Origin of the sequence: Paenibacillus ottowii (genome assembly GCF_006874425.1) — a bacterium.
Classification (GTDB): Bacteria; Bacillota; Bacilli; order Paenibacillales; family Paenibacillaceae; genus Paenibacillus; species Paenibacillus ottowii.
This window is the reverse complement of sequence record NZ_VIJZ01000001.1, coordinates 230,687-288,357: the sequence shown is the minus strand read 5'-3', so window position 1 is coordinate 288,357 and position 57,671 is coordinate 230,687. Positions and strand designations below refer to the sequence as shown.

The 57,671-nt window shown below is 45.3% G+C and carries 53 protein-coding genes (2 of these 53 running past the window's edge); 16 read left to right on the top strand and 37 right to left on the bottom strand.

Annotated elements, in window-relative coordinates:
- The 5 genes from FKV70_RS01320 to FKV70_RS01300 all read right to left on the bottom strand — a co-directional run.
- Window positions 1–698 carry the 5' portion of a caspase family protein gene (locus FKV70_RS01320; protein WP_142611589.1) on the bottom strand. It extends 664 nt beyond the left edge of the window, so only the first 698 of its 1,362 coding nucleotides appear in the window; its start codon is at window positions 696–698; the stop codon falls past the left edge of the window.
- A gap of 239 nt (window positions 699–937) precedes the next feature.
- A complete protein-coding gene (locus FKV70_RS01315; protein WP_142611588.1) occupies window positions 938–2,524 on the bottom strand; it encodes an RNA-directed DNA polymerase in 1,587 nt (528 codons plus the stop codon).
- A gap of 208 nt (window positions 2,525–2,732) precedes the next feature.
- Complete coding sequence (locus tag FKV70_RS01310) at window positions 2,733–3,524, bottom strand: hypothetical protein (protein WP_162305658.1); 792 nt, start codon at window positions 3,522–3,524, stop codon at window positions 2,733–2,735.
- Between the two features lie 547 nt (window positions 3,525–4,071).
- A complete protein-coding gene (locus tag FKV70_RS01305) occupies window positions 4,072–4,398 on the bottom strand; it encodes a nucleoside triphosphate pyrophosphohydrolase (RefSeq protein ID WP_142611586.1) in 327 nt (108 codons plus the stop codon).
- Window positions 4,399–4,443: 45 nt separating this feature from the next.
- Window positions 4,444–4,947, bottom strand: coding sequence for a hypothetical protein (locus tag FKV70_RS01300; RefSeq protein WP_142611585.1), 504 nt, complete (start codon window positions 4,945–4,947; stop codon window positions 4,444–4,446).
- 209 nt (window positions 4,948–5,156) lie between these two features.
- Here FKV70_RS01300 and FKV70_RS01295 point away from each other — a divergent pair, with 209 nt between their 5' ends.
- Entirely contained in the window at window positions 5,157–5,504 is a 348-nt protein-coding gene (locus FKV70_RS01295; RefSeq protein ID WP_040101959.1) for a helix-turn-helix domain-containing protein, read from the top strand.
- Window positions 5,505–5,552: 48 nt separating this feature from the next.
- Here FKV70_RS01295 and hcp read toward each other — a convergent pair whose 3' ends face one another.
- From hcp to FKV70_RS01275, 4 genes are all read right to left on the bottom strand, one after another.
- A complete protein-coding gene (gene hcp / locus FKV70_RS01290) occupies window positions 5,553–6,845 on the bottom strand; it encodes a hydroxylamine reductase (protein WP_063212429.1) in 1,293 nt (430 codons plus the stop codon).
- A gap of 148 nt (window positions 6,846–6,993) precedes the next feature.
- On the bottom strand, window positions 6,994–8,295 hold the full coding sequence (locus FKV70_RS01285; RefSeq protein ID WP_142611584.1) for a response regulator: 1,302 nt from the start codon (window positions 8,293–8,295) through the stop codon (window positions 6,994–6,996).
- Window positions 8,246–10,246, bottom strand: a complete 2,001-nt coding sequence (locus FKV70_RS01280) for a cache domain-containing sensor histidine kinase (RefSeq protein ID WP_142611583.1) — start codon at window positions 10,244–10,246, stop codon at window positions 8,246–8,248. Before FKV70_RS01280 ends, FKV70_RS01285 begins: the two co-directional genes overlap by 50 nt.
- Window positions 10,247–10,280: 34 nt before the next feature.
- On the bottom strand, window positions 10,281–11,288 hold the full coding sequence (locus FKV70_RS01275) for a substrate-binding domain-containing protein (RefSeq protein WP_063212432.1): 1,008 nt from the start codon (window positions 11,286–11,288) through the stop codon (window positions 10,281–10,283).
- 207 nt (window positions 11,289–11,495) lie between these two features.
- Between FKV70_RS01275 and FKV70_RS01270 the strand changes: the two genes are divergently transcribed.
- On the top strand, window positions 11,496–12,719 hold the full coding sequence (locus FKV70_RS01270; protein ID WP_142611582.1) for an acyltransferase: 1,224 nt from the start codon (window positions 11,496–11,498) through the stop codon (window positions 12,717–12,719).
- Window positions 12,720–12,921: 202 nt separating this feature from the next.
- On the opposite strand, the gene FKV70_RS01265 is transcribed toward FKV70_RS01270, so the two are convergent.
- Window positions 12,922–13,176, bottom strand: coding sequence for an aspartyl-phosphate phosphatase Spo0E family protein (locus FKV70_RS01265; protein ID WP_064795518.1), 255 nt, complete (start codon window positions 13,174–13,176; stop codon window positions 12,922–12,924).
- A 227-nt stretch (window positions 13,177–13,403) separates the two neighbouring features.
- A complete protein-coding gene (locus tag FKV70_RS01260; RefSeq protein ID WP_142611581.1) occupies window positions 13,404–14,801 on the bottom strand; it encodes a helix-turn-helix domain-containing protein in 1,398 nt (465 codons plus the stop codon).
- Window positions 14,802–15,002: 201 nt separating this feature from the next.
- Here FKV70_RS01260 and FKV70_RS01255 point away from each other — a divergent pair, with 201 nt between their 5' ends.
- The 3 genes from FKV70_RS01255 (at window position 15,003) to FKV70_RS01245 (ending at window position 16,685) form a co-directional block, all read left to right on the top strand.
- On the top strand, window positions 15,003–15,356 hold the full coding sequence (locus FKV70_RS01255; RefSeq protein WP_425280346.1) for an AbrB/MazE/SpoVT family DNA-binding domain-containing protein: 354 nt from the start codon (window positions 15,003–15,005) through the stop codon (window positions 15,354–15,356).
- 241 nt (window positions 15,357–15,597) lie between these two features.
- Complete coding sequence (locus tag FKV70_RS01250; RefSeq protein WP_142611580.1) at window positions 15,598–16,104, top strand: DJ-1/PfpI family protein; 507 nt, start codon at window positions 15,598–15,600, stop codon at window positions 16,102–16,104.
- Window positions 16,105–16,190: 86 nt separating this feature from the next.
- The gene (locus tag FKV70_RS01245) at window positions 16,191–16,685 is read left to right on the top strand and encodes a hypothetical protein (RefSeq protein WP_142611579.1); all 495 of its coding nucleotides are present in this window, start codon (window positions 16,191–16,193) and stop codon (window positions 16,683–16,685) included.
- 49 nt (window positions 16,686–16,734) lie between these two features.
- Here FKV70_RS01245 and FKV70_RS01240 read toward each other — a convergent pair whose 3' ends face one another.
- Window positions 16,735–17,214, bottom strand: a complete 480-nt coding sequence (locus FKV70_RS01240; RefSeq protein WP_064795521.1) for a hypothetical protein — start codon at window positions 17,212–17,214, stop codon at window positions 16,735–16,737.
- A gap of 191 nt (window positions 17,215–17,405) precedes the next feature.
- Here FKV70_RS01240 and FKV70_RS01235 point away from each other — a divergent pair, with 191 nt between their 5' ends.
- Window positions 17,406–18,341, top strand: coding sequence for a hypothetical protein (locus tag FKV70_RS01235; RefSeq protein ID WP_064795522.1), 936 nt, complete (start codon window positions 17,406–17,408; stop codon window positions 18,339–18,341).
- 75 nt (window positions 18,342–18,416) lie between these two features.
- Entirely contained in the window at window positions 18,417–18,653 is a 237-nt protein-coding gene (locus tag FKV70_RS01230; RefSeq protein WP_063212439.1) for an NHLP leader peptide family RiPP precursor, read from the top strand.
- 100 nt (window positions 18,654–18,753) lie between these two features.
- On the opposite strand, the gene FKV70_RS01225 is transcribed toward FKV70_RS01230, so the two are convergent.
- Window positions 18,754–20,643, bottom strand: a complete 1,890-nt coding sequence (locus tag FKV70_RS01225; RefSeq protein ID WP_142611578.1) for a sensor histidine kinase — start codon at window positions 20,641–20,643, stop codon at window positions 18,754–18,756.
- 132 nt (window positions 20,644–20,775) lie between these two features.
- Window positions 20,776–21,063 (bottom strand): hypothetical protein, encoded by a 288-nt coding sequence (locus tag FKV70_RS01220; RefSeq protein WP_063212441.1) that lies wholly within the window; start codon window positions 21,061–21,063, stop codon window positions 20,776–20,778.
- Between the two features lie 183 nt (window positions 21,064–21,246).
- Here FKV70_RS01220 and FKV70_RS01215 point away from each other — a divergent pair, with 183 nt between their 5' ends.
- The 3 genes from FKV70_RS01215 (at window position 21,247) to FKV70_RS01210 (ending at window position 23,318) form a co-directional block, all read left to right on the top strand.
- Window positions 21,247–21,507 carry a hypothetical protein gene (locus FKV70_RS01215; protein ID WP_142611577.1) on the top strand — a complete coding sequence of 87 codons (261 nt, stop codon included), beginning with the start codon at window positions 21,247–21,249 and terminating at the stop codon, window positions 21,505–21,507.
- A 92-nt stretch (window positions 21,508–21,599) separates the two neighbouring features.
- Window positions 21,600–21,776: a hypothetical protein gene (locus FKV70_RS26010; RefSeq protein WP_167669704.1), complete on the top strand. Its 177-nt coding sequence runs from the start codon at window positions 21,600–21,602 to the stop codon at window positions 21,774–21,776.
- Window positions 21,777–22,235: 459 nt separating this feature from the next.
- On the top strand, window positions 22,236–23,318 hold the full coding sequence (locus FKV70_RS01210; protein WP_064795526.1) for a bifunctional 3-deoxy-7-phosphoheptulonate synthase/chorismate mutase: 1,083 nt from the start codon (window positions 22,236–22,238) through the stop codon (window positions 23,316–23,318).
- A gap of 139 nt (window positions 23,319–23,457) precedes the next feature.
- On the opposite strand, the gene FKV70_RS01205 is transcribed toward FKV70_RS01210, so the two are convergent.
- Window positions 23,458–24,318, bottom strand: a complete 861-nt coding sequence (locus FKV70_RS01205; RefSeq protein WP_142611576.1) for a TrmB family transcriptional regulator — start codon at window positions 24,316–24,318, stop codon at window positions 23,458–23,460.
- 155 nt (window positions 24,319–24,473) lie between these two features.
- Between FKV70_RS01205 and FKV70_RS01200 the strand changes: the two genes are divergently transcribed.
- Window positions 24,474–25,373: a DMT family transporter gene (locus tag FKV70_RS01200; RefSeq protein ID WP_142611575.1), complete on the top strand. Its 900-nt coding sequence runs from the start codon at window positions 24,474–24,476 to the stop codon at window positions 25,371–25,373.
- 95 nt (window positions 25,374–25,468) lie between these two features.
- Here FKV70_RS01200 and FKV70_RS01195 read toward each other — a convergent pair whose 3' ends face one another.
- Together FKV70_RS01195 and FKV70_RS01190 are read right to left on the bottom strand one after the other, a co-directional pair.
- Complete coding sequence (locus tag FKV70_RS01195; RefSeq protein WP_063212446.1) at window positions 25,469–25,648, bottom strand: aspartyl-phosphate phosphatase Spo0E family protein; 180 nt, start codon at window positions 25,646–25,648, stop codon at window positions 25,469–25,471.
- A gap of 87 nt (window positions 25,649–25,735) precedes the next feature.
- The gene (locus FKV70_RS01190) at window positions 25,736–26,968 is read right to left on the bottom strand and encodes an MFS transporter (protein ID WP_142611574.1); all 1,233 of its coding nucleotides are present in this window, start codon (window positions 26,966–26,968) and stop codon (window positions 25,736–25,738) included.
- Between the two features lie 131 nt (window positions 26,969–27,099).
- On the opposite strand from FKV70_RS01190, the gene FKV70_RS01185 reads away from it, so the two are divergent.
- Both FKV70_RS01185 and FKV70_RS01180 read left to right on the top strand, forming a co-directional pair.
- Entirely contained in the window at window positions 27,100–27,357 is a 258-nt protein-coding gene (locus FKV70_RS01185; RefSeq protein ID WP_063212448.1) for a YqkE family protein, read from the top strand.
- Window positions 27,358–27,686: 329 nt separating this feature from the next.
- The gene (locus FKV70_RS01180) at window positions 27,687–28,364 is read left to right on the top strand and encodes a peptidylprolyl isomerase (RefSeq protein ID WP_142611573.1); all 678 of its coding nucleotides are present in this window, start codon (window positions 27,687–27,689) and stop codon (window positions 28,362–28,364) included.
- 214 nt (window positions 28,365–28,578) lie between these two features.
- On the opposite strand, the gene FKV70_RS01175 is transcribed toward FKV70_RS01180, so the two are convergent.
- On the bottom strand, window positions 28,579–29,250 hold the full coding sequence (locus tag FKV70_RS01175; RefSeq protein WP_142611572.1) for an MgtC/SapB family protein: 672 nt from the start codon (window positions 29,248–29,250) through the stop codon (window positions 28,579–28,581).
- Window positions 29,251–29,335: 85 nt separating this feature from the next.
- A complete protein-coding gene (locus FKV70_RS01170; protein ID WP_142611571.1) occupies window positions 29,336–30,769 on the bottom strand; it encodes an N-acyl-D-glucosamine 2-epimerase in 1,434 nt (477 codons plus the stop codon).
- Between the two features lie 203 nt (window positions 30,770–30,972).
- Between FKV70_RS01170 and FKV70_RS01165 the strand changes: the two genes are divergently transcribed.
- Window positions 30,973–31,764 (top strand): SDR family oxidoreductase, encoded by a 792-nt coding sequence (locus FKV70_RS01165; protein WP_142611570.1) that lies wholly within the window; start codon window positions 30,973–30,975, stop codon window positions 31,762–31,764.
- Between the two features lie 118 nt (window positions 31,765–31,882).
- On the opposite strand, the gene FKV70_RS01160 is transcribed toward FKV70_RS01165, so the two are convergent.
- Window positions 31,883–32,665 (bottom strand): YwaF family protein, encoded by a 783-nt coding sequence (locus FKV70_RS01160; RefSeq protein WP_063212453.1) that lies wholly within the window; start codon window positions 32,663–32,665, stop codon window positions 31,883–31,885.
- Between the two features lie 151 nt (window positions 32,666–32,816).
- Between FKV70_RS01160 and FKV70_RS01155 the strand changes: the two genes are divergently transcribed.
- Window positions 32,817–33,029, top strand: a complete 213-nt coding sequence (locus FKV70_RS01155) for a hypothetical protein (protein ID WP_063212454.1) — start codon at window positions 32,817–32,819, stop codon at window positions 33,027–33,029.
- A 100-nt stretch (window positions 33,030–33,129) separates the two neighbouring features.
- Here the strand turns inward: FKV70_RS01155 and FKV70_RS01150 are convergent, their stop codons facing one another.
- From FKV70_RS01150 to FKV70_RS01120, 7 genes are all read right to left on the bottom strand, one after another.
- The gene (locus tag FKV70_RS01150; protein ID WP_142611569.1) at window positions 33,130–34,401 is read right to left on the bottom strand and encodes a methyl-accepting chemotaxis protein; all 1,272 of its coding nucleotides are present in this window, start codon (window positions 34,399–34,401) and stop codon (window positions 33,130–33,132) included.
- A gap of 261 nt (window positions 34,402–34,662) precedes the next feature.
- Window positions 34,663–36,006: a hemolysin family protein gene (locus FKV70_RS01145; protein WP_142611568.1), complete on the bottom strand. Its 1,344-nt coding sequence runs from the start codon at window positions 36,004–36,006 to the stop codon at window positions 34,663–34,665.
- Between the two features lie 141 nt (window positions 36,007–36,147).
- A complete protein-coding gene (locus FKV70_RS01140) occupies window positions 36,148–36,807 on the bottom strand; it encodes an SGNH/GDSL hydrolase family protein (RefSeq protein WP_142611567.1) in 660 nt (219 codons plus the stop codon).
- 145 nt (window positions 36,808–36,952) lie between these two features.
- On the bottom strand, window positions 36,953–37,870 hold the full coding sequence (locus FKV70_RS01135; protein WP_142611566.1) for a PD-(D/E)XK nuclease family protein: 918 nt from the start codon (window positions 37,868–37,870) through the stop codon (window positions 36,953–36,955).
- Window positions 37,871–37,983: 113 nt separating this feature from the next.
- Window positions 37,984–39,294, bottom strand: coding sequence for a galactokinase (locus FKV70_RS01130; protein ID WP_142611565.1), 1,311 nt, complete (start codon window positions 39,292–39,294; stop codon window positions 37,984–37,986).
- Between the two features lie 197 nt (window positions 39,295–39,491).
- Window positions 39,492–41,015, bottom strand: coding sequence for a copper amine oxidase N-terminal domain-containing protein (locus FKV70_RS01125; RefSeq protein ID WP_142611564.1), 1,524 nt, complete (start codon window positions 41,013–41,015; stop codon window positions 39,492–39,494).
- 101 nt (window positions 41,016–41,116) lie between these two features.
- Complete coding sequence (locus FKV70_RS01120) at window positions 41,117–42,781, bottom strand: PucR family transcriptional regulator (protein ID WP_142611563.1); 1,665 nt, start codon at window positions 42,779–42,781, stop codon at window positions 41,117–41,119.
- Between the two features lie 289 nt (window positions 42,782–43,070).
- Between FKV70_RS01120 and ald the strand changes: the two genes are divergently transcribed.
- Window positions 43,071–44,201: an alanine dehydrogenase gene (gene ald, locus FKV70_RS01115; RefSeq protein WP_142611562.1), complete on the top strand. Its 1,131-nt coding sequence runs from the start codon at window positions 43,071–43,073 to the stop codon at window positions 44,199–44,201.
- Window positions 44,202–44,301: 100 nt separating this feature from the next.
- Here the strand turns inward: ald and FKV70_RS01110 are convergent, their stop codons facing one another.
- The 10 genes from FKV70_RS01110 to FKV70_RS01065 form a co-directional block, all read right to left on the bottom strand.
- Window positions 44,302–44,838 carry a mismatch-specific DNA-glycosylase gene (locus FKV70_RS01110; protein WP_142611561.1) on the bottom strand — a complete coding sequence of 179 codons (537 nt, stop codon included), beginning with the start codon at window positions 44,836–44,838 and terminating at the stop codon, window positions 44,302–44,304.
- 15 nt (window positions 44,839–44,853) lie between these two features.
- Window positions 44,854–45,723, bottom strand: a complete 870-nt coding sequence (locus FKV70_RS01105) for an aldo/keto reductase (RefSeq protein ID WP_142611560.1) — start codon at window positions 45,721–45,723, stop codon at window positions 44,854–44,856.
- Window positions 45,724–45,736: 13 nt separating this feature from the next.
- Window positions 45,737–47,029: a WD40/YVTN/BNR-like repeat-containing protein gene (locus FKV70_RS01100; protein ID WP_142611559.1), complete on the bottom strand. Its 1,293-nt coding sequence runs from the start codon at window positions 47,027–47,029 to the stop codon at window positions 45,737–45,739.
- A gap of 161 nt (window positions 47,030–47,190) precedes the next feature.
- Window positions 47,191–48,645, bottom strand: coding sequence for a PstS family phosphate ABC transporter substrate-binding protein (locus FKV70_RS01095; RefSeq protein ID WP_142611558.1), 1,455 nt, complete (start codon window positions 48,643–48,645; stop codon window positions 47,191–47,193).
- Between the two features lie 429 nt (window positions 48,646–49,074).
- Window positions 49,075–49,839, bottom strand: coding sequence for a class I SAM-dependent methyltransferase (locus tag FKV70_RS01090; RefSeq protein ID WP_142611557.1), 765 nt, complete (start codon window positions 49,837–49,839; stop codon window positions 49,075–49,077).
- A gap of 213 nt (window positions 49,840–50,052) precedes the next feature.
- A complete protein-coding gene (locus FKV70_RS01085; protein ID WP_142611556.1) occupies window positions 50,053–52,152 on the bottom strand; it encodes a DUF6449 domain-containing protein in 2,100 nt (699 codons plus the stop codon).
- On the bottom strand, window positions 52,127–53,029 hold the full coding sequence (locus FKV70_RS01080; RefSeq protein ID WP_142611555.1) for an ABC transporter ATP-binding protein: 903 nt from the start codon (window positions 53,027–53,029) through the stop codon (window positions 52,127–52,129). Before FKV70_RS01080 ends, FKV70_RS01085 begins: the two co-directional genes overlap by 26 nt.
- Entirely contained in the window at window positions 53,022–53,411 is a 390-nt protein-coding gene (locus FKV70_RS01075; protein WP_142611554.1) for a GntR family transcriptional regulator, read from the bottom strand. The genes FKV70_RS01080 and FKV70_RS01075 overlap by 8 nt, the downstream gene beginning before the upstream one ends.
- A gap of 161 nt (window positions 53,412–53,572) precedes the next feature.
- Window positions 53,573–56,248 (bottom strand): PAS domain S-box protein, encoded by a 2,676-nt coding sequence (locus FKV70_RS01070; protein WP_142611553.1) that lies wholly within the window; start codon window positions 56,246–56,248, stop codon window positions 53,573–53,575.
- A gap of 418 nt (window positions 56,249–56,666) precedes the next feature.
- Window positions 56,667–57,671: the end of a glycoside hydrolase family 6 protein gene (locus FKV70_RS01065; RefSeq protein WP_142611552.1), read on the bottom strand. It continues 1,164 nt past the right edge of the window; the window shows 1,005 of its 2,169 coding nt (coding positions 1,165–2,169); its start codon lies beyond the right edge, outside the window — the gene reads right to left on this strand; it ends in the stop codon at window positions 56,667–56,669.

The window sequence follows — 57,671 nt, the reverse complement described above, 5'->3', positions numbered from 1 at the left end:
TTAATATAATCCGGAACTATTTTGCTTAAATAATTCTGCAATGATGTGCTAGTAATAAATCGTTCACGTTCAACTGCTTCGGGGGCTTCTCCATTTAATGCCTTTATCAGAAAATGTGTCCATATTCCATGTCCTAGTTCTGGACTACCGTATGATTTCTCTCCACGTGAACATGACAGAAACATAGCTCTATAATTGCTTGATCGCACAAAATCGCTAAACTCTTTGGTATTCATATCAGCAATAAAATCTCTGCTAACTAATTGCTCATCAATATAACTCGCACATGCATCTATAAATATCAAACATTGATTACATCTTGAGTTTCTTAGTGGCTCCATTAATATTCGGTTTAGTGAAACAGTAGTTTCTTGTATATTATTGGGGTGAGTGTCCCACGTTGTTATTTTGTTATATCCTCCATCATAAAATCCATGACCAGCATAATAGAAAATAAATCGATCACTTTCAGTAAGATTTGATATCTCATATTGAAGTTCTTCATTAAGCGCGGATTTTGTCGCATCAACATCAAGCCAAAGCTTAATATTTTCTTGAGGTACTTTAAGATTATTTATAAGCCATTGTTGAAATGCTATTGCATCATTCCTCGCATAATCAACTGTCTTGATTCTAAATTGATAATTTTCCACTGCTATTATTACTGCGAATGTATTCCCATAAAATCCTGAATTCATAATACACCACCCATGAATCTGTATAATTTCTTCGAGCAACAGGACGTTGCGAATGTAATACTTTCACTCTCTCTGGGGCAGATCTTTTAGATAACGTTCATGTAGTATTCATGACGTCCGACGTAGTCGGATGTGTCTGCTGAATCTACTTCCTTGGAATCCATCCGACAGACCAAGCCTTCGTGAGGAGCCGCAGCTTGAATATTATGTTAGATGAAGTACTATGCTTTCTAGACATTCTAGAAGGAGTTTTTCTGCGCCCATTTCTCTATTACTTGCTCTAATAAATCTCTTTGAGTTAAACCTCTTGATTTATAATAGGGATTTCGTTCATCCTTTGGTAGGCAACTTATTGCTACTAGAAAAGCTCTCCTGACCCAAGGATCAGAAATAATACTAAATTTGTTTTCTCTAAAATATCTATGATTTTTTGATCTTCCTAAATCCAGGATCAACTCTCTCACTGTGAAGTTATCATGATATTTCTTTATTAATTCTGAAAAAAAATGTTTATTGTTCCATTCATCATTATTAGAAAATAGATGCAATAACCAAGATCTATTGAATTCTAACTCACTCATAAAGCTACTTTGAAGTAGGCTTAACACTTTATTTCCTATTTCATGCTTTTGTTCTTCACTATAAGATCTAACTAGTTCAAGATGACTAATAATAGTTTTAATAATAGGAAACAACTTTCTCATATTTTCTTCTGTCAATATCAATTCTGCTACTTCAGTATTATCAAAACGCGCTAAATTTCCGATTAGAAATTTAGCAAAGCCTATATCAAAGTCATCTTTTTCAAGTTCTTCTTCTAGTAATTCAAATATGTTTAACTCATGGAGTTTTTTTATTTCTTCTTCTCCCAATAAGGAAAGATCAATTTCCCCATAGAAATCTCTACTAAACCCCAGTTTATCTAATAACTCATAGAACTCTTCAATTACCCTATCTTTTTCTCTATCCTTATATAAATAAAGATGCTTAAAAATAAAGCTTTCAGTAGTCAAAATTTTAGTTTTTTGTTCATTTAATTTTAAATTTAAAATATCATATAACTTTTGTGCTAAAAATGCTAAAGATTTATAGGCAGCATTTTCAGATTTACAAAAAAGCCGGTAATCATCGACATATCTAATAAACATAATATCATTTTCAAGAAGTATCATATCGATCTCATTTAGTATAAGCTCCGCTATTGGGCGACTAAACTGAGGACCAATTGGAAGTCCTTTATGAGTCTGACTGATGTGCATAGCTTTAATTATATTAATCAAAGTCTCAGCATGAGCATTCTTTCCACTTAACCTCACACATTCGCGCAGATGGGTTTCAATATTATGTAAATATATACTTGGGTAAAAGTCCGTAATGTCTGTCATCACAACATACGAATACTCTTCAGATCCTAACAAATCTCTTGTTTTATCTTCAAATTCCTTCCAACTGTATTTAGGATCAAACAGGGTACCATCACTTTTAGGATTTAGCCTGAATGAATACACAACATCATGTACAGCTGGTGTTCTTTTATTTTCTATTTCTTCGTATATTTCATAAATCAATGCGTTATATACTATTGAATCTAAGGGATCTAATTGAGTACATATTCTAAACCCGACATTACTCTTTGGTGTAATAGTAGTTCTATATGGTCTAACTCCATTAGAGTATACATCAGTTGTTAATAGATGATTTTTCACATCATCCCAATTCTCATTAATTGCTTCAAATTCAAAAAGCTTTGGAAAAACATAAGAATCCCCGTATTTATTAATATGCTTCAAGGACCAATTGAGAGATTCTTCTTTTAGTTTCAGCATTTTAAATTTTGACCTCCAAATTATTATAGTATTTCACCTAACGTTCCCGTATTCACGACCCAGCACATGCTGGGTGTCCGGCGAATGCCGGACCAAGGACAAATGTTTGCAGCGTGAATATTATGTTATTGGATGTCAGTGACTTCTTTGAATTACTTAAGTAATTTTCAAATCACTATTTTACTTTAAACTAACGAACTTATTTAGGCTAACCTATATAAGAAAACATATTTTCAAAGTCTTGTTTCGAATCAAAAGTATATTTAATTATATGTTCATTATTAACTTCAGCCTCTTCACTCCAAAGCCTAAAACCCAAACCACTTGTATCTAATTCTACCATCACATAATCGAGACCTAGTTCATAACACTCTTTGTATTCATGATCTGATGAAGGAAAGTTATTTTTAAATTTATCGTTATAGATGGGCTTAAAGTAGTTAATTAAAGCAGCTTCTGCAACAGCAATATTTTGTTTGTCGGATATTCGTAAAAAACTAGTATTATTCTTTTTTGATTCAACTAGGTCATGGATGTAACTTCTTAAGTCATCATTAGATTCATTGGGATCGAAGAACGCAATTGAATTGGGACTAAATTTCCAAGCTGTCAACCAAACATCAGTGTCCCAACTTCTTTCACTATAAATTTTTTGTACGGTTTCATGCTGTTGTAGTCGATCAAAAACATTGCGAGTTGGTGTTTCCTTAAAACCAAAAGCGCGACCAATATATAATACTTGAAGATCCATGATGGAAGAGTCCATTTCAGATTGAGCAAGAAATGTTTGCAATAATAACGCAGCATGAGCTTTAAAAGTTGGTTGTGTAAGGGTTTCAATTATAATATATTGATCATTCATCTCAAAGCTCACCTTAACGATCATTTCATCCATAGGTATTTGAATACTGACGTTCTTAAATGTACCCTCATGAGCAATACGGATATTTCCTTTAAAAATCGACCCTGAAGTTTCATAAGAGGATGTATCAAACATCATAAGAGGTCTTTTACCAACCATATAAATGTGAAAATTATCTTTATCCTTGTACTGTTCCTTTAGTGTCTTAAGTTGATCCTGTTTAAACATGTAAGCATAGTTTTGAACTAACGAGATCCCTTTACTATTTATCGTAAACAGTCCTTCCGTTTGACTTAAATATGATTTTTTAAGTATAAATAAATATTATTCTATTCATCAAATTTCTGTTAACTGAATATCTGGGAAGGAGATTTATAAGGTTTATTTGTGATTTTCGCTGATTTCCAATAACGTCTTATTTACGAACTTCGTGAAAACAAGGAAAATAATAAATTAAACGAATTTCGTATTTGAAATAGTCCTTTTATTGTATCATCAAATGGAAGAATATTACGACTGCTAACTTTAGTTAAAAACAAAAAAATCCCTGTCTTCACAACAGAAACTTTTTGGAATAAATGATTCACACGGGCATCCCATCAATGACATGTACGTAGAATTCATCAAACGTTAACTATACATAATATATAAGAAAATAGGTTTATTCCATGTGTACCACTTGGCATTAAGCTTCGTCGACATCAATTAAGAACACCCGCTCCTGGAATCCTCCCCGGGCCTCGGCTTTGTCCGCCCGCAGCTTGTCCAGCTCGGGTACATTCGCTCCATGTACTTCTGCCAGCGCTCGGATGACTTCCAGCATATCCGCCAGTTCTTCCAGCGCGTCCTGATCTTTGTCCGCTGCAAAATACTCCTCAGTCTCTTCACGAAGCTTCGTTCGCAGTTCCTGCTTATAGTCCTCTGAGTCTAATATGCGTGTCCGACATTCCTTACCCTGAGACATAATGATATGCGGGATCTCATCCCGCACCAGCTTGTTGTATGTAGGCATTTCAAACAACACCCTTTCTGATATGAAGTTTAAAAATTTAACAATTTAATTGAACGGACTTTCTTTAAAAATAGACGGATACCGCTTCGATGGATTCGTTACAATACGCCGCGATAGACGCTCTAGAATAGAGTCTGTTTTATAAAGCAACATGTCTACTTCCTCCTGTTTCATCGACTCCTCGGATGCTTCATCCTCTCCGGAAACCAGATAATGCACGGTGCCCATAAACAGCACCACATCTAAACACGGCTCCGCATCCGAGCGAATTAGCCTAAGCAGATCGTTCATGGATAGGCTAATGGATAAAGGTATGATTTGATTTCGATGCACATATATGGCCTTCGCCATAGAAAACATGGCACGATCACAAAGAATGAGGCAGTTTAGCCATTGATTATGGTCTCGCATCATCTGGGCAAGCTGCATTTGGTATTGGGCAAGCTTTTGAAAATCCAGCATGCAATTCAATATGTGGGTATCGCTATACTCAGGCAATTTGAAATCAGCTTCACTATGTAGTTGGTTGCTTAAGGAGTAATGTTTCATGGGGGTATCAACTCCTGAATTAAAATTTCATAAACAGTGTGAGCAACGTAGCATATCAATGGACCACTAAAATGTATAATTTTCTAGCTATCGGACAAGCTTCATATTGAATATTACTATATAGTAGTTTTTAATTCAATTTACTTACTAACGCATATTAATTAGATGTAACTCTTTCTCTACACTTCTAACTATAGAGAGGTGTAAACATGTCAGAACTTTTAGAATTAGTCGGTACACGTATTCGAGATATTCGAAAGTCTAAAGGACTTTCCCAAGAAGCTTTAGCCGAACAAGCAGGATTCAATTCGAGTTACATTGGTTTCATTGAGCGCGCGGAGAGAAATATATCTTTAAAAAATCTGGAGAAAATAGCAAAGGCATTGAACGTGAGCGTCTATCAGTTACTTACATATGTGAAGGAAAATGATGAGCTTACCGAAGAAGATTCGAGTATAAAAGCCATTTTGTCTCTCCTAAGAACTCGTGAATCCAAAGATACTGAACTGGCCTTAAAGATTCTTACGGACATCTTTATGAGAATCGATGAACGATGAAGCAAAAAAAAGGAACTGCGCTTTGCAGTTCCCCACCATCTCTATTCCTTACGATAACGCCAGCATCGCTTTCATATCTTCTTCTGCAGTCGTAATGAGCTTCAAGCCAAACATCTCCACCAGTACATCCAGTACACCAGAAGAAATAAACTCAGGCGGCTTCGGCCCAATGCGAATATCCTGAATGCCCAGGCTGAACAAGCCTAGCAGGATGGCAACCGCTTTTTGCTCAAACCAGGACAGCACGATGCTGACAGGCAGCTCGTTCACTGTACAGCCGAAAGCATCTGCTAATGCCAGAGCGATTTTCACAGTAGAACCCGAATTGTTGCATTGCCCCAAATCAATATAACGCGGAATGCCAGTATCTCCAACAGTGCCGTAGTCCACATCATTAAAGCGGAATTTACCACAGGACGTGGTCAAAATGACCGTGTCATTCGGCAAGGATGTCGCCAGCTCGCGGTAATAGTTGCCGCCTTTGCCTGGTGCGTCACAGCCCGCGATGACGAAGAAACGACGGATATGTCCGTCTTTGACTGCCTGAATGATCTCAGGTGCTAGCCCGATGACCGTCTCATGATGGTATCCTGTCGTAAGCACCTGTTCAGAGTCTACATCTGCGGCTGGCAGGGCCAACGCACGTTCGATCAGTGGAGAGAAATCATCGTTCACAATTTTGGCAACACCCTCCAGCCCTGCTACTTCATAAGAGAAGAAGCGGTCTGCATAGGTGCCTTTAATCGGCATAACACAGTTCGTCGTGGCAAGAATCGCGCCCGGGAATTCTTCGAACAATCTGCGTTGATCGTACCAGGCTTTGCCGATGTTGCCCTTGAGATGTGCATATTTCTTTAACGCCGGATAACCGTGGGCAGGCAGCATTTCCGAGTGAGTGTAGATGTTGATGCCCTTTCCTTCGGTCTGCCGCAGTAATTCCTCCAGCGCGTACAAATTATGTCCGGTCACGACGATGCATTGGCCTTCGATTTTATTTTGGCTGACGGTAATCGGCTGTGGAATGCCAAAACGATCCGTATGCGCACGATCCAGCACATCCATGATCCGTACAGCTGCATTTCCGACCTTCATCGCCATTTCCAAATGCTCTTGTACATTAAAGTTAGAATTGGTTAAGGTCATATATAACGCTTCATGCGTAATCCGATCCACCTCAGGATCGCTATATCCCAACTGACGTGCATGTGTGGCATAGGCAGCAATGCCTTTTAATGCAAAAATCATTGTATCCTGCAAACTCGCTACCGTCTCATTTTTTCCGCATACTCCAATGACTTTACACCCGCCACTCGGCGTCTGTTCACACTGATAACAAAACATATTGTTTTCCTCCAAATATTGATAGATATTTGTTCGTTATCTACAGCGTAACAAACCCCTGAACGTGCAGGTGTGATTACACACACACTTTTTAGCACAGATTATCATGGGACGGTGCAGGACAATTCCGCATTCCAACATTCCATTCCTACTCCAACGAATTCTCCTGAATTCCTCCGTTCTTACGGTACTGCACAGGCGACACGCCCATGGCCTTTTTAAAAGCAGTGCTAAAATAGTGCTGACTGTCGTATCCCGTACGTTCTGCTATTTCAAGCACAGACAACGTCGTAGAGTCCAGCAGCTGCACTGCTTTGCGAATACGGGCACGTGTGACGAGGGTCACGAAGCTGTCGTTGAGCTCCTTTTTGAGCACACGACTAAGATATACAGCAGATACCTGTAGACGCGAGGCCAGTGCTTCCAGCGTCAGTTCCCGATCGGCATAACCTTCCTGAATAAGCTGCCGTGCCCGGCGCACGATGGGAGATAGCTGCGATTCACCGTGCACCCGATCCCGGCTGATCCGATACGCATCGATTGCGCCTTCCATCCCACCTGTGTTGGGCTCCACATGTGTGTGGACCGCTATATTCAAATAGCGTCCAATGGCCTGCTCTATGGAAGCACCGATCGTCTCGGGTGCCTCCTGCCACAGGCATATGCCGATCAGCCCATTCGCATCGCGGAACAACACATGTGATCGGTCCTCCAGCAGTTCGCCAATAATATTTTCAGCGGCGAAAAGAAACAATTGGCGATCATTCTCACGCATAATCGTCTGCCGTGCCTCTACCGCTGGCCACCGTACCACACCGATCTGAACAGGCGGCCGGGATGGAAGACGTAAAAACGCCAACTGCTCCATAATGTCTATTCCCGTGTGCTGTCCTTCCAGCCATTCCAGGCAAAACCGCTGGCGCAGCAGCGGAATATTCCGTTCAATCTGCCCGGCAGCTTGCTCTATATACACCGCACGCTTGCGCTCCTCGTCCAATCGTTGACGAAGGCGCGACAATGCAGCGTGAAGTTGCTCCGCATGTACCGGCTTTAAAATATAATCCTCTACGCCAAGTCGGACAGCCTCCTGCGCATAAGCAAATTCATCATGCCCGGAAATGATCAGGCAACGGCACTCCGGGCGTTCTTCCCGCAGTCGCCGAATCAGTTCAATCCCGTCCATGAACGGCATATTCATATCGACCAGTACGATGTCGATGCTAAGCTGAGCAACCAGTTCCAGCGCTTCCTCACCGTCCTCTGCCTCTGCTGCAACCTCCATGCCTAGAGCCGCCCAGTCGAGGCAATCTCGAATCCCTTCACGAATGATCGGCTCATCATCTGCGATCAGTACTTGATAACGTTTGGCCGTGGCTATGCCTACTTCTGGTATGGCTTGGTCAATCAGACTCGCCGTTGTCGCGTTGTCTGTTCCCTTGAATTTCGTCATCCTGACCCTCTCCTCTGTCATAAGGCTTCTTCAGTTGCGCCATATCCAGCAGCAACGGATGAGTGATTGTTACGCAGGTACCTCCCCCTTCTTTACTGTCCAATGCAATTCCATATTCCTCGCCAAAAGACAATCGTATACGCGCCTGCACATTTAGCATGCCGTAGCTCCTGCCATTTGTACGAACTCCCTTTTGTTTCTGTCTTCCTTCCATCGCTTCCAGTGGCCTTTCCAGCCATTCACGCAGCTCACGCAGACGTTCCGCTGTCATCCCTGCACCGTCGTCACGTACCGTCAGCAGCAGCTTGTCGTCCTCGGCTTTAGCTTCTACGCAAATCGTGCCTGGACCGCGTCTGGCCTTAATGCCGTGATAAATTGCATTTTCCACCACAGGCTGAAGCATCAGCTTCAATACGAATAGATCCTTCAGCTCGTCGGGAACATTCAATTCCCAGCGAAGCCGGTCACGATAACGGGTTTGCTGGATTTGCATATAGCTTGAGATATGCTCAATCTCGGAGTGCAGCGGAATAAAGTCATCCCCTTTGGATAGCCCAAGGCGGAACAATTTCGATAACGCCCCCACCATGTCAGATACGTCGTCTGCTCCATTTTTTCGGGCCATCCAATGAATGGTATCTAGCGTATTGTATAGAAAATGCGGCTTAATATGCTCTTGAAGACTGCGCAGTTCGGCATCCCGTTTTTGCCGTTCCCTCAGTTCGCTAAGCGACATAAGACGGCGGATCTGCTCCAGCATCCGGTTAAAGCTCCGGCCCAGCATTCCGATCTCATCCCCGCGCTCACTCCACTGGCGAACCGTAAGATCCCCTGTCTCTGCCTTACGCATATAAGACATAAGCCGGAAAATCGGCTGCGCGATGGAACTGGACAATCGCAAGGATGCCGTTAAGCCAAACAGACATACAATGAAAACAAAACAAACGACATAGAACTGAATTTGCCGCACTTCCAGTGTAGACTCGCGCGCCGGGAATACTCCCACGGTTCTCCAGCCCGTGAACTCGGAAGCCTGGAACATGAACAGCAATTCCCTACCTCCCGCTTCACGGGTAAACATCCCGCTGTCCCCTGTGCCAAACCATTGCGGCGGAATGCGTTCAATCAAAGGCATATCCGGCATGTATACACTGCGTCCCTCAGCATCTGTCACCATGACATACCCGCTTTTGCCCAGGGTTACATCTCTGGCAGCTTGCGACACTGCCCGCAGCTTGAGATCAATCATAATCACACCCAGTACATGTCCCGTCTCCGAGTCCGTGACCGAGCGAACGACAGATACAATTTCGCTGTCTTTATATCGGACATGAGTGGTCACATTACGGTGACTTGGCTGTCCCAGCACCGTGAATATCCCTGCATGCTGCGCCGCCTGTATGTACCAGTCTTCTTCCGTCAGGCTGCGCGTGCTTCGAGCATACATTTCATTGCTGATATAATCGCCTTTTTCGTTAACGATCAGAATCCCGGCAATTTCAGGATATAAGGTGGTAAAGCCCTGTAAAAATTGCTTCATTTCATACAGTGTATCCTGCTCCTGTACGGAACTTACTACCTGCTTGGAGCCTGGAGACTGGTTAAGGAGAGGCTGCTGTGCTTGCTTCCCTTGGTTTTCTGGCGCTGCACCACTTGTATGACCCGCGTGGCCATCAGCCAGGGTCCGTCCTTTCAAAAAATCCCCAATTTCAGGATTAAACGCAATCAGATACGTCATGTTCTGCAAATTTTCCATTTTGGTATCGAGTGCTTCGTTCACCTTGCCAATCAACTGCATCGTATGGTTTTCCACCTGCCGCTCCACAATTCGCTCCACCGTCCAATTCACCAACAGGCCTAGTCCCAGCGAAGGCACGATGCCAAACAGCAGGAATAGCAGCATGAGCTGATAACGTAAAGGCATATTGCGCAAGCGTAACCTTGGCATCATTTGATGCACCCTTAATTGGATGCGCTTCCAATATTTATTTTGCATAATAATCATCTACATTCGCTTGGGTGACTACGGAAATCCCGGTATCCACCCGCACGGGCAGTGGGGTGTTATCTCCGGACGAAGAAGGTGCAGGAACCGTCAAATGATGATGCAGATGGAACAGATATTGGAGTGACCAATAGCCCATATTCCATGTCCCTTGCGCAATTGTGGCCGAGATCGTTCCATCACGAATCATATCGAGTGTCGCTTTATTCGTATCAAAAGAAATAATCTTCAGCGGATGACTGTTTTTTTGGCTCAGTGCCGCCTCCCCCACACCTGTTCCTCCGGTGGCTTCGGTCACAAAAATACCCGCCAGTTTCGGATAAGCTTTCATCAGCCTTAGCGATTCATCCCTGGACACCATCACGTCAGCGTGACCATCCACCACTTCCACCACCTTCATGGCAGGATACTGCCGCTGAATGGTATCGCGAAAGCCACGCGAGCGTTCCTCATGATTCTGCTGCCCCGGCAGTGTCAGAATAGCGACTTGGCCTTCACGTCCCAGCAGCTCTGCCATTTTTTCCGCAGCGGTCACGCCCGCCTTGTAATTATCCGTACCCAAAAATGTATACGCCCGGCTCCCTGGTGCTCCGGCGTCAAACAGCACTACAGGAATATCCGCATCCAGCGCCTTATTAATGACCGGGATCAGGGAGTGTGGATCAATCGCTGATATGGCAATACCTGCGGGTTTACGAGCAATCGCCTGCTCAATGACAGTCATCTGCTCCTGAGCATCATACCGGGTAGCCCCCCGGTACTCCACAGTTACCCCCAAGGCATCCCCAGCATCCTCAAACCCTTTGAGCCCGCTTTTCCAATACTCCAAACCGGACTGGAACGTAATCATCATGTACGTTTCTCCGATGCTGCCTCGCAGCCCTTTTTCCTCCCAAGCTCCATTCAACCGCTCGGATTGTTCATATCTGAACACATAGAGAGCAAAGGCCGCAATTAACAGCATGTACACCAGCAGCGTTTTTTTCATCCTTCCTCTCCTCTTCCTATGCGTATCCTTTAATTTAAATTTACTTTGTTTTCATTTAGATTGTAAACGCAATCATATCAAATTGGAACCACTTCACTCTCCATACTTTCAGGTAGCGTTAATCTTGCACTAATGTTCCTAAGGTACAATACCTACAATTGTGCTAGGGAATACAGGTGCGAATCTTGAGAAAAAGGAGTGATATGGATGAGCAAGCCGCGTATCACGGAGTGGACAGAACTACGGGGCCTTGCCTACCTCGCTGTCGTGCTTCAGCATTGCATTGGCGAATATATTTATCGCAGCGACATCCAACAGCCGGATTCCGTTATGCTCGCGATGCTGTACCATTTGACACGTTTTGGCACACCGACGTTCGTTTTCCTGTCTGCGGCGCTGCTATTTTATAATGGTAATAAATCGATTGGCTATTCCCGTTATATTGGCAGGCGGTTTCGAGATATTTATGTTCCTTTTCTCTGCTGGACGGTTGTTTATTGGGTATGTACTCAGAACTGGTCAACCGCGCAGTGGGGAAATCTATCCTTTTACAAAGGCATGTTCAAGGAAATGATTATCCCCGTCAGCGGATATCATCTATGGTTTGTGGTCATGATCTTTCAGTTTTATATTTGGTTTCCTTTATTTGAAAAGGCAACCGAGCAGATTCGAACGTTTCTACGTCGTTATAGCACAAAAAGGCGCAAGCAGCTTGTTCTGGCTGTGATGCTGGTTGCCGCTGCGGCTTATGCGTTGCTGTTACATTGGTCCTACTACGACATGTCTGCATGGAGCACTTGGTTGCCGTCCTTTGGGCAGACTCTGTTAGATTACCGCACATATAACTTTGTTATGTATTTTTTCTATTTTATGCTGGGCGCCGTGTGCGCCTATATGACGGACACCTGGCGGGGATTGGCCCAACAGACGTTGCCATGGAATGTATTTGTCTTTATCGGTCTGTTTATGCTCATGGGTCACACCATGCTAATCCAGTCGGGCGATACGATCAATCTCAATATTTCTACTTATCTGAAGCCAAGCACCTTTGTGCTGATTGTCTCACAGTTACTTTTGTTGTACGGACTACTGCTTCATTTGCAAAAAGACCAGCGGTCCGAGCCGTTTCGCCGTATGCTGAACTGGATCGGACGCTATTCCTTTGGAGGCTATCTGGTCCATGCGCTCGTGCTGTCCTTTATATCCTACTATACCCGTCCGCTTGCACTGGGGGATCATCATTTTACAGCTACGCTCATTACGTTTGTCGTCGTGGCAAGTGCTTCTCTCGGCATTAGTTGGCTCTTTGCCCATCTGCCCGGCGGCAACTGGATTGTTGGCTCCAAAGGCAGACAGCGGTTGAACTGGCGGCTTCATTTTCAGTTTCTCTCCTCCAAACGTGCTTCCAAAAGCACACAGGAGCTTGGCTAATCTTCTGCTCAGCGTTTCAGCATAGGGATTCCAAGCTACACCAAAAGACTTTCGCAGGGCTCATGTATTGAGCTCTGCTTTTTTTATTGTCAAAGTATGCTGAATCATATCCCAGAGTGATTAACATTTTATGACATGGATATGTATTTTATTTTAAAATAAGTCATTATATAGAATAATTATAAGCATTACGTGGGAGAAGTCACACTTTTGCATAAAAAGAATGGGGGGATGAACTCAACATACCATTGTCGCTGATCATGATCTGATCCACAACTTGGTGAGGCTGCTTCCTGGTCTGAAACATACGGTTGAACTGATTAATCAGTTCATCCAAAAGCATAGACTGCTCCAGTACACAAGCATGTCCTAAGCCATACTCTGTGTACAGATCATGTAGGCGTTGTCTGGCGCATTCCATTTGTTGAATTAACGTTTTCGTTTCATCCTTGTTCATCCTGCACACCTCCTATTGAATCTCATTTTAAGAAAGGATGTACAAATACGTCAGGATCAATTTTGAAGCAAAAAATTACAAAATAATACAAAAAGAGACCAGCATTAAGCTGGCCTAGAGTAAATGAATTAGTGCTTGATCAAGATCCACCAACATGTCCTTGAACTTGGATCGTGCCGTGGCTTAGATTTGCAGTTTGAACTGGTACTGTGAATACCAGTAAAAAACTAGTTACCGCCAAGCAGAAAGCCATCTTTTTGATCATTTTTCTCCCACACCTCCTCATAAATAGATTGGAACTGAGCTTGTGTTTTAGGAGCCGCATGTGTTTTGAAATGAGAAAATAATCCAAAACAATTGGCAATAAGTAATACATGATTAATTGTAACAGCTTTTTCAAAGGCGATTAATAAACATTTGAAACCATATGTATATCTGCCTTTATTTAGGCTGTACTTGGCTATCTTGTACCAAAACCTTACGTATTCTTCTGGTAACACTTGTTGTGTGTACATGTCCGAAGAAGACGACTCCTGATACGCTGCAATTTGCGATTCAAACCGCCGGAGAATATGATCTACATCTACATTATAGCGATTAGCCACTTCAAGGACGTTTAATAGCTCGGAAAAGATCTCTTTTTCAGCAGCAATATGTTCTACGTAATCTGGCAGAACACTAATATCACCAGACATAAGTCTGTTGACGTAAGTATTAATTTTCGCCCATTGCTGATATTGCTTCTTCCAATACAGAGACTCGGGGTCTTTTTCCTTCACCCAACTAAGGTCAGCATAACCACGAATATGTGCTAATGCTTGTGCATGATCGCCTTTTGCATCACAAGCATTAGCACACAACAATTCGGCGTAAACTATGTATACAAACAATGGTCTACTTAGCTTTTTTCGTGGTTCTGTTCCTTTGCGCTTGGAATTGTGAACCAAATGATATTGAAGCTGTCCTAACTGACCCATCCGATGTGCAAATTCATACACCTTGTCCCACATGCTTAATGACCTATAGACATTCGCTAAATCTTTTAGAGCATCTAATTGCTCTATCTCGTCTAAGCGATCCACAAAGGGGGCAAATTCAATGGCAGCTTGGAGATTTACAGTCCGATCCTGTCCAACTTTGATTTGGAACAAGCGATACTGGCAGATTGCCAATCGCTCTGAATGCTGCTGCTTCTCACTTTCAGCTACCTTTTTGTATAAGTAAGCGGCTGCTTCGTTGTAACCGTCTTTGTATACATTTTCGGCGACTTCAAAGAGGGATGGCAGATAATTAGGGTTATCCAATAACAGAATGACAACTCGCTGCAAGCAGTCCAATCGCCCTAGCTCAATACATCGGTACAGGAACGGACTGATTTTTTTCCAGTTGAGCGGACATTCTTCAATGCATTCTTCAATGTAGCGTTCGTAAAAATAATCCGGTGGTAAATTCATTCCCACAGTAATACTATCCAGTTGGTGAACAGACATAGATCGGTTGCCCGTCACAATACCACTAACTGTACCTACATTCAAATCGATCTTGTGACCAAACTCGGTCATGGTTAAGCCTTTTCGTTTCAGATAGGTTTGAACTTCTGCCTGTATCGTAGGTGTGATTTCCATGATAAACCACCCTTTCAGCATCTTCATAAATTCCCATTTTCAATAATTCATATAGTTTTGAAACAAATAGTATTATTACTGTTTTTTCATTCATGATAACACCATCTTTTGGAACATCAATAAATACTTTTACTTTATAGATTATTATCTTTTTATTAGGAGATCATTGGATGATAGATTATTATGATAGGAGAAGGTCACTTGAAAAATACAGGTATGACACGTCCCTTAGACTCGTTAGGCCGGATTGTTATTCCAAAGGAATTGCGAACCTCTATGGGTATTCAAGCTGGCGAGTCTTTAGAATTTTATTTGGATGTTGAAACCGGATTGTTAAGTATGCGGAAGTATATTGGTGTCTGCTGTCACTTATGCCATTCGGTTCAGGATTTAAGCTATTTCAGAGATTCATTTTTATGTGAAAAATGCATACAAGATTTGAAGGGAAACATCGAGGTATGTCCAATACCTGTTCCTGCTGTTAAGGAAGCTGGAGGTAGTGAGAACAGCATAAAACGATCATCGTCGCAACATTTGGTTGAACATATTGATTAACTTGATCCCAGTAAACTTCAACAACCAGTCGCTGTTTATCTCAAGGGCGACTGGTTTTTTAACTTTGGATCCATATTTATCAAAATTAACAAGTTAAAATCACCAAAACTTCTAAATGATATTGCTGTAAAATATGGATTTAAACTCGTCAAGATGATATATTCGGTCTATATACAAACTTCCTAAACAGGCATTTTCCCAGGCTCAAAGCTAAAAAATTAACGTTGTGAGTAGGTGTTCAATGAAGTCACATGTTCTAATTTATGATGGTTATGTTAGTTTTGAAATTATGCTAGCGACCTATTTTATGAAAACCAAAGGGGACATTGTTACGCTTGGAGTAACCAAAGATCCTGTCATTTCCTATGAGGATTTTAAAGTTACGCCTTCGGTAGCCCTGGATGAAGTGTCTGCGGAGGACATTCAACTTCTGATTATACCTGGTGGGGATAACACTCAATTAAAGACGAACAAGCAACTGCTAGCTCTCATTAATGCACTGAATAATGATCATAAAGTAATCGCGACCATTTGTTCTGCCACAGAACTATTGGAGCTAGCAGGTGTATCTTCTAAAAACCATGTGATTCATCCATCGGGTCTGGAGATACACAAGAATATCATATCTGCTAAACCCAATAAGTATGTAGATTTTGCAATTGAAATAGGCAAGGTCATGAACATTTATACGGATGATGAAGATTTTAATGAAACCGTTGACTTTTTCAAGCTTTTTAAAGATGGCTGAGTCTCCTCACAACAATCACTTTATGCATGGTGGTATTTGGGATATTATTAATAAATAAATTTACATACATAAAAGGGGTAATTAGAATGAAGGACAAATTAAAGGGGCTATTCGTGGGTTTAATCGTGGGTATGATGATTACGGGTGCAACCGCAATGGCTGCATCTGGAACAAGTGTAAATGCTGTTGTGAAAAAGTTTGATGTATTTTTAGAGGGTACAAAAAAGAATACTGCCGAGGGCTTAATTTACAACGGAAACACGTACATCTCTGTTAAGGATATTGGAACTACCGAAAGCAGACAAGTCACCATCAATGGTAATAAACTGTATTTAGGTAAACAGCAAAAAATTATTACAGAAAATCAAGCAATCACTATCCTTTTGGATAAAATAAAAAACGACGCCACTAAATATAATTTACACGTAATGGTTGAAGGGATCGAAGGAACAAAATACTCTTTAAGAGCCTACGAAGATTTTTCTGATCACATTGCTACTTATGGATTCTATTATGTAGACAAATACACTGGTAAAGTAACTAAATATGACATTGTGCAGGATAAAGAAGTGGAAATTTAAGGATGGGTATTCCCCATCCTTTTTTTTATAAAACGATCCTACTCCCAGACTATCGCTTCAATTGAGCTTCCTTCGAAGTTCCAGACTTACGATCGAATGTAATCGGACCTTTACGGTTCACAATCCGCTTCAAATCCACGGTCATTTCATTCTTCAATTTATCTATAAGCTGATCCTCTCGAATGCCTTTGCTTTTAGCAACCTCGGCCAACGATTTTCCTTGTCCCAATTCTTTTTCTAACTGAACAGGTGTGATCCCCAGCAGTCTGGCTACTTTCTCGTTGAGATGGTGATTCAAGCCGCCAGGTCTTTTACCGTGTCTATGTCTGTGCACATGTCCGTGCTCGTGATCGTTGCCCTGTGGTTCAACCTTCCACTGACGGGCTTCTCCTTGGACCGAAACATTGGGAGTGAGAGCTTGCAACGAAGTAGCCGATTCAATATCAGATGCTCCCGCAATACTCGCAGTACCGTACATCATCACTCCTCCATATAGGATAGCAGCGGTCAATTTCCATTGTTTATTCATGTTGCAGACCCTTCTTTCACCCTTTTTCATCTATATTTTCTCTTTCAGCTTTTTTTATTCATTTTATATGCTTTTCACAACATTCTTTACGCAAAAATAACAAATTCTTGAAAATTGCAATCTGTTGTATAATGGCGGGTAACAACCAGAGGTCGCTATAAAAACATTTATAAGAGATGCGGGTGATAGCCATGGAATGGTATTTTGCATACAAAGAAGAATTGGAAAAGGTATTCCGCCAAGCGGAGGAACGGACATCCGCATTTCCGGCACCCTTTCATCAAGAGGGGTTAGACTTCCTGGCGCGGTTTAATCCGTTACGGGAAGATAGTACACGTAATTATATATGCTATTTACTTCCATTTTGGCTGCAGGAACTCACAGGACTATCCTCCGAAGTATGTCGCAAGCTGTCACTCGGAAATGTGTTCATCATGGCGCACTATTTTATTCAAGACGATGTGATGGACACAGCAGCAGACAACCGTAAAATTCAACTCGCCTTAAGCCAGCTTTTCTATACCGAGTGTCTGAGCATTTATCAGGACCTTTTTCCGGCAACCTCTCCTTTTTGGTCATATGCCCGGACATATGTGAACGAATGGGCCGTTAGTGTGACATCCGAAGGAACAGAGGACTATTTTCAAGGGGAACGACATAAGGTCGCACTGAAAGCAAGCCCGCTAAAAATGGCTGGCACGGGTGCTTTACTACTCGCAGGCCATGCTGATCTGATTCAAACCGTTACCCATATGACGGATTTAGCACTGCTGGTCCTCCAAATGTCGGATGATTGGGCGGATTGGTCAGAAGATTTGGTGGAACATAGCTATAACTGCCTATTGTCCCATATTAGTGCCGAACAGAAGATAGCGTACTGTGAAGGACTAGGACCACAACAAATTCAGGAAGCGATTTATGTACGTGACGTGCTCACCAGCTATGTGAGCATTGCTGATCAAGCAGTCCAGCAGCTCAATTCTATGGAGCCTTCCATCCATGATCTGCATAGTTTTGCGCATTCCATCGCAGCAGAACTGGGCGAAGAGGCGGCAGAAATTGAAGGCGGACGCTCACATTTGAGAAGAGGCGGACTTGACTATTGGCTCTCCAAAAATATGAAATAGTTCTAGATTTTTCCGAGACTTTCGTGGTATACTAACTAGGTAATTATAACCAATTGAATGAGAGGGTGAATTTTGATGGCTACTGAAGTTCTTCAAACACAAGTCATTCAAAAAGCTTGGGAGGATGCCAGTTTCAGAGAAAAACTGATGGCAGATCCTAAATCTGCAATTCGTGATGTGTTAGGAGTCGTGATCCCCGACCATATCCAAATCAAAACGGTAGAGGAAACGCCTGATCAGTTTTACCTGGTCATCCCTCCAGACCCTTCCGGCGTGCTGGCTGCATCCCAGAAACCTCGCTCCATGTGGTAATTGGTGCGTTGCAGCTTATTTAAGCTTATAACTTTTTAGTCTCATGCGGGTGGGCTCAGTAAGCTTCCTCCGCTTTCTCCGAACGAAAAAAAGCCGGATCTTATCCGGCTACGGGGAAGCGGATGGTCGCTTCTGTTCCCACCCCTTTTGCACTTGTAAAAGTTATTTTACCATTCATCGCCTCAATAATCCGAAAGGTCACCATCATCCCCAAACCCGTTCCTTTAGTCTTATTCGAAAAATAAGGTTCGCCTAGTCTAGATAAGGTCTGAGCATCCATCCCTTCACCATTATCTCGAATATGAATGACTGCTTCTCCATTGTCCACATAAGCCCATATATGAATATGTCCTTGTTCTCGCAGCGCTTCAATGCTGTTTTTGATGATATTGATGAATGCCTGCTTGAATTTGGAAGAATTCCCCCGCACTTTGATTTCCTGGGGAATATCCAGCGAAATTTTGCCACCCTGCAAATTAGCCATCGGACTGATGATTCCTTCAATATGTTTGAACTCATCCAAAATGGTCAACGTTTTGGTATGTTCAAACTCTGGTTTGGCAAAAGTCAGAAAATCGGTAATAATCGCGGAAGCGCGATCCAGCTCCTCCAGAGCGATATGCAGATAGTCTTTGTTCTTACCATCCTCCTGCTTGCTCATCAACTGAAGAAATCCACGTGTAACCTGGAGCGGATTCCGTACCTCATGAGCTACAGATGCAGCCAAATCACTAATAATCTCCATTTTCTCCGAACGTTGAAGCTCATTATTGAACATCTCCAGTTCTCTGGAATACCGAACTACCTGCTTGTGCTTTTCCGCCAGCCTTCTGCCCAAGATCGCAATCAATGCCAGGACAAAGCCAAACACGCCCCATTTCCATAGAAACATATTGTAGTGTCCGTCCCGAATGAAGAACCAGCTTAGTTCTGTAATAGAGATGACAGCAAAAAATGCAAATCCTGTCGATAAAATAATCGCTTCACGGTCTCCTTTAAGGGCCATGCGAACCGAAGCGAATACCAGAAGGACCAGCAAAGCTACGAGTAATATACTGAGGATATTGACACTGAAAAAATAATATACATCGTTCAGTCGCTCCTGTGCTCCTAGATTCACAATCATCATGGTGAAGCAGAACAAAGAGTAGGCGGTTAACACTTTTCTAAATTTGCGAATCAGTATAATCGAATTGATATTTTGTTCAAAAAAGAAGGCTAAGGAAGGCAGCAGAATAAACAACGCCACATCAAACAGTTGTAAATACAACTTGCCATAGCTGCGGTAGAACGTGTACAAAAATGGCGAATACGTTACGATCAGCAGACCGATAGACAATACAATCGCGCTTAGGGACAGCCACATGGCCATGCTCGGGCGGAACAGGAAGAACGAGCAGATCAGCAGTACCAGCGCGATAAAGATAAATGTACTGCCTAGAACAATATCCAAAATATCAATTCTGACCAAGGTCCCCAACAAGTCACGATAATCCCCGGTCAACACATTTCCGCTAATGCCCAGTCTATGCTTGCTGCTTTCCGTCCATATGTATAATGTTTTGCCGCTGTCATCTGGCTTCAGCGGAATCAGAATGCGATTATTCTCATAATTGTATCCACGGTAGGATTCATAAAAATTGGTACCATCTTTATACAGCGTAATATGTCTTCCATAAATATTTTCAAAAAGTATCGCTGGTGTCTCATCATTTAGTGAAGGTAACTTAATACGAATCCACGCGGTGCCTCTATTCCCCGGCTGCTTGAGCAGTTGTGTATCATCTTCAATATGCATCCACGCCTTACTGGGATTATTTACCTCATCTAAAGAGCCATCCTCGTTTTCTGCTCCCCATCTCATATCCCAGGAGGGTATATTATTCTCAATTTCCGGGGTCATTTTGGCTGCATAGCCAGTAGGGTCCAGCGACAATAGTATCACAATGACCGCTAGCAGAGCGGCGACAGCTTTGGGCACATGCCTCATATTAAGCACCTCAAAGTTACATAGTAGGATTTACAAGTTTGTATATGTTTTAACATTTTTCTCGTCCTAAAATTATATTATTCTATACGATGATGTTTATACCTTCTTCATAATAAGGGTATCATGTTCTTTTTAATCATTATTTGTAAAATCTTCATATTGATTAATGATCATTTCCTGTTCACGCCGCTCCATCTGCTCTCTGACCCTAATCCAAGGTTCACATTCTTCATCCTCATATATCGTCCAAATATCAGAGAATAAATAATCACGTATTTCTACTATTTTTCCGGCCTGTCCGCCATCTGTCCAGTATAAACCATCCGGGCGCCGAATAACGGTACGCGAATAGCCTGGGGTAGATGCCTTTTGACCTACTCGAATCCGGCTAATCATCGGACCAAACATGTACCATTCCAATTCATATCCCTCCAGCTCTTCTTTATCATATCACAGCATTTATCAAAAAAACGTGAATTGAGAAAGAGCAACTCCCTGATCGCATGATTTTAACTTCTTGCAGACACACTAACACAAGGTTTAGCCGTTCTGCGGTTTGGGTAAGGTCGAATTAAGCAGCAAAAAGTAAAGGAGCTGAGTTAGATGGCCAATCGCAACAATCCAAATACGGAGCTACAGGATCATGATTTTGAGCCTTCCCTGCAAAATGCAGAAAAAAACTGGGAGAATTTGATCGAGGGACCGGATACTCCTCTGGAGGACGTTCCAGATGCTGATGAACTGGTTCCCAACAGTCCTGCTGATCCTTCTGCGCCTGCTGAATTCCTGCATGGTACAGATTTGCTGAACGGTACCGATGGGGATGAAGAAGAACAACTGGATAGCGACGATATTCTGGATTAATCATTTACGTTATAAGGGGCAAGAAAGCGGTTGCCCCTCCTGCTCTGCGGGTAATGAAGGGTATAACACTGAAAGGAGCTGACCGATCTCCTATGTACAAAGATCCGATGTCTCAGGCTGATATGGAGTACAAACGCTATAAAACCCTGAATCCTGTGGAAGCAGACGACCGCAGGACTGCGGACAAGACCCATACCGACGATACCTCTACCGAAGATAACCCACGAGGAGTAGCATCTGCGGAGCTTGAACCCAAAGATCAGGCATGATGAAAGGACAGATAGGGAATACAAAAACTAGAATCGGAAAATCAGGGCTTGCCTTCTGCATCCACTTTGTTTAAAATAAGGTCAAATCTTTTGAATACCATGAACAAAGACATGGACGGAGACAAGTAAACGTCTAGCGGATTCCCACAGAAAGATACGTATTGCTGAGAACGTATCGCAATCCTGCGTTGAAATTCACTCCCGAGTCGAGCCTTGAACCGATAGAAGGATGCATTCCTTTGTCCGCTGTAGAGGTATCCGGAAGCCCCCGTTACGGGCATCAAGCTCAGAGGTTACTGCCGTCAATTGAATGACGTTGACGACTTGTATGTATACTTCTGTAATTAGGGTGGTACCACGGCATTCGTCCCTTGCGACGAGTGCCTTTTTGTGTTATTTTCTGCAAAAGGTCTTCGGGCTGAAAGAAAAAACAATTTAAATTCGGAAAGGGTGTACTGTATGTCAACCAATGAAAACTCTTTGGAACTGTTGCGGGAACAGCTCGATGCTACCAACTTGCAATTGCTGGAGCTGCTGTCCCAACGCGCTGAACTGGCGGGACAGCTTGGAAAATTGAAAGAAGCTCAAGGAGTACCTGACTTTGATCCAGTGCGTGAGCAACAAATGCTGGACAAGCTGATCGCAGCTAATCGTGGACCTTTCGACGATGCTACGATTCGCCAGTTGTTCAAAGATATTTTTAAAGCTTCTCTGAACTATCAAAAAGAGGAACATAAAAAACATCTGATCGTCAGCCGTAAAAATCAACCAGATAGCACGGTTATCAAGGTTAAGGATACGCTGGTGGGCGGCAAAGCGTCCATCATGGTTGCAGGGCCTTGCTCAGTAGAAAGCTACCAGCAAACGCGCGAGGTAGGTGCGGCTCTCAAGGAAGCCGGTGTACCGATTCTGCGTGGTGGTGCGTTCAAACCGCGTACCTCTCCGTACGATTTCCAAGGGCTAGGTATTGAAGGCCTGCAAATCCTCAAACGCGTAGGCGACGAATTCGGGCTGGCTACAATCAGTGAAATCGTCGATCCAAGACATTTGGAGGAAGCAATCCCATACATCGATATTATTCAAATTGGCGCGCGCAACATGCATAACTTTGAATTGCTTAAAGCTGCGGGTGAAACCAGAACTCCGGTTCTGCTCAAACGCGGACTGGCTGCGACCATGGAAGAGTTCCTGCATGCTGCCGAATACATCGTTTCCCGTGGCAACACACAAGTCATGCTGATTGAACGCGGTATTCGTACGTATGAAAAATGGACACGCAATACGCTGGATATTTCCGCGGTTCCGATTTTGAAAAAAGAAAGCCATCTGCCTGTATTGGTGGACGTGACTCACTCTACAGGACGTAAGGACATCCTGGCCCCTTGCGCCAAAGCTGCCCTGGCAGCTGGTGCTGACGGGATCATGGTAGAAGTTCACCCGAACCCGGCAGTTGCTTTGTCCGACGCCCAGCAACAGCTGAACATACCTGAGTTCCATAAATTCCTGTCTGAAGTCAAAGAATCCGGTTTGTTCAAAGCGTAAAACTAACTTTATGCCTAAAATCTTCAATAAAAAGAATACCTAAAAGGTTATCATCCTAAACACAGCATTCAACAAATTAGGCTCATGGAATCATACTCCATGGGCCTTTTTATTTGTGCAATTGGACCTCGTACGATCTCTATACACGTTTAATGCTTTTTTCAGTCAAAGGTACATAATATCCTTTTCCATTCAGACCCATAGCGAACTTATTGCGAAGATGGATTAGATTAGGTCCGAATTTTGCCTCCAATTCTTCACGGAACTCATACAGGATTTCCATGATATAAATATCATGAATAATCACTTCCGTAATCGGCATCACAAGCCCCGGATGCAGCGTCCAGGCAGCGCGGCTGTCATCCCCGAGTGAAAGTATGCCAGCCACAACCTCCCGATCATCTATGCTAAGCACAATCCACCGACCCCCGATTTCGGCTGTAATCTCCTCACTCATATCATGGCGGTAAACGGTAGCAAAATCAAAGTTAAGATCACCATATGCTACAATGACCACTTCAATTCCTTGCTGAGCGGCTTGCTCCAGGGCATCTCGGAACACCTCGGCATCCTCTTTCCAAATTTCCAGTAAAATTCGGTGTTTGGCTCCCTTCACACCTTCATTGATGCGGTTGATAATGGCTTCATACCCCGAAATATTCCAAATGTTCTCTCTATTTTGAAACGATGCTGTGTACTGCTCCAGACTCTCTTGCGCCACATTAAAAATCTGCTCTGCTTTGCGTTTTCTCTGGGCAATTAATTCATGTGGAGGAAGCGGCACATACAGAGGTGTATTTTCTTGACTGACCATGATGTCGCCACGGTTGACCATACCCGACAAAACCTCATAAATTTTGGATCTCGGAACTCCAGAGTTCAATGAGACGGCATATCCCGAAAGTGGAGAGCTTTCCAACAAGGTCACATAAGCCTTGGCTTCATATTCACTAAAATTCAAATCACGCAGAATTTCTAATAGGTTTGGTTTTGATTTCATGACGTCTTCTCCTCAATTCATGTTCTTCCTTACTATATCACTTCCCCTTGACAAAAACTGATATACAAACTATCTTTTTAATAGCATTTTTATAGTAGTAACCATAGTAGCTACTATCATATTTTCATAGGGGATGACCTTAGGGAGGATTTAACTTGAACAAAGTCATAGCTCACCACAGCGAAAGCAACCGGATTTACTACAGTTCTACGATTCTAGCCCTATTAATTTGGAGCACCTCGTTTATTGCTACCAAAGCAGCCTATACGACGTTTCCTCCTCTAACCTTGGGTCTATCCAGATTTATAATAGCTTCTATTGTATTAGGTATCGTTTTGCTGATCAAAAAAGAACATGTCAAAGTAAAACCAAAAGATTTGGCTACGATTTCGTTTAGTGGAGTTTTGGGAATCACTCTTTATTTTTCAATGGAGAATATAGGGGTTAGCCTGACTACCGCTTCCAACGCAGCATTAATTGTCGCATCGTATCCCGCAATTACATCACTGCTTGAATTTATTTTGTACAAGGTCAAATTATCCAAATATAAAATCTGCGGTATAGCACTGGCCATGATTGGGGTATATTTCTTAACCTCTGTGGGCGAAAGTCCGGGTGGCAAAAATCAACTCATCGGAAATTTAATATTGATTGGAACTGGATTTGCATGGGCGTTTTACACTTTTATGACGCGCAAGGTGGTGGACAAATATCCACCAGTGACGTTATCTTTTTATCAAACCGTTGCAGGTAGTATCTTTTTCATACCATTAGCCCTATTAGAAAAGGATAGCTGGCAGGCCCCGACCACGGGATCGTTTATGTTGCTTATGTATCTGGGTGTGTTCTGCTCTGTTATCGCATTTTTGCTTTATAATTACGGATTAATCAAGCTGTCACCGAGCAGTTCCGTTTCTTTAATGAATTTGGTTCCGATATTCGGGGTGATCTTCTCTGTCGTGCTATTGCATGAAACAGTTTCATGGCGCCAAATTATTGGCGGTCTGGTCGTTATTATAGGTGTACTCATGAGTGCACATCAAAAAAGCACCTAAAACGATACAGATTAGTCCTGTTTGAATATGTGTTTCAATCCTACAATACCAGGGCGAGCGGCCTTTCTAAAAGTTTCTCGCCCAGTCAGTTATATCTATGCAGTCGGCTTTTTTTCTTTTATATAATAAAGGTGGTTATATTGATTAATGAGGTTATCCATAATTACAGACTGTTTAAGCACACTGGCATGATTAAAACCATGCTTTGCTTGTAAAACATACAGCTTTTGACGAGCATTCTCAAGCTGTTGACGCAAAATGTCGTCTCTTATCATAAAATATCCCTCCCTGTCGTAATAACAGTGTAAAGGGTTATGAATAATATACTAAAAATAAGGGTTTGGGATAATTATCTAATTCGCCTATCCGGCAGAATGAATATTCTGATCCGTTGCGTTATTTTGTGCTGAAGCCGTAAAAACGTTTTTTCCCTTCGCCCATAGCAACAACGCTGCAATCAGCAAGATGCCCCCGTTTAATACAAAGATCCAGCGAATGGGCATCCAGCTGCCAAGCATGCCGCCGATCAGCGGCCCCGCCATCGTCGCGAGCTGGGTAGCTGATTGATTCAGGCTAAAGGCTCGTCCGCGAAACTCCGGTTTGGTGACCTCCACAGTCATTGCATTGATCGCTGGCATCACAGACGCATAAAACAATCCGTATCCAAATCGAAGCGCACCAAAACCAACAAAATTGGTTACAAAAAACTGCAAGATGTTCCCGATTCCCGAACCGATCAGCCCAATCAGCAGCACTTGTGCAAAGCCGATGTTCCCTCCAATCCGGCCCCATCGGGGAGCCATCAGCACCGCCGCGATACCTACCGCTGAGAATACAATCCCGGAGCTTAAAGATGCATGGCTGCGGTCCACACCCATTTCAAGCACGTACACCGTAATTAGCGGTTCCAATATCATGACGGAAAAGGTGCTTAACCCAGCCAGAATAAGCAAAAAGTACAGCGGCCGATTCGCAATAGCCTCTTTGATATCATCACGCACATGCGAGCGGGTACTGGTCCCCTTGAAGCTATCCTCTCTAGCGCCAAATGTCGCGATTAACGCAGATACCAATACTAGAGCCGCAGAGAAATAAAAGGCATTCCGATTGCCATAATAATGGCTCACCACACCGCCAATCAACGGACCTATAATACTGCCCGTCGCTCCAGCAGTCGCCATAATGCCAAGGGCATAGCCCGTTTTTTCTTCAGGTGAACCCGTTCCAACCAGCGCTATCGCTGCAGGAATAAATCCGGAGAGGAGTCCTTGAAACAAGCGAACCCCCACAAATACGTATGGGTCTGTCACCAAAGCACATACCAGGTACAATACGGCCAGGCTAAAGCCTGATCGAATCAGCATCGGCTTACGTCCATACTTATCTGCAAGCGAGCCCCAAAACGGAGCAATCAGCGCGCTCGCTAGAAAGGTGACTCCAAAAGCAATCCCCGACCATAGTTCCAGCTGATTGTTTACGCCCAGTTCCGTATTCAGAAAAATAGGTAAGAACGGAATCGACACGGAATAGGCCATGCTGCAAAACAATACTCCAATCCACAAAACAACCAGATTGCGCCTCCAATATAGATGCATGCTGCCACACGTCCCTTCTGTTCAATCCATTATTACCCTCTAAATTAGAAAAGTCTACCGTAACCCTTAGCCTTTCAGCGTGGAACAACCACGAAGAAGCTGATATAATCGAATGGAATGGAGATGATGAAATGGCTAAGAAGAGAAATTCGTCTTTCCCTGCTCCTGCAGCTCAGGACAAACCTGCTACGCTAAAGGATCTATTAAGTCAGGACGTGCTGAACAAACTTAAGGCTCAGGCCAATGAAGCACAAGCAGAACAGGACAAGCGTAAAGAAGACGAACGGCAACGTGCCCTCGAAGCAAAAAAAGCTGAACAAAAGAAGCTGGACAACAACTTTGAACACCTGTTGAATAACAGCGATTTGGACTGGCACAAATATAAATAAGCCAAAACCATTGCGGTTTTGGCCTATCTTTACACTTTATGTTATAGCCAGTCACGAATATGTTGTACTGAGTACAACACCCCTATCCAAACCGGCAGACTGAACGCCATACCCCATATGAGACCTTTAGCCAGCTTTTTGTCTACCTCCATCATGATCCTGCCCCTTTCCTTGGGAATAGCAGCAGTATGGGTCAAGAATACGGCTTTCAAACCCGTATTTCCTTATCCCTAGCAAAAAAGGTATGATAGTACATGGAAAAGTGTTCTGCGCTGTCCCCAAACTATAAATTAGGATGTTACCCATCCAACCTTTCAGGAGGAATATCAATGAACCGAAAATCGATACGCCCATGGTACACGTTGTGCCTGCTGGCCATCATGCTCGTGCTGGTTGCCGGATGTGGCACAAAAGCGACCGATGTGGAAGCCGCAAGTCGGACAAGCACCACAACTCCCGCTGCAACTAAAGACAAAAGCAAGGCTGTTTCACATCCGATTGTCACGATTGTCATGAATGATGGCAAGAAAATCAAGCTTGAGCTGTATCCGGAAGTAGCACCGAACACGGTTAACAATTTCATCTCCTTGGTGCAAAAGGGAGCTTATAACGGTACCATTTTCCATCGCGTCATCCCCGGCTTTATGATTCAGGGTGGTGATCCGCAAGGTAACGGTACAGGTGGCCCAGGTTACAGTATCAAAGGGGAATTCAAGAGTAACGGCTTTAACAATACACTCAAACATACACGTGGCGTATTATCCATGGCCCGCTCGGCGGATCTGGATTCCGCTGGATCGCAATTCTTTATCATGGTTGCCGATGCGGACTACCTCGATGGTCAATATGCCGCTTTCGGTAAAGTAACGTCCGGGATGGACGTAGTCGACGCTATCGTCAACTCCAAGCGGGATAGCAATGACAAACCCATCAAACCGGCTACGATGGAAAAAGTTACTGTTGATACGCTGGGTAAAAAATATCCAGAACCCGTCAAAGTAAAATAACCCGTTTTTCAAAACGGGATAACAGCAACGACCTTGTGCATAGGCATGAGGTCGTTTTTGCTGATCCCCTGATGCTTTCTAAGCTGCTGCCTCTAGGATGTAGTAAGAGTATATACACAAAAGGAAGCGTTTTCAATCATTATTTTTAGAGTTTTTTACTGTTACATGGGCTGTCAGCATTCGACAAAAATTACCAGACGCGCAGTAAAGTCGTCTAATTGGATTTGGTTTCGACTGAACGAATACCTTCCATCTCTTGCAGCAGTGACAACAATTCCTCCACTCCCTCTGACCGTGACAGCTTTAGCAGCATATGAATAACCAATTGCTCACCGTTATTGATGCGCTCTGCGTGAAAGCTGTGAATGGTCAGCTTCTTGTTTTCTAGCAGTTCTTTGATTCGAGTTAGTGCGCCCGGCTCATTATCAACCTGCACAACTACTTGCCGTGTAGAAGGGGTAGCCATTTGATAAAAACGACTATGGAGCAAGGACTGAGCCGCTAAAATAAACAGCGTTACACCCGCGCCAAGCCCATACATTCCTGCACCGACAGCAATCCCAATCCCGGCGGTAGTCCAGATGCCCGCAGCGGTGGTAAGCCCTTTGATTCTATTTTTTTGTGTGAAAATCATTCCTGCGCCGATAAAGCCAACTCCACTTATGACCTGCGCTGCTATTCTGGAAGGGTCCAGCGACAGGTTAGACCAAACCGTTTGATCCTGAAAACCATATTTGGATACCACCATCATAAGCGATGCCCCGATCCCGACAATGAAATGCGTGCGTATGCCGGCCTCCTTCATCCGGCTTTTGCGTTCATAACCGATTAACGCGCCGCACAACCCGGCAAACATGACCCGAATCAGGTAATCCCAATCCCACATACTTTTTTCACTCCACTATTGTTTATGTTTATACTTAGGCAAATGAGCCTTTATCCAGCCGTTATTTAGTTATTACCCAAACCCTTTAAGGAACCTTCACTTCATGCTCGGGAAGATTGCGATGTGCCTTTCTGCCCTTAAGCAGCCACAGCTCCGGTGTATCCTGCACACCATCCAGACGCAAGCTAAACGCCCTTGTTGGCAGATTACGTACACGCAGCCATAGACGGTTTCCGTCTGCTGCTGCATCCACAAGCTCTAGCCGTGTTAGTGAATCACTCCTTAGCTTGTGGTTCAAACCGCGAGTTGAATTCGCGTTGTCCTCCCGACTCCAAATACGCAGTTCATCCACAGACGGGGCTGCAATCCGCTTGCTAAAAGAAATAACCACTTCGTCATCGGCTGAACGTTCTGCCTTAAGAGGCACGGGAGGTTCATCGTACATGTAGCCTCCCAGATGGTACTCATAGGCAGTCCAGGCGTTGTAGTCGCCCTCCAGGGCGGCAGCTCCAAACTGCCGTGTCCACTCGCGGTCCCGCACCATCCGCGCGAGTGAACCGATATCCGCCTGCACCCCGAGGGGCAGGTCGGGATAAACGGCGCGTATGGACTGCGCGATGCCAGCGTAGCCGCGAATATACTGTGGCGGCAGGCGGCGGCGCATCCAGTCCGGCCAATGGGTCTGGAGTATGTGCATATCCGGGGCTACGCAACCGATCATGGCTACCGCATCCAGACCCTGCCATTCCCGCAGCTGACCGGGAATATCACCACGCCCGCTCACAGCAAGCGACCATGTCGCCACGCAGATGTCTGGCCGGACATCACGCACACCGCCCGCGCCGTTCACCAGTTCACGGATAAGCCCGTTCACAGCCTCCACGCGCAGATCGATCCACTGCGCGTACAGCTTCGGGACCTTCCGGTAGTAATTCCGCGCATGCTTATCGCGGAAATTCGGAATGTCCTCACCGTAGCGCGCGCGGAAGGCACGCTGCGCATGTGGCCCAATATCCCCGTACACTCCACTGCGCAGCCCGTTCCATTCGGGGAAATATGGCTCCGCCACCTCAAATCCGTCAAATGGAATATCGGTGACGAGCCGGGCAGCGGCCTTCTTTTTCCATTCCACATACTCCTGTGCAAAATGGGAAAGCCGCTGAAAGCCGTCATTCGGCTCACGCAACAGTTCCATGCGCCATTCCTTCCACGCTGGCGGCAGCTGGGACACGCCAAAAGCACCATTGCCCAGCACCATCGCCCACACCGCGATGCCTCTGCGCTGAAAAGCAGCCACAAGCGCTCCATCCACTTCATTTTCACGCACAACAAAATAATGCACGGTCTGGTAGCCCGCAAGGGCGATCTCATCCGCTATGCTATCCCGCGACCGGTTGGCATAATAGGGAAATAACGGATCAATTTGAATACTGGGACCGTTTAAGACCCACGGTTTCATTTTTCCAATTTGTGCTATAGCGCCTGTCGATTCGGATCGGTCATCTCGCTTATTGTCCAATTCGATCCACCTCCGTCACTCACCTTTTCTCCAATATTTGCTCAGATCTATAGGTTAGGGCTATATGTTCGTACTGGTTCGCCTATGTTACCATATTTCGCAAATGGGGTGAAATACAGCTACTACTGTTTCACCAATAGCGTTCAGAGGTATTGGAATAACGAGTCAGGTTTAGCTTATGAACGGAATGGGAGGAATAGTCAATGGCAGAGCAGAGATTGCAAGGAAAGATAGCAGTGGTCAGTGGTGGAGGTTCAGGAATCGGTAAAGCAACCGCTATTCGTTTTGCAGAACAAGGCGCCAAAGTGGTCATGCTGGATCGGACACCCGAGCATGCGGAGGAGACCAAAGCAATCATTGAACAGGCTGGCGGTGAAGCACTAGTGCTGGAGTGTGATATTTCCAAGCCAGACATGATTCAGCAGGGGTTCGCTAAAGTCGCGGAAACCTACGGAAAGCTGGATATCGTGTTCGCCAACGCAGGTATTAATGGCACGATGGCCCCTATTGAGACTATGGAGCTGGAGGAATGGGACCGCACGATGAACATTAATCTACGCGGCACCTTCGCTACCGTTAAATATGCCGTTCCATACCTGAAAGAACGCGGCGGCAGCATTATCATTACCAGCTCGATCAACGGTAATCGAACCTTTTCGGGTATTGGATTCTCAGCCTACGCCTCCACCAAGGCAGCTCAGGTTGCTTTTATGAAAATGGCAGCGTTGGAGCTGGCCCGTTACAAAATTCGGGTCAACGCGATATGTCCGGGAGCGATCGATACGAAAATTGATGATAACACGTACCCTACCGAAGACTTGAAAAAGGTACAAATTCCTGTCGAATTTCCGAAGGGCGGACAGCACCCACTGGAAGACGCTCCTGGTGAGCCAGAGCAGGTGGCCAATCTGGTCTTGTTCCTCGCCTCAGACGAGTCGTCACATGTAACAGGTACGGAAATCTATGTAGACGGAGCGGAATCCCTGTTGCGTTAAGCTTAAAGGAGAACGTTGTACCCAGGCAAGTTTAGACATTCCCAGCAGCCTTATCTCTAGTTATTACTAGTGGAAAAGGCTGCTTTGTGCATGACGTGTGCATGGCTTTACCATGCTTCTATAGCACTCCGTCATCACCATACACAGCTCCTTTGCGAAGACGGACATACAGCCTGCCTCCTGGCAGCACCTCAAACAACAGCATCAGAAGAGAAAAGAATAACAGTGCAATGACCTCTTCTGCCAAAATATAAATAGGGTATGGCCCCAAAACATCCAGTATCGACGGTGTCGATGGCTTTCCGGTCAGAAACATATAGTTGGCACCGAGAGCACGATCTACAATCCACACCATCAACGCCAAGCCATTGAGAAATAGCATAACTCCCCCTACACTCTTCCACGTCGGTCGGAATCCAGCGATCCAGGTCATATATAGGGCGGCCAAAATAATAGCACTATGAGCTACGAAAAAATGGATAAAACGATAGTGCGGAAATGCATAAGCCAAATTAGGCGTGAGTACTGCTTGAAGCGCTCCTCCAATTCCGGCAAATAGGATTATCGGATATAACCAGCGGCTGCGGAAAATAAGCATGAGGATAGACAACAGCAGTGTCACACTGCACAGCTCCAAGGGCAATGAGGTCTGAACATCCCAAATATGCTGCGCCACATACCATATATTCAATGTCACCTCTGCAAGTATGAGGATCGTAATTAGTAGCCAGCGAATTCCCTCACTTACAGGCTTATGCGATCCAATCCATCCCCGCGTCAGCCACAGCAGCAAAACGCATACAATAAGCCCCAGTACAGCCAACCCATGCGACGGAGTAAAAGCCTCGAACCCTTCCGGCGCGTACGCATCCACCCAAGACCCTGACCCTAGCCAGTCCATAGGAAGCCCCTTTCGATCGATCTCTTTTTTTCTTCATATCTTATATCCTCCATTTTATACCAAACAGTCGAATATATTCTAGCCCTCTTTCTTGCTTGTTCCATACCTTAAGCTTTATGATAAAAGATATCATATTCAAAGGAGAGCCCTCATGCCTATTAATCGCCGATTAATTACAGATCAGGATTTCAGCGAAGCACTAGAGCGTCATCTTCGTGTCCGGGTATTCCAAGATGACCAATTGATTGGCTCGGGCGGGATTATTATCCGTTTTGACGATCAGACCATCGTTGTGCAGTCCAGCGTCAGTGATCTGGCCTACCATTCCAGAAAACAATGTGAGTTTTTTGAAATTAAAAAATAGCCACCGTACACTGGAGAACGATTTTTTTCGTTTTCCGGTGTACAGCGGCTAAGTTTAGTTGTTCTATTGGTATGCATTATATCTCACATGACGGTTATAGTTACAGCTGCATTCCGCGTGTTTTCAGCATAAGTTTATTGGTAAGCACTTTCAAATCCTCGGAAGAAGATGAGATTTCCTGCATAATTGCCGTCTCCTCATGAGCAGCCTTATAAATTTTGTGAGCCCCCTCAGAGAACGCCCCTGACATTTGTTGAATACGATGAATCTGCTCAAAGGTTTGATCCACCCGGTTCGTTTGCTCTGTTACGGCTTCTTCCATGGTACGGATGCTTTCGACAAATTCACGTACAATGGCGTTCAAACGGTTCAGCGTCTGATCCACAGAGCTTGTCCGTTCCGCCTCAGCACTGACCAAGGACGTTTGCTGATGCATCAACTCCACGGTCTCAACGATTTGCGACTGTACACGGCTAACGATGGCATTAATTTGCTGTACAGATTCCGTACTTTGGGCGGCAAGTGCGCGGATTTGGTGCGCCACTACAGCAAAGCCGTTCCCTTCTTCTCCCGCACGCGCTGCTTCTATGGAAGCGTTCAGCGCCAACAGATGGGTCTGTTCGGCAATATCCTTCACAGTGCTTGTAATCGCTTCAATTTGAGAAGCTTCTTGTTCCAGTCGTGCAATCACCTGCTGTGAACGGCTATGTGAAGCTGTCAGATCACCCATTCCATCCATCAGGGATGAAAACACAGTCTGTGTCGAATCCACGGAATGCTCCATGTGGCCTGACAGTTCCAGCATATGCCCCGATTTGTTGCGCATCAATTTAAAATCGCCCAGCATTCGATCCGCTGTTTTAATAGATTGGGCAGATGCTTGTTTTTGCTGCTCCACGCCATCCAGAATATCCTCTACCACCGTAGACATGGACTCGATTTGCGCCGTAGCTTGCACAATAGCCAAGCTCAGATTTTCCGCACTTTGCGAAGTTGTTCTGGTGCTATACGAGATCTCATTGAACATATCTTTAATGTTCAGCATCAGATGCCGAAATGCATCGTACAACACTTTGATTTCATCATCAGAACGACGCTCTGGAATGACGACAGACAGGTTGCCTGCCGAAGCTTCCTCTGCCGCCTTAGCCAATCTAACAATTGGCCGTGTAAGTAATTTTGAGATCAACCAGCCCAAAATGCCACTCCACAGGACGCCCAATAACAAAATGATCGAAGTATACACCCATTCCTGTGTACCTTGAGCAAGCCAGTCCTTGAGTACAAAAATAAAAAAAGCGCTTGTTCCATAGGTTATTGCTGAAATCGAGACAAATGCAGTAACCATTTTCGTACCTAGTGACATCTTCATGTACTGTAGCCCACCTCAAAAAACTCAAATTTGATTCCATTTTACCATAAAATTGCTACATTTCTAGTAGTATTTTTCACAGACACCTATATTTATAAGCATAAAGATGCAGATCTCTAAGTCCCCTGACCTAACTACAAAAACAATATGTTATTCAGACAGAAATTTGCGCCAAAAAAGCGGACGAATCGCGCTGCAGCTTACGTTGCAGGCTATTCACCACATCTAAAACGCTCTATTACTCCGCAATGCCATTTTCCATTATTGAGAATAATTGTTGTCTTCCTGCTTAACAATCGCCTTTTTAACCGCTTCAATTGTGTCTATTTGATGACTGTTTTTTTCCAGTACAGTAAACTCCCATAATCCGCTGGTCAGCTTGTCTCCTTGCTGGATATCAAAACGTTCTGAAAGCATCCAACCGCCAATCGTATATACGTCCCCGACCTCAATATCCGTCTCCAAGCGCCGATTGACTTCATGAATAAGCGCCTGTGATTTGAGTATGTAACGATGATCATCTTTTTTGGTAATGAGTGGTGTTAGCGCTGTAGGGATTTCGGTATCCGTATAAGAAGGAATGTCTCCCACAATCTCCTCCATAATGTCCTCCAGGGTGACAAGCCCAGACGTACCACCATATTCATCCACCAGCACCGCTACTGGAATACGTCGTTTTTGCATCTGAATTAGCAAATCCCGAGCCTGAACCGTCTCGATCACCTGAAGCACCGGATGAATGTAAGATGCCATCGTCGTGTTCCCTGTGCTATGTCCACGGGCCAAATCATGCAGAGCTTCCTTTACGCGAATCATCCCGATAATACGATCCCGGTCCCCATGTTCAGCTACAGGTAGAAAATTATAGACCTTGTCCTCGATCAGCTCCATAAACTCGGCTACCGTTGCCTGGTGAGAAATGGAACGAATGTGGATGCGTGGTACCATAATTTCCTGGGCTGCACGGTCGTCAAAATCAAATACATTGTTCAGATATCGATATTCTGTCGGCGTAATTTCACCACTACGATAGCCTTCAGATAACGCCAGACGAAGCTCAGCTTCACTGAGTGCCGCATCTTCTTCAGATACCTTTTTCAGCCCAAAGAGACCCGTAATGACACGTGAAGAGCGACTGAGCACCCAGTTCAGGGGATACGTTATTTTATAGAACACTGTAATGGGACGGGCAAAAAACAATGCCATCGGTTCGGCAATTTGGATGGCAAATGTTTTGGGCACCAGTTCCCCAACGACCACTTCAAAATAGGTCAAAATCAAAAAAGCCAGCAAAAAGGAGAGTACCCCCGTTAATCCGGCCGGAATATGTGCCAACACAAACAGGGGATGCAGCAGCTTCTCAACTGTAGATTCCCCTAACCAGCCCAGCGCCATTGAAGTTAGTGTTGTACCAAGCTGACAAGCGGATAAGTACTCATCGAGCCGAGATAGAATATTTTTAACGGCTTTCGCGTTTTTATTGCCCTCTGAGGCCAATTGATTGATACGGGATACCCGTACACGGATAATGGAATACTCCGAGGCCACAAAAAAAGCAGTTAAGGTGATAAGTAAAATAACCAGAATGATATTTATCGTTTCCATAGCCCCCTCTTGCCCCGTTGATGACGAAGCAAGAAGCACCCCCTTTGACATTCATTTTTGGATGGAATCATCGTATGAATAATGATGCCCATAATCGTGTATTACCCAAAAATGATAAGGAATAGACTATGTAGGACTTTGTTAACGAATCGCCAGCGGACTCTTTTGCACGATATCTATCCATTGATCAGCTATGAGCTGGTGCCCAACCGCTGTCGGATGAACCCCGTCATGCAGCCAATAGGAAGCGTCCGCTTTCGTAGCGGCTTCGTTCAACATGCTTTGGAGCGGCACAAATACGGCCCCATATTGGTCGGCAAGTTGACGTACAATACGCTGGTATCCCGTTATTTTTTCTTGCCAAATATCCCAGCGCGCCTCAGTAGCTCCTGTTTTCAAAATAAACGGCTCACATAACACCAGTCCGATCTCTGGCATCACTTCACACGTTTCCTCCAGCAGGTGGCTATAGGATCGTTCAAATCGGTCCGTCACCCCGGATGGCTCCTGCTCCACGATCCGCCAGGCATCGTTCACTCCGATCAGAATACTGAGCAAGTCCGGCTGTAGACTGAACGTGTCTTCATTCCAACGTGCATACAAATCCGAAGCCCGATCCCCTGAAACTCCCCGATTCACAAATTCAGGCTGCGTTGCAGTCAAGCGACTCCCAAGTGCACCAGCGATCAGATACACATAGCTCTGCCCCAGCCAATGGTTGGCGTCCTCATTCCGTCCCCTTCCCCCATCTGTAATGGAATCTCCTTGAAAAAGAATACGTGTGTGTCCTGTACTCGACATTTTCCATGGTCCCCCTTCGCAATTTCCAATAATACCCTTATCATACCCCGTATTCTCCAAATTGGAAAGCGGTTTCAGAAAATCTAGGAGCAAAGGCGATCGCCATCGCTCATTCCGCAACTTCTAGGAAAAATCCCATTCATTTTCACACTGCTCGGTACTTACACACCTCGCGAAAATTACAGCCTCCGCATACTCTGCGTGAAGGCATGGGCGTAAAGAAAGACTCAGGCTTGGGGCGATTATAGTAATCGTCATCAAGACAGGATTTCATTTCCTTGATGTAACGGCCTACATTGCCAACTACCTTGTCGATCTCCTCTGGTGTGGGGCGATATACTTCATGCTCTCCTGTCATCAGGTACTCCACGCGCACCTCAATCTTCTCCAATGGAAGCTGATAGTGCTCCTGCACATAGGAAGCATACAAAAATAACTGGTCGGAGAAGTCGCCTTCTTTACCTGTTTTCCAATCTACAATTACCATATCTCCGTTGTCTCTGCGATAGAGCAAATCCATTTTGACATATACTTTTGTCTCGTGTAGGAGCATCGTATCCCATTTTTCCACCTCAACGATTCGAGCCTGCCCCTGTTGCAGCTCACGCCAAACCGCGGTACGGTACAAATTGTGCACCACTGCATGCTGACGCTCCTTAATCTGGGCAATTCGTTCCGGAAGCACCTCGTCTCCGTAATAAATCTCTGCCAGCATGACGCGATTTTTGGGATCTTGAAGCCATAGCTCACGGTGCAATGATTCCTTGTAGCTGTCATTCAGCATGTTCTTCATAGCTGTCTCCAGAAATGCGGTGCGCGGGATCGTCCCTTTTTCCATCCACCCTCGTATGACCGATTCACACATTTGATGCGTAATATTTCCGAATAAAATATATAAGTTGCTCAGTTGCTTAAGCCGATACAAGGTCACTTGCTCTTCAGTGCCCTGTGCCGAATTCCAGCCATTATGTGAGCCGTAATAATGATAATAGTATTTGCGTAAGCACTCATCGAACGTCTGGGCCCTCGACTGTGAATAGGACCAGGACGGATATATTGCCATGACAGGCCCTCCTTCATTAGAACTTCCATCCCTCTATTATAACGCATCCCTAAGCTGTATCGGCTATAAAAACGACAAAAGACTTTAACCCATAGGTTAAAGTCTCCGACTGACTAGTTAGTACACCCGCTACGAGTCCGTTCAGCATGGATCAATTCACTTACATTAACAGCGCCATCCTCACGGACGTTGACTACAAGTACCGGAGTTCCCAACATTCCGCTGATCCACGCCTTGTAATCATCCACATGATCATTTGGAAGAATCGTCAAGATCACACCGGCAAAGCCACCACCATGTACTCTGCATGCGCTGTCGTCAATTGATTTTAAATACATTTCCGTTAGGGCCAGTGCAACCGATACATCTTGTTCCCGATCAATCCTACTTCTATATACGTTCTGTAACCATTTCCATGAAGAATTACCGGATTCCGTGACGAGTTTTAAAAAATCAGAAAAGCGCCCTTCCTCCAGCGATTTCACCTGCTCATCCACACGCTTATTTTCTTCAAAAAAATGCAAAGCACGAAGTACTGCCCGATCCCCAGCTTTTTCCCTAACCATCTTGAGATTGGCATACAGATCCTCAGGCGATAAGTCACGGCAAACAGAAGCGCCTAAAGACTGAGCCACAGCACGCATTTCGTTCGGCACCGCTGCGTAATCATCTGTTAAATCAGCGTGATTTCCACCTGTATTTACAATAACCAGGGAATATCCGTTTTGCTCAAAATTCCAATGGACTGGTTTGATGATGGGTTCCTTGGGATTTTCAAAATCAATGGAAATCAAGCCGCCATATGCGCAAGCCATCTGATCGAGCAGCCCTGAAGGCTTGTTCCAATAGACATTCTCCGCATACTGACCAATTTTGGATGTAGCAACAGTGTCTAACGCGCCCTCGTTATAAAAATGATTTAATATCGTGCATATCAGCATTTCAAACGAAGCGGAAGAGCTTAAACCTGAAGCAGAGAATACATTACTTGATATATAAGCTTGAAAGCCTCCGATGCGATACCCGAATTCAAGCAAACCTGCCGCAATGCCACGGACCAGCAACATCGTACCGTCATCCTCCGGTTTTGGCGACAAGTCGTTTAAATCAATGACGTATTTCGTTTGGTAGCCTTCAGAAAAGAATGTTATAACGGATTCCTCTACTTTAGCAGCCACAGCGATCGTATCAAGTGTGATACTGCCGGCCAGCACCTTTCCATGGTTGTGATCTGTATGATTCCCTCCAATTTCGCAGCGTCCCGGAGCACTAAACAATTCAATATCCCCTACACCAAAATACTCCTGATACGCCTGTATAAGTGATTGATATCGAGAGGTTTGCTCGGAAATTTGTTGCTGGCCGTACATCCGTGCGAGAACAATCTGTCCCTCGCTTGAATTCAATAGCTCCATATCTTTCATCGTATATCCCCCTACTTGTATGTGTGCTTCCACTCAGAATGATGCTTTAATTATCTCAATTTTCCCTACGTAAAAGTATGGCACAATTTCAATCTGTAAGCGCTTATTTTAATCGCTTTACTGAGCATTTTACCAATATAACTAAAAAAGAACCAGCCCCTAATCGGGGCCGGTTCCAAGATGTGCTTAATTTCTTTTTAATCGCGTTTCAGTACATATTCTCCAGCACTGTTACGAGTTACAGTGGCGCCAAGCGCCTCAGCAACAGATTTGAAAGGAACATACAATGTGCCATATTCATCCGTATATGGAGCTTGTGGCAACGTCAATGTGCTTCCTTCCAATACAGCCTGCTTGGAGCCACTTTTCAGCTTAATCGTTTTACCCGTAATATCATCAATTACTGTTGTTTGTTTGGCAGCTGCATCCCATTTTAATTCTGCGCTTAGTTCGCCTGTCAGTTCACGCAATGGGATGAAAGCCGTACCTTTACGATTCTCCAAGACATAGTAATCGTCTTTAGGATCGAAAGTGGTTTCTACTTTTGTAATTTCCAAATCATTTTTTAAAATATTGTAGATCGGGGAATTTGTTTCAAAGTTACGCAGTGTTGCTCCTGGTGTTAATTCAGCTTGGTTATTCAAGTCAATCACACCGTTAGAAATATCTACTTTATCGGCCGTTACACTACCGTTGACGTTCCAGGCTTGAGTCTCGGTCAGAACGGTAAAGGATTTCACTGGAAGACCGTCGATGTCTGGCAATGCAACTGTCAGGTCTGACAGCGCTTTGCGAACATTTCCTTTTTCATCAAAATACATGTCGCTTTTCAGCACCGTGTTTGCACTCAGAACTGTTTTGATTTCAGGTGCCTGTGCATACATGGTGCTAACTCCTGCATCATACTGCGCCACAGCCAGATCCAAATACTTTTTAACCTCGGTGTAAGCTTCGTTGACCAGTTTTTCTTTGTTTTCATTCAGTTCCGTTGTTACTTTATCACTACCCTCAATAGCCATACCGGAAGTGATCGTTTTAGTCACATCAATGGCTTGACTGATCAGTTCTTTCAAGCCTGCCTCGTCCTTGGCCAGATTCGTCAGGAACGGTTTTACCAATGCAACCAGTTCATCACCGCGCAGTTCTGCATGGAGATGGGTCAGTTTCACCTTGTCTTTTTCACCGTACACTTCTTCAGTTACAGACGTTGCAGAAATGGTCGAAGGATTAGGAGCATGCTTGAGCATAAGTGCAGCCGCTGTTTTGGTCAGAGCTCTCACATCTTTGGAATATACATACGGATCAAACCCAGCAGGCAGACCGCTCAAACGCTCTTGCGAGTTTAAAGATATGTAATAAGGTTTTTTAGCACCTTCCAATTGAATAGCGATACCTTGGCGATCCAAAGCAAGCTCAAATGGCAGATTATACTTATCAATGTGCAATGTACCCTTGGCAGAAACAATTTCCTCCGACTGTACCTTGGCTTCATCTACAGTCACCGAAATCGAATTAAGCAAATTTATGATTTCCTGATCTCCTTGTGTGATTCCTTCTCTTGGAGTTAATTTAAGTGAAATCTTCTCCGTTGTTTGCTGGGATTTCACATCAAGTGTTCCCAATAAATTTTTACTTACATCAAATCCCCCTACTGCCTGGCAACCTGTCAAAGCTACCATTAACAGAATAAGAGGGACGGCAATCCATTTTTTTATATTCATATTAATCCCCTTTCAAAATATTTCCCTGATCTCTTCTATTATCTCAGTGTTAATACGCATTGTAAATGAGTAGAATGGAAAATAGAGCTAGTCATTTAGGATCAATTTTCAGCCTGAAGCATCCGGTAAGCCAGAAGTGCCATCTCCAGGCAACGGCGCTTATCAGGGTCTGTCAAATTTCCTTCTACAATTTCGTTGATTTTATCCAGCCGATTATAGAGGGTCTGCCTATGAATATACAGAATTCCGGCAGTATCACGCTTGGAGCCATGGCATTGAAAGTAGGCATCCAGCGTATCCAGAAGCTGCATATGGTGCTCACGATCATGTGCAATCAACTCCCCCAAATGGTCTTGTACAAATTCTTGTAGAAAAGGAATACGAGGCACTGCTTTCAACAATTGATAGATTCCGATGGTGTCGTAAAATAGCTGATCCTTCATCACCGGGACGCTTCGCGCGACTTCAATGACCTGATAGGCCTCTTCAAAACTACGGTCCATCCCTGTCATGCGATGTCTCATCTTGCCAAAACCTGCATGAATGCGCACCTTGTCAAGCTGTCCTGCGGCATAGTTCTGAATATATTGGACCGTATGGGCCAGCACCTTTTTCATCTGTGCTGCGGAACGCAGCGTTAATTCCTCCTTGGCACAAAGGATGTAGCATTGACTTCCCTTCATCATTAACAGATTGTGCAACGTTTCTTTTTTCAGCAGAGAACGAAGCAGCACTAATACATCCTGATTGATGGATTCCTTGCGCACCTGACTGGCGTCCTTGTCCTGATGCTCTACCTCAATGATCCCTGCCCAAAATAAATACCGTCCCTTCGTTAACAATCGCAGTCCCATCCGGGTCTGGGCCTGTTCTTCACTCGGAAGCTGGCCGTTCAACACATCCTGAATCAGTTCATTTTGATTACGTAGCAATCGGTCTTCAAGAAACTGTGTTCTCAGTACCAATGTAGCGGCCGCCTTGGCTGTGTAATCAATGAGCAGCGATATTTCCTCGGTCGGCATTTCACTATGCAGGACCACACCTACCGCAGAAAACACCTGACCGAAGCATACAACAGGCTGAAACAAGACAGCAGTGGATTCATTCAGATGAAACAGCAGGTGCCCCTCCCGATCGGCCGTCATACTTGATTCCACTTCATGGGCGTAAAAATCTGCAATATGGTCTGCTACATCCGGCTGGACGGAGGGCACGAATCGATTGGTATCAATGGAGGACATGTAGATGATCTGCCGGGCAGCATAGTCATGAAGCACACGCAAGAGGGCGTTCATATCGGTGCTGCGCAGAGTTTCCTGCTGAAGCTGACGTGAAAATCGCTCCAGATCTTTTAACAGTTCATGATGTCGGTTAATAAGTAGGGAGTGAATATCTTGTGTAATTTCAACAAAACGCACCGGCTGCTCAAATACGATGACCGGGAAGTGATGCCGTTCCGCCAACTCCAGTATTTCCGAGGGGATCACATGGATGCTCGTGCCGAGCTCTACACATAATCCTGCGGCTTCCGAGCGGATCAGTTGTTCCATATACTCGGCGCGTTCTTCCCCCTTCCGGGTTAGCCACAGGCCGGTCGTCAAAATCAGGTCATGACGGCTCACAAAGGGGGATACATTGGTGATTTCTAACACATGAACCCAGCCCACACGGCGATTGACGCCCTGTTCCCCAGCAGCCAACTTTGCCCGCCGGAAAACAGGACGTTCCAGCACATCCGCAATGGTAAATGTTTTTTTACCCTTCATCGGCATTCTCCTTATATGTATGTTTTTATGTCATTTTATATGACATATATTCATCAAAAAGTCGAGCCTTTAAGTCAGATAATCCGACAAAATGTATGATGCCAAGGAGTTTACTCCCTTGTAAACTGTACCTAATCTAACATGAATTGCATTTATCGGCTTGAGTCCATGTAACTAATCGGTAAACTGCATACAAATGATAGTGCCATTTTTGATTTTGCAGCGTAGCTGCCCTAAAAACAATCATTTGCCGTAGGATAACAATTATTTTTTAGGAGAGGTGAACGAAATGAAAATTGGGATTCCGAAAGAGATTAAGAACAATGAAAACCGTGTTGCTCTGACACCTGCGGGTGCTGCTCAAATGATTCAACACGGACATCATGTATTTGTAGAAAGCCATGCAGGTGCTGAAAGCGGCTTTACAGACGGAGATTATGCCACTGCAGGGGCTACCCTTGTACAGCAAGCTGCAGATGTGTGGTCCCAGGCGGATCTGGTTATCAAGGTAAAAGAACCGCTCCCCTCTGAATACGGGTATTTTCGACCAGATTTGATTTTGTTCACCTATCTGCATCTGGCTGCCGAGCCCGCACTCGCCCGGGCTTTAACAGACAACGGCGTAGCTGCCATTTCCTACGAAACGCTAGATGTTGAAGGAAGCCTGCCGCTGCTTACACCCATGAGCGAGGTTGCAGGCCGAATGGCTGTACAAATCGGAGCACAGCTGTTGGAAAAACCAAAAGGGGGGAAAGGCATCCTGCTGGCAGGTGTGCCGGGGGTCAAACGCGGTAAAGTGACTATTATTGGCGGAGGGGTGGTCGGCACCAATGCGGCCAAGGTCGCCATCGGTCTCGGCGCAGATGTTACACTGATCGATCTGAGCCTGCCAAGACTGCGCCAGCTGGACGATATTTTTGGCAATCAGCTTCATACGCTGGTGTCGACCCCCTCTAACATTGCGGAAGCCGTAGCACAAAGCGATCTGCTGATCGGCGCTGTCCTGATCACCGGTGCCAAAGCCCCACGGCTCGTAACAGAGGCCATGGTGCAGACCATGCAATCCGGCTCAGTGATTGTCGATGTCGCCATTGACCAAGGTGGCATTGTCGAGACGATTGACCATATCACGACACACGATCAGCCAACCTATGTAAAACATGGCGTCATTCACTATGCAGTAGCGAACATGCCCGGTGCGGTGCCGCAAACCTCCACGCTCGCTCTGACGAACGCGACGCTTCCCTATGCTCTCCAACTTGCGGATCTTGGCGTGCAAGAGGCGCTTCGCAGAAGCAAGCCGCTGCTTAGCGGTGCCAATGTCCTGAATGGACATATCACCTACGAAGCAGTCGCCCGTGATCTGGGGTATCCTTATGTTCCTGCGGAACAGGCATGGCAGGCCAAAGCCTTGCAATAAAATCGAAGCAGCACAAAGAACCACACACTTTTTCCCGCAGGGATTGAAGTGTATGGTTCTTTCTTTGTATGCTAACTGCATCTAACATATTTAATCGCATTTAGACGGCTTCTGACGAAAGGAACGCTTGGAGACGGCGATAAATATCTGTGATTTCTTCCAGCGACATGCGCACCAATCCACTAGACGAGGGTGCCACGAATTCATGCATTTCAGGGATTAGCGGTTCAGGCTGGAATCCCCAATCTGCTTTGGATTTTTTACTATATTCGGTGTACACGCCTTTGCCGACAAAGCAAGCGACCTTCGGGCGGTACTCCATAAGCTTCGCATGCAGCTTCAGACGTCCTTCGGCGTATTCCTCTCGTGTAATGTCCTCCACTCCCCTAGTGGGACGAGAGACAATGTTGGTAAAACCGTAGCCTAGCTTTAGCAGCTCTCGATCTTCCGATGGATCGTACAAGCGAGGCGTCAAGCCAGCCCCCTCCAATATGCGCCAAAAGCGGTTGCGTGGATTCGCATAATGATGCCCTACCTCGCCTGATTTCAAGCTGGGGTTAAAGCCGATAAATACAACGGATAATCCATAGTCGAGATGATCGTCTACCTCGTGCAGTTCAGTCCCTGGCTCTGTCATCGGCTCCCTCCTTCCTCAAACCATATCCAGCGGCTGCTTTCTCGTTGGCAACGGAAAAGCTTCGTCTATTTGTTCAAGTTGTTCAGGGGTGAGCCGAATGTTTGCTGCCGCTGCATTTTCTCGTACATGCGATTCTTGCACAGCCTTGGGGATTGCCCACACATCACCGTCCCGTATGACCCATGCGAGTGCAATTTGCGATGGTGTTACCCCATGGCTGGCAGCAATGTCTAACATAACGGGATGCTCCAGCAGCCCCCGTCGCAGGCGTCCACCTTGGGCAATCGGGCAATAGGCCATTACAGGTACCCCATGCGTACGGCTCCAAGGGAGCAGATCATATTCGATACCTCGTGAAGCTGCATGATACAGCACTTGGTTGACAGCACAGGCTTCGCCCCCACTCAGGCTCCATAACTCCTCCATATCGAACTTGTCCAGATTGGATACGCCCCAGTTACGGATTTTGCCCTGCTCACGCAGTTTTTCCATGCCCTGTATTGTCTCTTCCAGTGGAATATTCCCGCGCCAATGCAGCAGGTACATGTCCACATACTCGGTTCCCATCCGGGTTAGGCTCGCTTCACAGGCTTGAGCCAATCCTTGACGGTCCGCATGATGGGGGTAAGCTTTGCTGACGAGATATACATCGTCCCGGCGGCCCCGAATGGCTTCCCCGACGATCTCTTCTGCGCCGCCTTCCGCGTACATTTCAGCCGTGTCCACCAGCGTCATCCCCAGCTCGAAGCCAAGTTGAAGCGCACGTACCTCCTCCTGCCGGAGCGAGGCTTTTTCACCCATATTCCACGTGCCCTGTCCGATGAGGGGTACTTCACGACCGTCCGTCCAGGTAATCGCATTTTTCTTATGTTGACTTTGACCCATATACATTCCCTCCCTAGGAGTTTGGTGTCACAGGCTTGTCAAATACATGACTCTGCGTCCAGTGCTGACCACCATCCGAAGTGGTATACATAATTGGAGCCTTCTCTGAATCCGAGAAAATAGCCCAGCCTTCCTTGGCATTGGCCATCCCGATTTGCTGATTGCCATAACCATCAAAGCCTTGCTTGCCGTTGTTCCACGTCTTGCCACCGTCATGGGTCCAACCAATCGTATTAGGCTTGTCGCACGGTGCACAGTAGCCTCCCATCAATGCGGTACTGCTGTTAACAGCATAGAGCATGCCTGGTGCTGTCCCTCCATTTTTAGGAACCTGGTTGTCCTGCTGGCTAACCCCTGGTGCCGGGCCGCCGCCAGCGGTGGAATTTGCCAGTACAATGTCCCAGCTTTGTCCACGATCAGCAGTATGCCAAAGCGAATACGATGTCTGATTCATCCCCGTGTCTCCAACCAGTTCAATCCATGCATTGCCCCGCTCTACCGAACGAATAGTTACTCCGTTTAGAGGCCCTTCGGTTGTTCGCGACATGACGGTAGTCCAATTTTGGCCCCCGTTAACGGTATGTAAAATCTGGATCGAACCTTCTGTTTTCTGAGCTACCGCCCAGCCGTTTTGCCGATCATGGTAATATGGTTGCCCTACCGTGTGACCAGGAACGGGGAGCGACGACCAGTTTTGCCCTCCATCTTTGGTATATTGGTTGCCACTGAATCCTTCTTTGGAAGATACAAAGTGTAAGAATCCCGCTTGTCCTTGCTTAGGCACAGTCCCGACAGCTTCCCAACGCTTACCGCCATCGGAAGTTGCCAGCAATGAACCGCTATCTTCCATAACAGCCCAGGCCTGCTCTCCATTCAAGGCAAAAATCTGTTGGACTGTACCCTGGCCTTGATACTGCACATTCCAAGCCGAACCGACTGAGCCAGATGCAGCCGCGTCTGTTCGGGCAATCCATCCATTACCGCCGATCCAGCCGGATCGGCCGTCGATCAATCGCAATGCAGTAATATTGTCCATGCGGACCTTTGCTATATTAGCGCCTGTCGAAGCCTGCCCTCCTGTTTCCACTGGTTTGCCAGTGCTAGACGGGGTTGTGCTATTTTTACCGTCAGAAGCAGTTTGTTGTTCCGGTGTAGCTACAGCGGCTCCCGAACCTTTGACTTGTGCCGATGCAGAATCCTTTGGTTTGTTCTGAGCCGGTTGTCCTGTCTTTGAACCTGTTTCACAACCTGCTGCCACTATGGCTACGGCGAGCAAAAGCACCCAAACCGATGTTTTTTTCTTCATTTTTGTTCATCCCCTTATGTTGTTGATATACCTGCTGCGCGGGTCATTGTATTCACAGCAAAGTATACTCTATGTATTACCCTACTGTACTGGTTTCACTCTTATGGTGAAACTACGATACTGTCTGTATGCGATCATCCATATAGGATTACGAGATAGGATTACGAGTTTACAGGAACAAAGCCACCCTTTTCGATAGCCTGCGTTCCTGCTTCGCTTTGCAGCCATTCGAGTAATCGTTGCATAGAAGCACGTGGTTCCTCGCCTTCGCGTGTAACTACAAACAGTTGAGCTGTGAATGGATATTGTTTCGAACGAATATGTTCTTTGTCGGGCACCACTCCGTCAATAGATAAAAATTTGACCTCTTGACGATTATGCATCACATTTGCAAAATAATAAAATGAATAACCGAGCGCATTATGATCCTTGTTAAAATCAGCAACTGCATTAATCATTTCACCCATTATACCAATTCGGAGTTCCCGAGGCGGTTCAGCCATGTCATGACCTTTCATCACTTTCTTCTGCATGTAGGTTTGGCTCCCTGAATTTTCCTCACGCTGATAAGCAATGATCGGCTGATTCTTTCCCCCTACTTCACTCCAGTTACGAATAGATCCTTCATATATGCTGCGCACCTGCTCCGAAGAAAGTCCGTCAACCGGATTGCTTTTATGTACGAGAAAAATAAATGCATCCCACCCGATGGGTGTGAGCTTCATTTGGATTCCCCGACTTTTCGCCAGACGCAATTCCTCATCAGATGGACCCGCCACCAGGATCAGATCCGCCCTCTTTTCAATCAGATTGACATAAGCCTGATGTGTTGTGTTGAATTTCAGTTCGTGGGCCGCACGAACCCTGCTCATTCCGGTCAATTCATGCAGCATATCCTGCGCGAATGGAATGGCCGCTGTAGCTCCATCGACTACCGGAAAATCCCTCTCCGCAATGTACGGACGTTGAGGAAGCATGATCGTAATCACCAGCACAATAATGAGCGCAGCAGATATTGCAGCTACAACCCATTGCCATCTATGGTCCACCTTTCCTTGCTTGTCGGTCACCGCTGGGTAACGATCTACCCCAACCCCGACTACCATGCCAGCTATGGGTAGCAGTGAAGTCAGCAAAAACCAAATTCCACTACGCTGTGTGTATAACCCCAATACCTCCAGTACAGGTTCCGCCCAAGCATGATAGAGTGAAAAAAACTCCCACGCTCCTCCAGACATTTCGGCAAGTTGGCCACCAGATCCTTGTATTCCGATAATCCACAACCACAGCCCGCATAATAATGATGCTAGCCCCGTTAGCATCAGCGGAAGCTTATGCATGCTGGACATACGTGCACTCAAAGCACCATAAGCCGCAAAAATGAGACCAACCAGCCATGCATATAGCAGCAATACTACAATCACGGTTATATCTGTCACACTTTCGTGCCTCAGCAAATACTGCACCTGAGGTACTACAAGCAGACTCCAAATAACATTAAACATGACTGAAAACAATCCAAACATAAACGTACCGACCAGCCATGGCCAAAACCATGCGATCCGCACAGAATTGCCCTCTTCTGGCTTGCTTATAACTCCCTTTGGTTCAGACATGTACATCCCCCTATATCTTATAAATGAAAATGAGCCTGTCAGCCATTGCTTCTTCATTGTACAATTATGGTAAAGATTAGTATACGAAAGGATGGTAAAAATGTCCTTAACCGATCAGCCAAACCATACATCAGATGCTGCATTGCTCCAAAAAGCACACGATGATCTGTGGCATTCCCTACAACCCCTTCCCAGCGACGAAGCACTCAAGCTACTTCACAGCTTTGCAACACAGGTAGCGTTCTATCATGAGAAAAAGGACAAGGAGGAGGACTTTAAAAGTTACCTCAGAACCCCCTTGCCCTTATAGCAATAGCCATTGGTATTTCACTGCCAACCGCCATGTGGCTTCTGATCTTGTTCTTACCCTAATATGTATAACCAAAAAAGCCTCTCCCGCGGGAAAGGCTTTTTGGTATCGAATCCTCTTTATATTGCTCTGGCATGGATCAAAAAACGATGTTGCTTCACGTCCCAGTACCCATCACGTTTAATATCCAAATACAGACCATACAGCTGTTCTATATATTTCTCTAGCTGGAAGTCTGCAATCTGCCATTCAATTACTTTTAAGTAATAGACAATCGCTCCAATATCGTAAAATCGCTGTGTCGGAAACTGCTCCCGCTGCTCTACGATTTCAAAACCATTGCTTTTCAAACCTGCAAGTGCTTTAGAAAGAGTCCAGTCCGCATACACGTAATCAGGCGCTCCCAATCGTGCGTTAATGCCTGCACAATCCAGGCCTCCCGCCTGTTGAGTCAAAAACGTACCTCCTGGACGCATAATACGGCGCACTTCCGCTGGCGAAAATGACTCATGCTTGTTCAGCACAAGATCGAACCCGGCATCGCCAAACGGAAGGGAGTCGTCATCATGTATAGCCATCACGCGCACACCCAGCGGCTCCAATCTTGCCTTGGCGATAGGAACGTTCGGTGCATATGCCTCTGTCGCACAAACGATCTCTGGAAAAGGGCGTAACCGCGACAATAGCTCTCCCCCGCCTGTGCCCATATCCAGCATCGCTTTGGAGGAATGAATCAATGCCAAAGCCTTGCTGGCATAAGACCAGTCCAAAGGCTCGCTCGCCACTCGTCCCGTATCCGAAATGAATGAAAAATCCCATCCGGAAAATGGCTGCCCATGATGCTCCAACAACTGTAGAAATTCACGGTCTCCTGTATATTTCATATTTTTTGCTCCTCCACTATTGGACTGTACATAATTGAACTCTTCTCTTTATATGTTCTACGTTGTATCTCTCTGTGCCTTTATGATGTCAGCCCTGATGTGGAGGAGCTCTTGCTCGTCGATAAGGTTGTTATATATCGTGTCCGAACCATCCCATGTTCATCTACCTCCGTCCATATGCTATCCAAACCAGATCATGTCCTTCGTTAGAGCTTAAGGAACTGCTGGTAAAGCCTTGGCAAGCTCCGGTGTCATATCGTTTGGAGTAAAATAGTAATAGCCTGTGTGGGGATCTGAACTAAATAAAGGTTTGATCTTGACCTGAACCAGGTAAGTGCCTTTCGCCATATTTGGAGTAAAGCTATTAGATCTACGCTTTTCCAGTACAGTGCTCCACAGCTTCGGATCTTCAATCGTTATTGCTTTGTACTTCTGTTGGATGCTTTTAAATAGTTTATAGTCGTCAATATACTGATTGGGTTGATAAGGTTCAAGCTCTTCAGCAATAATAGGAACAGCCCGTATCGAAAAAATATCCTTGGAATCAATGATCACCTTATCCGCATACCCCTTTTGCTCTAGCCAACCTGTAAGCTTGTGGTAGGAAGCCGGCCAATTAAATGAAATTTCACGCTGCCATCTCGGTTCGTTATGGGTAGAAGATGATTCTTTATTTGTAATAGAAATACTCCCCAATGGATATTCCTCTGATTGCATTTCGCTATAACTCATATTTAGTACTTCTTCTCTGAGTATATCTTTAAATTCACGAGTTTCTTTTGGATTGGTTAAAACCACTCGTCTTTCATTATCATCTACGGATTGGATATTAATCGTCTCCGCTTTTTCTTGCAGCTTATCCAGCTTGTATCTTACCGTTTTATAAGGCTCAGCTCCCATCACTTTAGCCAGCTCTGTCCGGAAAGGCTTCTCCGGGAATGTATAGCGCCGAGTCATGGTGGAACCATCATCCAAACGGTAGACTATGAATGCCGATTCGACGGCCAGGTTTTTGGACAATGTTTTCTCGCCAGCTGCATGTGCACGTACGAGTTCACGATGTAAATTCAGCACAGAGGCGATATAGGCCCTGTCTTGGGAGTAATAAGCTTCTGTCTGTGCATCCCCCCCTAGAGGTTCCTCTCGTCCGACATAAACTTTTTCTACGGAGTGTGCTGTTGGAATCCGCCCCTCATAACCCAACCAACCTGATATCGGGATATATAGTACCAGCCCCATGATCACACCGTACACGACCATTTCCACCAAAGCTCGAACACGCACAATTTGCCACGTCTTGCGGATGACCATTTCTACAACGATATAGCCTAGAACAGCTCCAAGTGCATACCCAAAAATCGACCAATTTGCTGCTCCTCTTGTACCTGCATTATAAAAATAATCGCCTAGTATAAGCATGGCGCACAATGTGACTCCTGCCTTGAACAAAGGCTGCAAGAAAGGAAATGCTATGGCCTGAGTCGCCTTCTCGACCAAGCGTTTACGATACAAACCATAACTCAAGGCAACAAACAACAGAGAAACACCTAAATAGGCAAGTAGCTCCATGTAGGAAAAGGCACGCTGCGGCAAGTTGTCCATAATGCGTACAAACGGCGATAAGTTTTCCCAAACATTATTATTGCTGCGAAACTCCCCACCATTAATATATTGAACGACGGTTTCTCGCACCCGCACATATCCGTATAAATTACGTTCCAGAAAACGCCCTATCATCATGAATAGAAACTGAGGCAATAGGAGCAAAACATACACTACTACGGTCTGTAGCAACGATTGTCCCACGCAAATCCCTACAAACACAGTAAAAGTAAACAAGAAAATCGTAAGGACGGACACGACCAAAGCCCACGATCCAACGTCATTAATTTGAAAAATATAAGGCAGTTCGACTGACGTGTTAACCCAAGCGGTTACTCCCGCAGTCAGCCATACAGGTACAAGTAAAAGAATAAGACCGCTAATTACATGTGATGTTAATAAATGCTCTCTACGCAAAGGTAGGCTGTGATACAAATCGGATGGCCCCTGTCGCTGAACAAAACGAAGCAGCATCACACCTGCCAGCACGGGTACGGTCATTAAAATTAATTTTTGCAATTCATTACCCGAGTTAGTGCTATCGAACAAGCTTTTTAAAACCACTCGTGGCTGTTCATCACCAATGCTCATAAACAATGGCAGTAGTACTGTAAACAGCAATCCTACCAAGTACAATAGACCGATCCAGCCATGCTGTCTCAGACATTGGCGAATTACGCCGCCGCTACAGAAGAATCGGTTGGATGTCATAACCTGCGTCCTCCATTTCATAAATGAAAATTTCCTCAAGCGTCAGGGGCAGCAAATCGAAGACATGCGGCTCATACGCTTCAATCGTCTCGGTAATCCGCTCTCGCTCACCCCGGATAATAAGCAGCAGAACACTGCCCCTTCGCTCCTTATGTACGACCGAAAGTTGACCACAGACAGCTTCCTCATGCATGCTGTCCCGAAAAGCAACCTGCACCTTATGCGTATCAGATTTGAGGTCGTCAACCTCTTTTTCCAGCAGCATCCGTCCTTGGTGCATAATGCCGACATGATCACACATATCTTCAATCTCACGCAAATTATGAGATGAGATTACGACAGTCATCTCACGTGCAGCGGTTTCTTGGAACAAGAGATTTTTGATCATTCTACGCATCACCGGGTCCAGACCGTCAATGGGTTCATCCAAAACCAGCAGCTCAGGCATACAGCTCAAGGCAAGCAAAAAAGCGGCTTGACGCTTCATCCCCTTGGAAAAACGGTGAAGCTTGCGCTTCGGGTCCAGCTTGAAAATATCTGTAAGCTGTTTGTAACGTTCCTCACTCCAACTTGGATAAATGGAGCGGTAGAACCTGGCCATCTGACGAATTGTCGCTTGCGGGAAGAAATAGGGGGTATCCGGCAAAAACAGAATGTGCTGCTTGACTTCAGGCTGCTCATATACCGGCTGTCCCCCGATTAACACCTTGCCAGCATCGGGTCGATAAATTCCGGCAATGATTTTGAGCAAGGTTGTTTTCCCTGCCCCATTCGAGCCCAGTAGTCCAAAAATGGAGCCCTTCTTTACCGTAAGGGCTAGCTGGTCAACAGCTTTTTCTTCTGTAAATGTCTTTGTGACTTCCCTTAATTCAATCAAGGGACATCCCCCTTTCCTTTGTTTGCATAGCTTCCACGTATATGTCGTCCACTTCCTGCTGTGTAAAACCGAAATGGACAGCTTCGATCATCTGTTTTAACAATGCCGCCCGGATCTCGTCTCGCTTTATTTGTTGCGGCGGCTGCTGGGTAGGCGTGACAAAGCTGCCTTTGCCTTGAACGGAATAGATATATCCTTCACGTTCCAGCTCGCGATACGCCTTCTGAATCGTATTCGGATTCACCGTAAGTTGAGCGGACAACGCCCGTACAGAAGGCAATTGCTCATCCGGCTGAAGCGATCCGTACACGACCATTTCCTTGACCTTTTCCATAAGCTGCTCATAGATCGGCTTGCGGCTGCGGATATCCAGCTCGAACATGGACTTCCTCCTTTCAACACTGACTCAAATTCAATTTATATAGGTCAACTGTTCTAACTGTACTATCATTAATAGTACAGTTAGAACAGTTTGTCAATCTTTTCTTTGCTGCTTTCTTACAGAAATAGCCGTGATGCAGGTTGCATCACGGCTATTTCTTTTTAGCCTTCCTTTGAATCATAAGGCTGATCACGGTCTATATTCGCAAGCGTCTGCCCCTCTGGCAGCTTTAGGTCCAGCTGGAATCGGAATGTTGCTCCTCTGGCCTCATCGCTGTCCACGCCAATAGAGCCCCCCATTAGCTTGACCAGATTTTTGCAAATGGACAAGCCGAGGCCTGTCCCTCCATATTTCCGGTTCAATGCCGGATGAAGCTGGGAAAAAGGCTGAAACAATAGATGCTGACGATCTGCCGGGATGCCGATTCCAGTATCGGTTACACTGAACTCAATCAGGCATTTCTTTTTACGGCGGCTGTAGGCCTTTCTCTCCACAAAAATATTTACACGCCCCCGCTCCGTAAATTTGATCGCATTGCTCACCAAGTTCACCAATATCTGTCGGATACGCACATGGTCACCGACCAGCATCCCTGGTATTTCCTGATCTACATGCCATTCTAGCTGGAGGCCTTTTTCCATAGCCTGCGTCATGAAAAGGTCAGCTACACTGCCAACCACTTCCCCAAGCACAAAAGACTCATGCAGCAATGACATTTTGCCAGCTTCGATTTTGCTCAAATCCAGGATCTCATTCAATATCTGCATTAAAGCGTTGCTACTGCTGGTAATAATATCAATATAGCTGCGCTGCTCCTCATCTAATTCGGTGTCTGCCAGCAACCCTGCCATACCTATAATGCCATTCATCGGTGTACGCAGCTCATGACTCATCACAGACAGAAATTCAGACTTGGCCCGATCGGCACGTTCGGCCGACTCCTTAGCCCGAATAATCTCCTTTTCATTCGTCCTGTCTACAAAAACCATCACAGCTCCTTTTCGCTCACCGTTATCCATCAAAGGGCTGATTCGGTAGGAGGCCAGAAAACTGGACCCGTCTTTTTTCCAAAATACAGCTTCCTCTGCCTGATAAGAAGCGCCGCTGCGAATCGCTTGCAGAATAGAAGCCTGCTCGTCTGGAAAATGGCTGCCTATTTCGTTAGCATGGCGAATCATGTCTATACATGAACTGTTCAGCGGATTGGCTGAGCCTACGCCGAACATCTCGACAGCTGCCGGATTCATAAAGCGGACATGTCCTTCGGTACTCAAACCCACAATTCCTTCGGATACCGCATTCAAAATGAGCGAATGCTCGTTGCTGAGCTTTTCAATTTGAGCGATGTAGTTTTTAAGAGGGGTCACATTTTCTATAATCCCGTAGCAGCCTACAATGTCCTCTTGCACGAAAATCGGGATATGAGTCATCTTGATGAATAGACGCTCCCCCTCCTTATGTATGAATTCCGATTCATAGGTTTGTGTCTCCCCCTGTCTGGCCAGTTCCATATGACGCTTGATTTTGTCCTGTTCCTCAGAGGAAGCCATTACAAGGAGTTCAGATCCAAGCAGCTCATCCCTCGTATAACCCGTAAGCTGCTCCAGACTTGGATTCACACTCAAAATATGACCTTCCATATCCATAGCGCATATCCCAAGCGGATTATGCTGGAATAGGGACTTATAACGGTTTTCACTTTCACGAAGACGCTGCTCGATTTCCCGGTGCTCTGTAACGTCCTGTATCATTCCGACCACTTGAACAGGCTTGCCTGCCTGCTCGTCCATCTCAGCTTCCCAGATCGAACGCAGTACCTTCTGTTCCCCAGTGGGCAATACGATCCGGTAAAAGGTTTCTTCGTGAATTCCCTTTAAAATAACGTTGTTGATAATCTGTTTCATCCGTTCTGTATCTTCAGGATGAATCGCCTTCATGAAGGCGTCAATACTTGTTTCAACCGGCTTGACGAGATAGCCAAATATGCTGCGAAATTCCTTGGAAAAATGCATAACATTGTTGACCAGATCCCAATCCCAGGAGCCGAACATCGCCAACTGTTGAGCTTTGGCCAGGTTCTCCTCGCTCTTTTGTCGCTCTGTGATATTCCGGCCAATGGACAGAACCCGCTTGATTTTGCCTCGCTCATCCCGAATAACGCGGAACGATACCTCCAGCCACAAGTAGTGCCCGTCCTTATGACGGACACGCCGCTTCATGATGCCTGTTTCCTTGAACATTCCATGTACACGCATGTAATCGGCATCTTCGACATGGTAAAATTGCAATCGTTTTTTCCCAAGCATCTCCTGTTTCGTATAGCCAAGAAGTTTTTCCACCGAAGGAGAAATATATTGAAGTACGCCGTCTGCCGTGCTGTAGGAGATGACATCCGGCGTATTTTCGGTAATCAACATGTACAAATCCTCATTGTCCGAAAGCACCTGCTCCATGTCCTTTTTCTCCGTGATATCCATTGCATACGCAATCAAATAAGACTGCTCGGTAGCCTCATCATCAAATATGGTTAATTCCAGCGCTAGCCAGACGGTTGTTCCCCGTTTATGCTTTAAACGCAGCTCTGTCTTGTAGACTTGATCCGTTGCCTTTAGCCAGCCTGCATAGGCCTCCCTCAACCCTTGCTGATCCTGAGCCTCATGATACAAAAGATGGTAATATCGGATATCCAGTAATTCCTCCTGCTCATATCCGACCATTTTGCAAAAGGCGGGATTGACGTACAGACACTTCCCCTCCCTCGACAAAATCACGATTCCTGTCGGGGCATGATTATACATATGTTCCAGCAAAGGCAGTCGCCGAGCAGCAGAAAACACAATGAATCTCCTCCTTTGTGGTTCGGCAGTTTTTCTAACTAGCCCTATTTTAATATGAAAGTAATTAAAACATATATGCACAAAGATTGCCGATGCAGGTTCATCGGCAATCTTTAGATTATTTTTTTATACCACCCGGCTAAGAAAATGACGCAAAAATCGCTCTGCGTCTACTTGAAGCGCCACATCTACCGTAGTCGGTGCTTGAGCTTCACTCTCAGTCTAAGATTAACTTTTTGCCCATGAACCCTCCATTAGTAGAACAGCATTCTTTTTTTTCATTATACACAATTTGAATGCTTATTCCCTTGGTCATCGAATTCTTTATTCGAAGACGTTAAAAAAAGGCTACGGCAGTTGTGCCGCAACCTTTTTAACCATCCATTTCAATTACTCAAGTGTACAATGCAAATTCCACCTACATCCTAGGCTCGATTCCCCATACCAGCTTATCGTTGTGGAACAACGTAACTTTGTTCCATTCAGCATAAGAGGTTTTGGTTGGATCGAAAGAGTAGTCATTGGATTCATTCAGATTAGACCAGTCGCTATGGTTCATGCGGATCTGAATATCACCTGTTTGCGCCCCAGCAGCAAGCGTACCGGCAGCAGCACTGAAACCGAGTTCAATATACTTGTCTGTAATGGTACGCAGTACGTTATCATTACCTACTTGCGCCCAGTCTACCGCAGATTGCAGCTCTTGGCTGCCATCTTTTGTGAAGTAGTAGCGGATTTTAAGCTCACTCAGCTTCACCGGTGTTGTCCCTTTATTTTTCAGGTTAAAAAAAGGCTTGGCCGCGTTATTCGCTGGATCGGTGTCCCCGGCCCGATACATGACAACCAAATCACCTGCTGGCTCTGTAGGATCAGTAGGGTCGGTTGGATCGGTCGGTGTACCTTTGGGTTCAGCGCTTACCGTTGCGGAATCCTTACTTGTTCCTTTTGCATTCGTAGCACTTACAACATAGAAGTAAGTTGTTCCGTTCGTCAGCCCTTTATCCGTGTACTCTCTTGCAGTAACAAGAGGTGCAACGGTTGTAAAAGGACCTGCTTCGCTAGTGGCACGTTTTACCGTGTAGCTGTCGGCACCAGTAGACGCATTCCAAGTCAGCGTTACTTGGGCATTACCCACAACAGCCTTTAAGCCTGAAGGTACAGCTGGAGCTGTAGGCGCTGGGTCTACACCACCACTGGAAGGCACGATTGCAGGGTACGCATTTTGTACCAGCATTACAAACTGATCATGGAACCATGCTCCTGAAATAGGTGCATTCGGCAAAGCATCCGTTAATGTGCCATCCTTGGTTGTATAGGTAGGATCACACATACGGTCAAAGCCTTTGCCCTCATCGTTCGGAATGAGTGAACTGGAACCATCGGAATCCCCTGGAGGTTTCGCCCAGACATAGGCATCGATATG

What these genes read in the sequence shown, in the direction of transcription:
- FKV70_RS01295 (WP_040101959.1), top strand. Translation starts at nt 5,157, where the DNA reads ATGTCAGAACTTTTAGAATTAGTCGGTACACGTATTCGAGATATTCGA.
- FKV70_RS01180 (WP_142611573.1), top strand. Translation starts at nt 27,687, where the DNA reads ATGAACCGAAAATCGATACGCCCATGGTACACGTTGTGCCTGCTGGCC.
- FKV70_RS01190 (WP_142611574.1), bottom strand. Translation starts at nt 26,968, where the DNA reads ATGCATCTATATTGGAGGCGCAATCTGGTTGTTTTGTGGATTGGAGTA.
- FKV70_RS01105 (WP_142611560.1), bottom strand. Translation starts at nt 45,723, where the DNA reads ATGGGTCAAAGTCAACATAAGAAAAATGCGATTACCTGGACGGACGGT.
- ald (WP_142611562.1), top strand. Translation starts at nt 43,071, where the DNA reads ATGAAAATTGGGATTCCGAAAGAGATTAAGAACAATGAAAACCGTGTT.
- FKV70_RS01315 (WP_142611588.1), bottom strand. Translation starts at nt 2,524, where the DNA reads ATGCTGAAACTAAAAGAAGAATCTCTCAATTGGTCCTTGAAGCATATT.
- FKV70_RS01090 (WP_142611557.1), bottom strand. Translation starts at nt 49,839, where the DNA reads ATGAAATATACAGGAGACCGTGAATTTCTACAGTTGTTGGAGCATCAT.
- FKV70_RS01210 (WP_064795526.1), top strand. Translation starts at nt 22,236, where the DNA reads ATGTCAACCAATGAAAACTCTTTGGAACTGTTGCGGGAACAGCTCGAT.
- FKV70_RS01150 (WP_142611569.1), bottom strand. Translation starts at nt 34,401, where the DNA reads ATGAAGATGTCACTAGGTACGAAAATGGTTACTGCATTTGTCTCGATT.
- FKV70_RS01095 (WP_142611558.1), bottom strand. Translation starts at nt 48,645, where the DNA reads ATGTCTGAACCAAAGGGAGTTATAAGCAAGCCAGAAGAGGGCAATTCT.
- FKV70_RS01215 (WP_142611577.1), top strand. Translation starts at nt 21,247, where the DNA reads ATGGCCAATCGCAACAATCCAAATACGGAGCTACAGGATCATGATTTT.
- FKV70_RS01310 (WP_162305658.1), bottom strand. Translation starts at nt 3,524, where the DNA reads ATGATGTTTGATACATCCTCTTATGAAACTTCAGGGTCGATTTTTAAA.
- FKV70_RS01140 (WP_142611567.1), bottom strand. Translation starts at nt 36,807, where the DNA reads ATGTCGAGTACAGGACACACACGTATTCTTTTTCAAGGAGATTCCATT.
- FKV70_RS01265 (WP_064795518.1), bottom strand. Translation starts at nt 13,176, where the DNA reads ATGAACAAGGATGAAACGAAAACGTTAATTCAACAAATGGAATGCGCC.
- FKV70_RS01195 (WP_063212446.1), bottom strand. Translation starts at nt 25,648, where the DNA reads ATGATAAGAGACGACATTTTGCGTCAACAGCTTGAGAATGCTCGTCAA.
- FKV70_RS01175 (WP_142611572.1), bottom strand. Translation starts at nt 29,250, where the DNA reads ATGTGGGATTGGGATTACCTGATTCGGGTCATGTTTGCCGGGTTGTGC.
- FKV70_RS01260 (WP_142611581.1), bottom strand. Translation starts at nt 14,801, where the DNA reads ATGGAAATCACACCTACGATACAGGCAGAAGTTCAAACCTATCTGAAA.
- FKV70_RS01230 (WP_063212439.1), top strand. Translation starts at nt 18,417, where the DNA reads ATGGCTACTGAAGTTCTTCAAACACAAGTCATTCAAAAAGCTTGGGAG.
- FKV70_RS01280 (WP_142611583.1), bottom strand. Translation starts at nt 10,246, where the DNA reads ATGATGCCAAGGTTACGCTTGCGCAATATGCCTTTACGTTATCAGCTC.
- FKV70_RS01165 (WP_142611570.1), top strand. Translation starts at nt 30,973, where the DNA reads ATGGCAGAGCAGAGATTGCAAGGAAAGATAGCAGTGGTCAGTGGTGGA.
- FKV70_RS01155 (WP_063212454.1), top strand. Translation starts at nt 32,817, where the DNA reads ATGCCTATTAATCGCCGATTAATTACAGATCAGGATTTCAGCGAAGCA.
- FKV70_RS01300 (WP_142611585.1), bottom strand. Translation starts at nt 4,947, where the DNA reads ATGAAACATTACTCCTTAAGCAACCAACTACATAGTGAAGCTGATTTC.
- FKV70_RS01110 (WP_142611561.1), bottom strand. Translation starts at nt 44,838, where the DNA reads ATGACAGAGCCAGGGACTGAACTGCACGAGGTAGACGATCATCTCGAC.
- FKV70_RS01245 (WP_142611579.1), top strand. Translation starts at nt 16,191, where the DNA reads ATGAAGGACAAATTAAAGGGGCTATTCGTGGGTTTAATCGTGGGTATG.
- FKV70_RS01125 (WP_142611564.1), bottom strand. Translation starts at nt 41,015, where the DNA reads ATGAATATAAAAAAATGGATTGCCGTCCCTCTTATTCTGTTAATGGTA.
- FKV70_RS01145 (WP_142611568.1), bottom strand. Translation starts at nt 36,006, where the DNA reads ATGGAAACGATAAATATCATTCTGGTTATTTTACTTATCACCTTAACT.
- FKV70_RS01085 (WP_142611556.1), bottom strand. Translation starts at nt 52,152, where the DNA reads ATGACATCCAACCGATTCTTCTGTAGCGGCGGCGTAATTCGCCAATGT.
- FKV70_RS01205 (WP_142611576.1), bottom strand. Translation starts at nt 24,318, where the DNA reads ATGAAATCAAAACCAAACCTATTAGAAATTCTGCGTGATTTGAATTTT.
- FKV70_RS01130 (WP_142611565.1), bottom strand. Translation starts at nt 39,294, where the DNA reads ATGAAAGATATGGAGCTATTGAATTCAAGCGAGGGACAGATTGTTCTC.
- FKV70_RS01275 (WP_063212432.1), bottom strand. Translation starts at nt 11,288, where the DNA reads ATGAAAAAAACGCTGCTGGTGTACATGCTGTTAATTGCGGCCTTTGCT.
- FKV70_RS01075 (WP_142611554.1), bottom strand. Translation starts at nt 53,411, where the DNA reads ATGTTCGAGCTGGATATCCGCAGCCGCAAGCCGATCTATGAGCAGCTT.
- FKV70_RS01185 (WP_063212448.1), top strand. Translation starts at nt 27,100, where the DNA reads ATGGCTAAGAAGAGAAATTCGTCTTTCCCTGCTCCTGCAGCTCAGGAC.
- hcp (WP_063212429.1), bottom strand. Translation starts at nt 6,845, where the DNA reads ATGTTTTGTTATCAGTGTGAACAGACGCCGAGTGGCGGGTGTAAAGTC.
- FKV70_RS01240 (WP_064795521.1), bottom strand. Translation starts at nt 17,214, where the DNA reads ATGAATAAACAATGGAAATTGACCGCTGCTATCCTATATGGAGGAGTG.
- FKV70_RS01100 (WP_142611559.1), bottom strand. Translation starts at nt 47,029, where the DNA reads ATGAAGAAAAAAACATCGGTTTGGGTGCTTTTGCTCGCCGTAGCCATA.
- FKV70_RS01250 (WP_142611580.1), top strand. Translation starts at nt 15,598, where the DNA reads ATGAAGTCACATGTTCTAATTTATGATGGTTATGTTAGTTTTGAAATT.
- FKV70_RS01160 (WP_063212453.1), bottom strand. Translation starts at nt 32,665, where the DNA reads ATGGACTGGCTAGGGTCAGGGTCTTGGGTGGATGCGTACGCGCCGGAA.
- FKV70_RS01270 (WP_142611582.1), top strand. Translation starts at nt 11,496, where the DNA reads ATGAGCAAGCCGCGTATCACGGAGTGGACAGAACTACGGGGCCTTGCC.
- FKV70_RS01225 (WP_142611578.1), bottom strand. Translation starts at nt 20,643, where the DNA reads ATGAGGCATGTGCCCAAAGCTGTCGCCGCTCTGCTAGCGGTCATTGTG.
- FKV70_RS01285 (WP_142611584.1), bottom strand. Translation starts at nt 8,295, where the DNA reads ATGACGAAATTCAAGGGAACAGACAACGCGACAACGGCGAGTCTGATT.
- FKV70_RS01305 (WP_142611586.1), bottom strand. Translation starts at nt 4,398, where the DNA reads ATGCCTACATACAACAAGCTGGTGCGGGATGAGATCCCGCATATCATT.
- FKV70_RS26010 (WP_167669704.1), top strand. Translation starts at nt 21,600, where the DNA reads ATGTACAAAGATCCGATGTCTCAGGCTGATATGGAGTACAAACGCTAT.
- FKV70_RS01120 (WP_142611563.1), bottom strand. Translation starts at nt 42,781, where the DNA reads ATGAAGGGTAAAAAAACATTTACCATTGCGGATGTGCTGGAACGTCCT.
- FKV70_RS01135 (WP_142611566.1), bottom strand. Translation starts at nt 37,870, where the DNA reads ATGGCAATATATCCGTCCTGGTCCTATTCACAGTCGAGGGCCCAGACG.
- FKV70_RS01235 (WP_064795522.1), top strand. Translation starts at nt 17,406, where the DNA reads ATGGAATGGTATTTTGCATACAAAGAAGAATTGGAAAAGGTATTCCGC.